Source organism: Streptacidiphilus rugosus AM-16 (genome assembly GCF_000744655.1).
GTDB classification, from domain to species: Bacteria; Actinomycetota; Actinomycetes; order Streptomycetales; family Streptomycetaceae; genus Streptacidiphilus; species Streptacidiphilus rugosus.
Window position 1 is genome coordinate 6,817,991 of record NZ_JQMJ01000004.1, and the last position, 57,216, is coordinate 6,875,206.

Sequence of the window (57,216 nt, forward strand, 5' to 3'; positions counted from 1 at the left end):
GGATCTCCTCCCGCTGCATCTGCCAGACCATCTCCATCATGGAGGTGCCGGCCTGCGGCAGTTCGGACTCCTCGATGCCCCAGAACAGCGAGATGAAGGCGCGCGCGGCGGGGTCCGCGATGGAGCGGCCGCCCGGCAGCAGGTCGGACTTCTGGCCGTGTTCGCGCCCGCCCTGCCCGTTGCCCTGCCCGGTGATGGTGCCGTAGCCGGCACCGGGGCGGCCGAGGTGGCCGGTGGCCGTGCACAGGTTGATGACGGAGAGGCAGTTCTCCACCCCTTGGGTGTGGTGCTCGATCCCGCGCGCGTGCCAGGCCATCGCCTTCTCCGCGCCGCCGAACATCCGGGCGACCTGGACGATCTGGGCCGCGGGAATGCCGCAGACCTCGGCCGCGCGCTCAGGGGTCCATGCGGCGACGTGTGCCTGCACCTCCGCCCAGCCGGTCGTGTGGGCGGCGACGAACTCCTCGTCGACCAGCCCCTCCTTGATCACCACATGCAGCACCGCGTTGAAGAACGCCGAGTCGGTGCCCGAGCGCAGGGCGACGTGCACGTCCGCGGTCCGCGCGATCGCGGTCTCGCGCGGGTCGACGACGATCAGCGTCGCCCCGCGGTCCCGCGCGCCCCACAGGTACTGGGTCATCACCGGGAAGCACTCGCCGACGTTGGAGCCGACGATCAGCAGGCAGTCCGTCTGCAGGATGTCGCTGAAGGGGTTGGCGGCGCGGTCGATGCCGAAGGCGAGCTTGTTGGCTCCGGCGGCGCTGACCATGCAGAGCCGGCCGTTGTAGTCGACATGACGGGTCTTCAGGGCGACCCTCGCGAACTTGCCGACCAGGTAGGTCTTCTCCGAGAAGAGGCTGGCCCCGCCGAGCATGCCGAAGGCGTCGCGTCCGTACTCGGCCTGGATCCGGCGGATCTCGGCGACGGTGAAGTCGAGCGCCTCCTCCCAGCTCGCCTCGCGGAACTCCTCGTCGCGATTGCGCCGCAGCAGCGGCGCGGTGAGCCGGTCCGGGTGGTTGACCTGCTGGTAGGCGTTCAGCCCCTTGGGGCAGAGCCGGCTGCGGTTGATGTCGTGGTTGCGCGGTTCGACGCCGAAGACCTTGCCGTGCTCGTTGACCCGCAGGTACATCCCGCACTGCACGCCGCAGAAGCAGCAGTGCGTGGGCACCAGCGTCTGCTTCGCCTGGTCGGCCCGCCACCGGTCGGCGGGCAGACCGCCCGCGTCCCGGAAGTTGCGGGTGCCCGGCGGCGCGACCGCGGGGTCCAGGGGGACGGTCCGGTCCCGCGTGGCATCCACTCCGGTCACTTGAACCCCCGTTTCACGTCACTGAGGTAGGCGCCGCCGCGCAGGACGCGCTTGCAACGCGGGCAGTACTCGGCCCAGCCGTCGAAGCCGAGGCCCATGTCGCGCATGGTGCCGCGGAGGTTCTCCACGGCCGGGACGGTGTCGATCTCCGTCCCGCAGCGGCGGCAGGCGAACAGCTCCTGGCCGGCGTCCCTCGCGGTGAACTTGAAGAGCTGCATGCCGACGGCCGCCGGACGCTGCACGATGTGGAAGAACTTGCCGAAGGGCAGGTAGACCAGGGTGAAGACCACCGAGACCATGTGCAGGACGGCCAGGAACTCGTAGCCGCCGCCGTGCAGGAAGATCTCGGAGAAGGTCAGCAGCAGGCCGGTCACCGACACGGTCAGCAGCGCCAGCAGCGGCAGGAAGTCGTAGGCGAAGCGCTGGCCCGTGGTGGCCGCTCGGTCGTGGTAGCGACGCCACAGGAAGTAGCCCACCCCACCGATCACCAGGACCGCGGCCAGGTCCAGGCCGTGGAACATCGCCCAGCCCAGCAGGCTGCTGGAGGAGAAGCCCAGCACCTTGAAGCCCCAGATCCGCATCTCGTAGCCGGGGCCGTCGGCGCTGGAGGCGGTGAAGGTGAACCAGCCCCAGGTGAGCGGGAAGGTGATGGCGGCCGCGAGCAGGCAGCCCCAGAAGATCAGCTGGTGGGCCGCCCAGCGCGCGTGGGAGCGGGCACCGAGGAACTTCTGGAAGCCGAGGTAGGTCGCGGCCATGCGGGGCAGGGCCGTCGGGGCACGGCGGAAGTTCTCCATGGAGAACGCGGCACGCAACCCCTTGCGGAACATCCGCCAGGCGGCCGGCTCGCTGACCCACACCGTGTAGCGGTAGGTGACGCCGAAGGCGAGGAAGACGGTGGCGACGGCGTAGGGCAGCAGCGCGGAGTCGAAGTCCCTCAGACCCCGGCTGCCGAGCACGATGGCGGCGACGAGCGCCAGCGAGACCAGAGCCGCCACCAGGGCGGCGCGCTGCCGCAGTTTTCTTCTGTCCACCCGCGTCCCCGCTGTCCGTTGACCCGATCTTGGGCCGAGCATAAGCAGACAAAAAGGATCATTGCAGGACGAGGGAAGCCAAAAGAGCCCCCGTCGCGACCTTTCGGCGCAACGGGGGCTCCTTCGAGGTGGCCCAACCTCTGGCGGTGACGCTTACGCGGCCTCGAAGCCGGCGTGGTCGGCGATCTTCTTGAGCTCGGCCAGCGCGTGCTTCTCGATCTGACGGATCCGCTCACGGGTCAGACCGTGCTGCTTGCCGACCTCGGTGAGGGTCCGCTCGCGGCCGTCCTCGATGCCGTAGCGCGAGCGGATGATCGACGCCGTCCGGTCGTCCAGCCGGTCGATCAGCTTGTCGAGCTCCTCGCGGCGGAGCATGACCAGGACCGCGTCCTCGGGCGAGGTGGCGCCGGTGTCCTCGACGAGGTCACCGAACTGGGTCTCGCCGTCGTCGTCGACGGTCATGTTGAGGCTGACCGGGTCCCGCGCCCAGTCGAGCACGTCCTTGATCCGCTCCTCGGTCGTGTCCAGCTCGGCCGCGACCTCGGCGGGCTCGACCTCACGGCCGAGCTCCTTGGACTTCTCGCGCTGCACGCGTCGGATCCGGCCGAGCTCCTCGACCAGGTGCACGGGCAGCCGGATGGTGCGCGACTGGTCGGCGATGGACCGGGTGATCGCCTGCCGGATCCACCAGGTCGCGTAGGTGGAGAACTTGAAGCCCTTGCCGAAGTCGAACTTCTCGACGGCACGGACCAGGCCCGCGTTGCCCTCCTGGATCAGATCCAGCAGCGGCAGGCCGCTGCGGGGGTAGCGGCGGGCCACGGCGACGACGAGGCGGAGGTTGGACCGAATGAAGACGTCCTTGGCACGCTGCCCGTCAGCGGCTATCGCCCGGAGCTCGTCCTCCGTCGCGTCGCCCACGGTCGCGCCCTCTTCGAGGAGATGCTCCGCGAAGACGCCCGCCTCGATCCGGGTGGACAGCTCGACCTCCTGCGCCGCGTCGAGCAGCGGGGTTCGCGCGATCTCGTCCAGGTACATACCGACGAGGTCTCGGTCGGCCTCACCAGCGGTCGGACGCGCGGTGCGCATCCGATCGGCCTTGTCGCGGACGACGGCACGGGTGGCCATACGTACTCCCTCGGTGACCTGACGGGCCTGGCTGGCCCGTTCGTGGGAACTGCTTACGTAACGACTCAACGACGAGTTGTCGGGAATCATTCCCGAGGCGGTGTTTTTCTTCGCCCGTAGCAGTATGCTGTCCGGTTTCACCCCGAACGTCGGCGGAGTGTCATCGCCCGGTTACGGTGGGGCGGGCGTCCGGATCTGTCACTCTCTGGGACGATTGTCCGCCCGGCCTTGGTTCCCCGCGCGGTGAACCCGAGGCCTTCGCGCCGGGAGGAGACGCACGTGCGGTGCTGGCGGCTGTGGACGGGAGCGGCCGTGTGCCTCCTGCTCTTCGGGGTCCTCCTGGCCCTGGTGGAAACCCCCTGGCACGCGCTGATCCGCTTCGACCTCTCCTTCGACCAGCACCTGCACGCCACCGCCCTGCACCACGCCGCGTGGACCGGATCGATGCGCACCATCACCTCGGTGCTGTCCCCGCTCGTGCTCCGGGTGGTGCTGGGAGCGGTCGTCGTCTGGCTCTGGTGGCGCGGCGCGCGGATCGCCGCCGTCTGGGCGGCGTGCTGCGGGCTCGTCCAGGCCGGGCTCGAGGTCGCCGTGAAGCAGGCGGTCGCCCGACCGCGGCCACTGCTGCCGCATCCCGTCTCCACCGCGACGGACTGGTCCTTCCCCTCCGGCCATGCGATGACCGCGGCCGTGATCATCCCGCTGCTCGTCGCCGTGGTCTGGCCGCGCCTGCGACGGCGCGCCATGCGCGCGCTGGCGGCGGGCACAGGGGCCGCGCTCGTCCTGCTGGTCAGCTGGACCAGGCTGGGCCTGGGCGTGCACTGGCCCAGCGACATCGTCGCCGGCTGGCTGCTGGCCGGGTTCACCCTCTGCGCGGTGACGGCCGCGGTGGACACCTGGCGGCCCGGGATGCGGACGGCCGAGCTCCGCCGCGTCCGCACCCGCGCCGCCCAGCGGGTACAGCGGCGGAGCGCGGACTCGCTGTGAACGAGTCCGCGCCCCACCGGTCCCTCAACCGGGACGGCTACGCCTTGCAGTCGTAGAGCACCTGCCCGGACGAGGCCGACGCGGCGGACGACGCCGAGGAGGACGAGGCCGACGACGAGCTCGACGAGGTGCCGGAGCCGCCGTACTCGGAGGCCTTCACGACCGTGCAACTGGACTTCACATACGCGGTCGCGGCGCTGTTGGCCGACCCGCCTCCGGGGCCGCCGCCCATGCCGCCGTCGCTGCCGATCAGCACGTAGCGCAGCTGTCCGGAGGCGATGTAGGTCTTGAGCTTGGCCAGCGGCATCGCCGGGTCGTCCCCGGTGAAGCCGCCCATGCCGATGACGGCCTCGCCGCCGGACTGCAGGATCATCTCGGCCGCGGACTGCGCGCTGGACACGGCGACCAGCCAGGTCGCACTGCCCTGGTTCTTCTCCAGGTAGGAGAGGAGCGCCGAGCTGACACCGCCGCCCATGCCGCCGCCACCGCCGAAGCCGCCCATACGCGGGGCCCCGCCTGCGACGCCGGTCCCCGCGTCACCCGCAGGCAGCCCGCCCGCGGCGCCGCCCGGCATACCGCCGTCGGAGAATCCTCCCTGCGTCGAGCCGCCCGGAGCGCCACCCGCCGAAGTGCTTCCCCCTGTGCCACTTCCGCCCGGGGCCGCGCCGCCCGCACCACCGCCCGCCGACGCACCGCCGGATGAGCCGCCACCGGGGAATCCGCCCGTCGGACGCTCGCCCGAGACCGAACCCGAGCCGCCGCCCGCACCGGAGCCGCCGGCCCTGCCCGACATGCCGGGGAAACCCTCGGGGAAACCGCCGCGCATGCCGCCGAAGCCACCGCCCGGCATACCGCCGAAACCGCCCGAGGACGCCGGGCCGCCGGTCGGGTTGGTGCCCTGGACGGAGCCGGAGGTCACGGTGTCGGCGGCATAGGCGGCCGGACCGGCCACCAGGGCCAGCGCCGCCGCGACCGCGCCGACGGCGAGCAGGCGTCCGCGCACCGCGGCAAGCGCCGCGCTCGCGCCGAAACGCGCGACCAGCAGGGCGACCACCCCGGCGACCGCCAGCACGGCGACGGTGGGCCAGAGCCAGGGAGCGAAGGTCGCGGTACGGCGCAGCAGGACGACCGCCCAGACCGCCGAGACGGCGACGCCCAGCGGCAGCACCGCCGCCCAGACGGCCCGGCGCGAGGGTGAGCGCAGGGCGCGCAGCAGCATCGTGCCGCCGGCGGCGGTCAGCGCGGCGATGGCCGGGGCCAGCATGGTCGTGTAGTAGGGGTGGAAGGTCCCGGAGGAGAAACTGAAGACCACATAGTGGGTCAGCAGCCAGCCGCCCCAGAGCAGCAGCGAGGCCCGCTGCATGTCGGTCCGGGGCCGGCGTCCGCGCAGCACCAGGGCGCCCACCAGGGCGATCACCGCGAAGGGGATCAGCCAGGAGATCTGGCCGCCGAGGATGTCGTTGAAGAGCCGACCCGCGCCGGAGGTCCCGCCGAAGTTGGCGCCACCGCCGCCACCACCACGCCCGGCCGAGCCCCCGGCCCACCGCCGCTGCCGCCGCCCGCGCCGAGGACGCGCTGCAGGCCGTTGTAGCCGATGACCAGGTTCCACACGGTGCCGTCCGTGCTGGACCCGATGAACGGATGGTTCTTGATCGAGTCGACGGTCAGCATCCACCAGGCGCTGGACACCACCAGGGCCACCGCGGCGACCAGCAGGTTCCGCAGCCGGCGCAGCCAACCGCCGCGCGCCGCCCAGATGTAGGCCAGGAAGAGGGCCGGGAGCACCATGTACGCCTGCAGCATCTTGGTGTTGAAGGCGAAGCCGACCAGCACGGCGCTGACCACCAGCTGCCACAGCGTGCCGCGCCGGATCGCCTCCAGGCAGAACCAGGCCGCCGAGACGGTCAGCAGCACCAGCACGGGGTCGGGGTTGTTGTCCCTGTTGATCGCCACCGTGATCGGCGTGAGCGCCAGCACCACGGCCGCGACCGTCGCCGCGACGGCGCCGAAGCTACGCCGAACCGCGCTGTAGAGCACGGCGACCGCCGCCACCCCGCACAGCGCGATCGGCAGCAGCATCTGCCAGCTGCCGAAACCGAAGATCCGGCAGCTGGCCTCCATCAGCCAGAGCGCGAACGGCGGCTTGTCCACGGTGATGTAGTTGCCGGTGTCCAGGGACCCGTAGAACATCGCGGACCAGCTCTTGGTGCCGCTCAGCACCGCCGCCGCGTAGTACGAGTTCGCGTTGCCGTTCTGGCCGAGGCCGTAGCAGTAGACGAGCGCCGCGAGCAGCAGGCTGCCCCAGTACGCGGGACGGATCCAGCGGGCGGCTCGGGGACGTGCCGGCCTGCTGCGGCCGGTCGGGGCGGCGGACGTGTCCACCGGGGCTTGGATATGGGCACTCACCGGTGCGTCTCCTGGTTCAGGTGCGAGAGTTCGGACTGCGGCGCCGCCTGCCACGCGCTCCTGGCGGCGCGCCTCGGGTTGAAGACCCAGGCCCGCATCAGCACGAAGCGCACGACCGTGGACAGCGCGTTCGCGCCGACCAGCCAGCCCAGTTCGACGGCGTGCGAGGCGCCGGGCGACACGACGCCCGCGAGCGCCAGCGCGAGCGTGCTGAGCACCAGCCCGATCAGGAAGGCGATCCCGCCCTCCACCTGGTGCTTCAGCGCGTCACGCGGCCCGGTGACGCCGAAGGTGAAGCGTCGGTTGGCGGCGGTGTTCGCGATCGCGGTCAGCAACAGCGCCACCGCGTTGGCGAGTTCGGCCGGCACGGTCTGCCGCAGGGCCAGGTAGAGGACCAGGTAGGCGAGCGTGCTCAGCACGCCGACCATCGCGAAGCTGGCCAGCTGCCAGCGCATGCCGTTCGGCAGTTGGGCCTGCCGCGGGCGCGGCGGGACGGGCAGTCTGGTCGCCCCGAAGACGGCCTGCCGCCCGACCCGCCACATGCCCTTCAGGTCGTCCTTGACCGTCCGGACGATGTCGACGCGACTGTCGGGGTCGTCGGTCCAGTCGACGGGGACCTCGTGGATCCGCAGGCCGCTGCGCTCGGCGAGCAGCAGCAGCTCGGTGTCGAAGAACCAGGTCTCGTCCTCGACCTCGGCCAGCAGCGCCTGGACCACCTCGGTCCTGGCGGCCTTGAAACCGCACTGCGCGTCGGAGAACTTGGCGGCGAGAGTCGCCCGGAGCAGGAAGTTGTAGGTGCGGGAGATGATCTCCCGCTTGGGGCCGCGGACGACGGCGGAGCCGCGGTGCAGCCGGCTGCCGATCGCGAGGTCGCTGTGGCCCGAGAGCAGCGGCGCGACCAGCGGGAGGAAGGCGTCCAGGTCGGTGGAGAGGTCCACGTCCATGTAGCTCACGACGTCGGCGTCGCTGCCGCCCCAGACGTGTCGCAGGGCGCGCCCGCGGCCCTTCTGCGCCAGGTGCACGGCTCTGACCTCGGCGAACTCCGCGGCGAGCGCGGTGGCCACCTGCCAGGTGCCATCGATGCTGGCGTTGTCGGCGACCGTGATCCGGAAGCGGTAGGGGAAGTTCTCCCGCAGGTACGCGTGCAGGGTGCGGATGCTGCGGGCGAGGACGTGCTCCTCGTTGTAGACGGGGACGACCACCTCGACCAGCTTGGTGCGGGTGCCGTCCCGGCCTGCGGCGGGAGGGGCGGGCTCTGCCGCCAACGCGGACGAATGGTTCATGTCCTGCACTCTTCGCGGCGGCGCTGTGCCGGGGCTGTGACGTGCTTAGGTGCGGACTAGGGCCTGCGGCCCGCCGCCAGGGGCGCGGGGCGCCGTTCGATGAGCCGCGCGCGCGAGACACCACCGGCTTGCGGACAGCCTTGCGCGTTCGGCCTGCCGGACGGGTGGCTGGGTGGCTTGTCGCGCACACAGTCGATCGAGCAGAGCGTCACGCCCTTGGCCGAGTTCAACTGCCCCCTTGTGCACCGGTGCCGCACTCGCGCGCCGAAGGCGCGCAGTTCCTCGCGCCCCCGGCGGAGTGCAACGACCTCTCTTGCGCGGAAGTGCCGGGCCCGCGCGCCGAAGGCGCGCAGTTCCTCGCGCCCCTGGCGAAGTGCAACAACCCCTCTTGCGCGGAAGTGCCGGGCCCGCGCGCCGAAGGCGCGCAGTTCCTCGCGCCCTGGCGGGGTGCGCCCGTGGGGAGGCGCAGCGGGCCCGCCGTCGCGCAGCCTTGCTAACGCGCCCTCAGGTCGCCCTTGAGGACCTTGCCGGAGGCGTTGCGCGGGAGCTCGGGGACGAAGACCACCTCGCGGGGCACCTTGTAGTTGGCCATCTCCCTGCGGCACCAGGCGATCAGCTCGTCCTCCGCCGCCGCCGAAGGCGTCCCGCGGGGAACGACGAAGGCGCGGCCGACCTCGCCGAGGCGGGGGTCGGGGACGCCGACCACCGCGGAGTCGACGACGAGCGGATGGCGGGCCAGGACCCGTTCGATCTCCGCCGGGTAGGCGTTGAAGCCGCCCACGGTGTACATGTCCTTGAGCCGGTCCGTGATCCGCAGGTTGCCGTCCGCGTCCAGGACGCCGACGTCGCCGGTGCGGAGCCAGCCGTCGTCGGTGAAGGTCTCCGCCGTCCCGGCCGGGTCCTCGAAGTACTCACGCATGACCGTGTAGCCGCGGACCTGGACCTCGCCGGGCATGCCGGGGGGCTGGTCCTTGCCGTCTGCGTCGCGCACGCGGACCTCGACGCCCGGGATCGCCCGGCCGGACGTCCGTGCCACGGTGTCCGGCTCGTCGTCGCGGCGGCACATGGTGACCATGCCGCAGGATTCCGTCAGGCCGTAGGCCGTCAGGACGGTGGCGAAGCCGAGCTCGTCGCGGACGCGGTGGACCAGCTCCAGCGGGACGACGGCCGCGCCGGTGACCGCGAGCCGGAGCGAGGAGAGGTCGTGCTGGGCGCGGGACGGGTGCTCCAGCAGCGACTGGTAGACGGTGGGGGCGCCGGGCAGCACGCTGACCCGCTCCGTGGAGATCTTGGCCAGTACCGATTCGGGGTCGAAGACCGGCTGGGGCAGGATCGTCGCGCCCCGCATCAGCGAGGCGAGGATGCCCGCCTTCCAGCCGAAGGTGTGGGTGAACGGGTTGATCACCAGATAGCGGTCGCCCTCCCTGAGACCGGCCAGGTCGGCCCAGGCGCCGAAGGCCCGCAGGGTCTGGGCGTGGGTGGTGACCGCGCCCTTGGGCAGGCCGGTGGTGCCGGAGGTGAACATGATGTCGACCGGGTCCTCCGGCCGGACGGCCGCGACGCGCTCCAGCACCGAACGCTCGGGCACGTCCGCGCCGGCCGCGAGGAAGCCGCGCCAGGACAGCAGTCCCTCCGGCACCGCCTCCGTCTCGCCGAGCAGCACCGTCGCCCGCAGGTCGGGCAGCGGGCCGGCTGCCCGAAGCGCGGAGATGTAGCTGACGCCGAGGAAGTTCGCGGTGACGAACAGCAGGGACGCGCGGGTCCGCCGGAGCAGTTCCGCCGCCTCGCCGCCCTTGAGCCTGGTGTTCAGCGGCACCAGCACCGCGCCCGCGCTGACCGCTCCGAGCGCCGCCACCACGTAGTCGGGCGCGTTCGGCGCCCAGATGCCGACGCGGTCGCCGGGCCGGACCCCCGCCGCCATGACGCCCGCCGCAGCCCGGCGGACCCGTTGCGCGAGCTGCTCGTAGCTGATCCGCGTGCGCGGGCCGACCACCGCCTCGCGGCCGCCGAAGCGGGCGCCCGCCCGCTGGACGAGCTCGGCGACGGTGCCCCACTCCAGGTCTGCCCGCATCTCCGACCGCCCCTTCCCTCGCATGTGACTGAGTGTCAGATTAGGCTCGCCCCGGACTTCCCGGAAGGGCCCCCGGAGCATATTCTGACGGCACGTCAGATAATCTTGGGGGAGCCGCCATGCTCAAGGACCGCACGGCCGTCGTCGGCATCGGCCAGACCCGCTTCGCCAAGCATCTGGAGGAGTCGGAGAAGGCTCTCGCCTGCCGGGCGGTCCTCGCCGCCCTGGACGACGCCGGCATCGAGCCGCGCGAGGTCGACGCGCTCGCCTCCTTCACCATGGAGGAGACCGACGAGGTGGAGCTGGCCAAGGCCATCGGCGCGGGCGACATCATCTTCTTCTCCCGGGCCGGCTTCGGCGGCGGCGGGTCCTGCGCGACGGTGGCGCACCTCGCGATGGCCGTGGCGAGCGGCCAGGCCAGCGTCGGCGTCGCCTGGCGCAGCCGGAAGCGCGGCAGCGGCAAGCGGCCGTGGACCAACACCACGCAGCAGCTTCCCACCCCGGCCCAGTGGACCCGCCCCTTCGGGCTGCTCCGCCCAGCGGACGAGATCGGCATGCTGGCCCGGCGCTACATGCACGAGCACGGGGCCACCCGCGACCACCTGTTCAACGTCGCCCTCGCCTGCCGCAACCGGGCCAACCAGAACCCGGACGCGATCATGTACGACCGGCCGCTCACCCGCGAGATGTACATGGACGCGCGCTGGATCAGCGAGCCGCTCTGCCTGTACGACAACTGCCTGGAGACCGACGGCGCGCTGGCCTGCGTCGTGGTCAGCGCCGAACGCGCCCGTGACTGCCGCCGCAAGCCCGTCTACCTGCACTCCGTGGCCCAGGGCCTGCCCGCGCAGCACCACGGGATGGTCAACTACTGGAACGACGACCCGCTGACCGGCCCCGCCTGGGCCGCCGCGCGGCAGCTGTGGAAGACGGCCGACTTCGGCCCGGAGGACGTCGACGTCGCGCAGATCTACGACGCCTTCACCCCGCTGATCCCGCTCTCGCTGGAGGGGTACGGCTTCTGCGGTCGCGGCGAGGGCGCGGCGTTCACCGAGGGCGGCGCACTGGAACTCGGCGGGCGGCTCCCCGTCAACACCGGCGGCGGCGGGCTCTCCGAGGGCTACATCCACGGCTTCAACCTGATCAACGAGGGCGTGAAGCAGCTGCGCGGCATCTCCACCGCCCAGGTGCCGGACGCCGCGACGTGCCTGGTCACCGCGGGCGAGGGCGTGCCGACCTCGGCCCTGCTGCTGCGCGCCTGACCCGGGTCCGCCTCCACCGAGGCCCCGAGCGCGCACCCCGCACCAGCTCCAGCCCAGCTCCCGAGGAGGGAACGCCCGATGGACACCATGACCGCCGACGGACTGCTGCTGCCCTGGCCGGACGACGACGGCGAGCCGTTCTGGGAGTACACCCGGCGCGGCGAACTGCGGGTCCAGGCCTGCGCGGACTGCGGCCGGCTCCGCTTCCCGCCGCGTCCCTGCTGCCCGCAGTGCGGCAGCTTCGCCGACGAGTGGCGGCTCATGTCCGGACGCGGGCGGCTCTGGTCCTTCGTGGTGGCCCACCCGCCGCTGCTGCCCGCCTACGCGGAGCGCGCGCCCTACCCGGTCGCCGTGGTGGAGCTGGACGAGGACCCGAAGATCCGTCTGGTGGGCACGCTCACGAGCTCCCCGCGCCGCCCGAACGCGCCGTGGAACGCCGTTCCCGCGCAGCGGCTCCGGATCGGCGCGCCGGTCCAGGCGGTCTTCCAGGCGGTGACCCCCGAGGTGACCGTCGTCCGCTGGGCCCTGTGCGGAAGCTGACGGTCCGTAGGTGCGCCGACGGGGCGTGGGACGCCCGGGTCAATCCCGGGACGGCGCCTCTCCTCCTCCATCCGGGTGACCCGGTTGCACAGCGTCCCTGTGCGGGAACAGTGCGTTTCCTCGGCGCCAACATGCATCCGGCTGTCCACCCACCTGCTGCAATCGAATACAGTGCAACGTCGTCCGCGTCCTGTCCCCGCGCGGTCGAAACGGCCGGATTCAGCATCAGCAGGAGCCACAGTGACCAAGCCCGCCGCCCTTCCCGAGGACTGGGCGCAGACCCCGGTCACCGTCGTCATGCCGACTTACAACGAGATCGGCAGTCTCGAAGCGACGGTCGACCAGGTGATGGCCCTGGACCTTCCCGGCCTGCACCTGAAGATCGTCGACGACAGCAGCCCCGACGGCACCGGCGAGCTCGCCGAGAAGCTGGCCCTGGCTCACATCCAGAACGGTCGGCCGCGGATCAGCGTGCTGCACCGCAAGGGCAAGGACGGGCTGGGCAAGGCCTACGCGGCCGGCATGGCGCTGGCGGTGTCGGAGGGCGCCCGCTACGTCGTCCAAATGGACGCGGACGGCAGCCACCCGGCGTCGGCGATCCCGCAGATGCTGGGCACGGCGCTGTCGACCGGGTCGGGCCTGGTCGTCGGCAGCCGCTACGTCCCCGGCGGCCAGCTCGCCGAGGAGTGGCGCTGGCACCGTCGCCTGCTCTCCCGCTGGGCCAACGCCTACGCGGGAACGATTCTCTCCACCCGGGTGCGCGACATCACCGCCGGCTTCAACCTGTGGAGTGCCGAGGCGCTGCGCGCGGTCGACCTGGACACCCTGGAGAGTGCCGGCTACAGCTTCCAGGTCGAGCTCAAGTTCCGGGCCGTCCACGCCGGTTTCGGCGCGATGGAGGTGCCGATCCGCTTCGAGGAGCGGCGGGCCGGCGAGTCCAAGATGAGCTTCGCCGTGCAGCTGGAGTCGGCGATCGTACCGTGGCGTCTCCGTCTGCGGGCGCGTTCCCGCAAGGGCTGACCGACATGGGTCGCAGCGGCGCGGGCCGCTCGCCCCGGCTCGCTACAGTGACGCCATGACCTGGCTTGTCACCGGCGGAGCCGGCTACATCGGAGCGCACGTCGTCCGCGCGATGCTCGCGGCCGACCACGATGTCGTCGTGCTCGACGACCTGAGCACGGGCGACCCGGCCCGGCTGCCCGCGGGCGTCCCCTTGGTCACCGGCTCCACGCTGGACCGGGCACTGCTGGACCGGACGCTGCGGGAGCACGCCGTCACGGGCGTGCTCCACATCGCGGCGAGGAAGCAGGTCGGCGAGTCGGTCGAGAAGCCGCTCTGGTACTACCGGGAGAACGTCGAGGGCCTGCGGGTGGTCCTGGAGGCGGCGGCGGACGCCGGCGTCCGGAGCTTCCTGCTGTCCTCCTCGGCGGCGGTCTACGGCATGCCCGACGTGGAGCTGGTCACCGAGGACACCCCCTGCGCGCCGATGAGCCCGTACGGGGAGACCAAGCTGGCCGGCGAGTGGCTGGTCCGCGCGGTGGGCCGGGCCCACGGCATGGGCACGGTGTCGCTCCGCTACTTCAACGTCGCGGGCGCGGCGACGCCGGAGCTGGGCGATCCGGGGGTGTTCAACCTGGTCCCGATGGTCTTCGAGCGCCTGGACGCGGGCGAGGCCCCGCGCATCTTCGGGGACGACTACCCGACGCCGGACGGCACCTGCGTGCGCGACTACATCCATGTCGCGGACGTGGCGGAGGCGCATGTCGCCGCGGTGCGGCGGTTGACGACCGCGGACGGCGGGACGGACCTGGTCCTGAACATCGGCCGGGGTGAGGGCGTCTCCGTCCGCGAGATCCTGGACGTCATCGGCGAGGTCACCGGCCTGGACACGACCGGCGAGGTCACCCCCCGCCGCGCGGGCGACCCGGCCCGCGTGGTCGCCTCCGCGGACCGGATCGCCCACGAGCTGGGCTGGAAGGCCCGCTTCGACGTCCACGACATGATCTCCTCCGCCTGGGCCGGCTGGCGCACCCGCCACTGACCCCTCCCGGGGTCACCGGAGCAGACGGGCAACCACGCAGTGCCCCCAGGGGCGCGAGGAACTGCGCGAACAACCACCCTGCGCGGATGGCCCTGCGCGATGGGGGACCATCCGCATGCCGGTGGCTTGTCGCGCAGTTCCCCGCGCCCCTGGGTAGTGCAACCGACCCTCCGCTCGAAGGCTCGCGTCCGCGCGCCGGAGGCGCGCAGTTCCTCGCGCCCTGGAGTAGTGCAACCGGCGCGCCGCTCGAAAGCTCGCGTCTGCGCGCCCCCTGGGTAGTGCAACCGGCGCGCCATCGGAGGCTAGTCGCGGTTGGTGGCGGTGCCGCGGGCGGCGTCGAGGGCGTAGACGCAGTGGTCCTTGCTGCAGGCGAAGACGCGGCCGTCGGCGGCGACCGGGGAGCCGGTGATCTCGCCGCCGGTGTCGAGCTTCCAGTGGAGTCGGCCGGTCGCCAGGTCCAGGGTGTGCAGGGAGTGGTCGCGGCTGCCGACGTGGACCAGGCCGTTCGCCGAGGCGGGGACGCCGGTCAGCTCGCCGCGGGCGGCATAGCGCCAGCGCTCCCCGCCCGTGCGCGCGTCGAAGGCGAACACCGTCTCGCCGCTGCTCACCAGCACCGCGTCCGCGGCCAGCACCACCGGGTCCGCGCCCTGACGGCCGCCCGTGCGGGCGTGCCAGCGGACCGCGCCGGTGAGCGGGTCGAGCGCGAAGACCGTGCCGAGGTAGTCGGCGACGAAGACCCCCTCGTCGCTCACCGCGGGCGGCGTGAACAGCACGACCGGCGCGTCGAAGCGCCACCGCTCCACACCCGTGTTCGCGTCCAGCGCCAGCACCCGGGTGCCGTTGCAGACGTACAGGAGGCCCCGGTGCGGGGACGGGCGCGAGGGCACGTCCTCGCCCAGCGGGACCGCCCACTGCAGCTGCCCGGTCGTCAGCTCGACCGAACGCAGCCGGCCGCCGCCGTAGTAGTAGACCGAGTCACCGATCACGCACGGACCCGAGGCGGCGTTCTCGTAGTCCTGCTGGGCGTCCTTGGCCTGCCACATCACGCTGCCGTCGATCGCGGAGCGCACCTGGACGCCGCCGCCGCGGGTGCCCGCGACGACCGCGCCGCCCGCCGCGTCGAGGGCGTAGATCCAGGCCTCGGCCGAGACGCGCCAGCGCTCGGCGCCGTCCGCGGCCTGGCGCGTGAAGAGGTTCGGGCCGTCGGCGGCGTGCACCCGGCCGTCGGCGACCGCCAGCGCCCAGGCCACGTCGCCGGTGCGGAAGCGGCGCCGGCCGCTGGCGATGTCGAGGGCGTGGACCTCGAAGCTGGTGACGTAGAGGACGCCGTCGGCGACCAGGGGCGATCCCCAGACGTCGTGGGACATTCGGAACCGCCACGGCCGCCAGGGCGCCTCGGGGCTCGTGGAGGGCTGCGGCAGCGCCGGCGGGGCGGCGGGCGTGGCGGCGGGCGGCGTGGTGGCCGGCGTGGCCGGGGCCGCGTGCGCGCCGCGGCGGACCCAGCCGGTCTCCGGCGGGGTCACCGGCTCCGGCGGCCTGCCGACGGGCACCCGGACCCCTGGGCCGATCGGCGTGTCGACGCCGGGCAGCCGCACCATCGCCGGCAGCGCCGTCCGCGCCTCCTCCGACGCGTGGGCCGGAGCCGAGACCGGTGGGGCGACCGGCGGGGCGACCGGGGGCGCCACGGGCGGGGCGACCGGCGGCGTGAAGGGCGGGGGCGGCGGCGTGCGGCGGCCACGCTTCGCGTCGATCAGGGCCAGCGCCACCGGGGGGAGCCACTCCCCCGAGTCGCTCTCGCCGCCGTCGCCTGAGGCGTACAGGTGGGGGCCGAGCTCCGCGGCGATCTGGGCGGGCGAGGGGCGGCGCTCGGGCGCCGGGCGCATGCAGGCCTTGACCAGCGGTGCGAGCTCCTCCGGCAGCCCCGACAGGTCGGGGTTCTCGCGCAGCAGCATGAAGACCGTCTCGACCGGGTTCGCCCCGTGGTAGGGCGCGTGCCCGGTCGCCGCGTAGACGAGCAGTGAGCCGAGCGAGAAGACGTCCGAGGCGCCCTTGACGCCGCGGCTGTCCCTGGCCTGCTCGGGCGACATGTACGCCGGGGTGCCGACCGCCACGTTCGTCATGGTCAGCCTGGTGTGCGAGACGCCCGCCGCGATGCCGAAGTCGATCACGCGCGGACCGTCCTCGGTGACCAGCACGTTGGACGGCTTGAGGTCGCGGTGGACCAGGCCCGCCGCGTGGATGGACTGCAGCGCCTCCGCGATGCCGGCGACCAGCCAGCGCACCGTGCCGACCGGCAGGGGTCCGCAGTCGGTGACCAGGTCCTCCAGCGAGGGGGCCGGGATGTAGGCGGTGGCGAGCCACGGCACGGCCGCGTCCGCGTCCGCGTCGACCACGGCGGCCGTGTAGAAGCCGCTCACGGTGCGCGCCGCCGCGATCTCGCGGGCGAAGCGCACGCGGAAGAGCTGGTCCTCGGCCAGCTCCGCCCGCACCGTCTTGATCGCGACCCGTCGCCCCGCCGCGGAACGCGCCAGGTAGACCAAGCCCATCCCGCCCGCGCCGAGCCGGCCCAGCACCTCGAAGGGCCCGATCCGCCTGGGATCGTGCGCCGTCAGCTGGTCCACGTCCTCAGCACCTCCCCGTTGGGTTGCAAACGCCTTCCGCAGGGAAGACGCAGCTCTGATTGTCCATGCCGGAGCACCCCACAGGCCAACCCATCGCCGGGGACGTCAGCCACAACCCGGCAACGAATCCGCGGCGAGGCCCTGTGGGGCGCCCGGGCGACGCGCAGCGAAATGCGCAGGAATACGCCCCGGGCGAGCTGACGCGTCCTAAGTTGTGAACAGAGCATCACTCACCGACACCGCATACCTGCACCGGCGACCTCTCTGGAGCCGTGATGAGCGACAGTGCACAGGACCTCCGCGCGATGCTGACGGAGCTGCTCGGGACGGAGCCGCCGTTCCGCATCCGCACCTGGGACGACGCGGAGGCGGGTCCGGCCGGGGCGCCCCTGCTGGCGCTGGCGAACCGCCGTGCCCTGCGGCACCTGCTCTGGGCCCCCAACGAGCTCGGCCTGGCCCGCGCCTACGTCTCCGGTGACGTCACGCTGCCCGGCGAGACCGCGCTGTTCGACAAGGACGGGGATCCGGAGGACGACGAGGACTTCTACGAGCTGCTGCGCCGACTGGGGCGGCTCTCGGAGAGCCGCCCCGAGCTCTCGCTGCGGCCGTCGACGCGTTCGCTGATCGGCCCGCAGGGCCGACGGCTGGTCGGCACCGCCGCCCGCCTCGGCGCCATCGGCCCGCGGCCGCCGATCCCGCCGGAGGAGGCCAGGCGCCCCCGCGGCTCGGTGCACACGCTGCGCCGCGACCGCGCGGCGATCAGTCACCACTACGACGTCGGCAACGACTTCTACCGCCAGGTCCTCGGCCCCTCGCTCGTCTACTCCTGCGGCTACTGGCCTCCGGGCACGGCGTCGCTGGAGGCCGCCCAGGAGGCCAAGCTCGACCTGGTCTGCCGCAAGCTGGGCCTGCAGCAGCCGGGCGGGGGCGCGCGGCTGCTCGACGTCGGCTGCGGCTGGGGCTCGCTGCTGCTGCACGCCGCTCAGCACTACGGCGCCACCGGGGTCGGGGTCACCATCTCCGAGGAGCAGGCGCGCGGCGCGCGGGAGCGGATCGCCGAGGCCGGGCTCACGGACCGGATCACGGTCCGGGTGCAGGACTACCGCGAGATCGATGACGGGCCGTTCGACGCGATCTCCAGCATCGGGATGGCCGAGCACGTGGGCGCGGCCATGTACCGGCGGTACGCGACGACGCTGCGCGGGCTGCTGCGGCCCGGCGGCCGACTGCTCAACCATCAGATCGCCCGCCGCCCCGACGCCCCGGGCGAGCGCTACCGGCTCAGCCCCTTCATCGCGGCCTACGTCTTCCCCGACGGCGAGCTGGCTCCGCTGGGCCGCACGGTCACCCTGTTGGAGGAGGCGGGCTTCGAGGTCCGCGACGTGGAGTCGCTGCGCGAGCACTACGCGCTGACGCTGCGCCGGTGGGTGGCCAATCTGCAGGCGGACTGGGCCCAGGCGGTGAAGCTGGTGGGCCTGGGCCGGGCCAGGGTGTGGCGGCTCTACATGGCCGCTTCGGCGCTGGCGTTCGAGGAGAACAGGATCGGCGTGAACCAGGTGCTGGCCGTCAGGACCGGCCCCGAGGGCGGCAGTGGACTGCCGCTCAGCCGCGCGGCGTGGCTGGACGGGGCGGGTAAAGGCCCAGGAAACCGTGCGGCGACCGACCCAGGAGCCCGTGCGGCAGAGGGCCTGTCAGCCTGACGGAGCATTCACATTTCCCGCCGAATAGCGCCTCGATCATGCCACGGTAAACTGACGGCATGACAGGACAAGTTCGCACCGTCGATGGGCGTGTCGCCGGGCGGCGCGGGCAGGCGACGCGGCAGAAGCTGCTCGACTGCCTCCGCGAAATGCTCGGCACGTCGCCCTACCGGGACGTCAAGGTCATCGACGTCGCCCGGATGGCGGGTACCTCCCCCGCAACCTTCTACCAGTACTTCCCCGACGTCGAGGGCGCTGTCCTCGAGATCGCGGATGACATGGCCAAGGACGGCGCCGGTCTCAAGGACCTCGTCGCCGACAAGTCGTGGGTCGGCAAGGCCGGCTACCAGACGGCAGAGGAGCTGGTCGACGGCTTCCTCTCGTTCTGGCGCGACAACGAGGCCATCCTCCGTGTCGTGACGCTGGGCGCGGCGGAAGGGGACAAGCGGTTCTTCAAGATCCGCATGAAGATCCTCAACGCCGTGACCAACTCACTCACGGACTCCCTCAAGGCCATGCAGGCCTCTGGCAAGGCGGACAAGTCGGTCAGCGCGCCGGCCGTCGCCGGCTCCCTGGTGGCCATGCTGGCCGCCGTCGCGGAGCACCAGAAGGGTTTCGACTCCTGGGGCGTCAAGGCCAAGGAGCTCGGCCCGAACCTGGCCCTGCTGGTCTACCTCGGCATGACCGGCAAGAAGCCGCCGAAGTAACCTCCGGCTTCCGCTTCACCCCCACTTACGGAGCCGCGGGCCCGGTCGCCTGTCCGCCGGCCTGAACGCGGGTTGTGCCTCGGGGGAGGTACGCCCAGCGCCTCCGCGCTCCGTCCCACCAAGGCGGCACCGTCCCTGACCCGACGGTGCCGCCGCTCCTTTTTGCCCACCGGGGGCCGCCCACAGCCCCGCGTCCCTGAGGTGGTGCACCCGCCCCTTCGCGGTGAGGTACCGCGCCCGCGCCAGAGGCGCGCAGCTCCCCGCGCCCCTGGAAGTGGCAACTGAGCCTTCGGCCTAGGGGACCGGCTCCAGCCGGAAGATGCGGATCTCGCGGTCCACCCGGGCCTGGTACGTGGCGTACGGCGGCCACATGCGGAGCAGCGCCGCCCAGGCGTCCGCGCGTTCCGTTCCGGTGAGGAGCCTGCCGCGGACGCGGACGACCTTGCCGCGGTGGTCCACCGTGGCGTCCGCGTCGGCGAGGAGGTTCCCCGTCCAGGCCGGATGGGACGTGCGGCCGAAGTTGCTGCCGATGACGAGGAAGGTCTCCCCCTGCGGGAGGCAGGCCAGCGGGGTGACCCGCGGTTCGCCGCTCCTGCGGCCCGTCGTCGTCAGGAACAGCGACGGCAGCATCCACTGACTCAGCATGAACCTGCCGCCGCTGAGGCGATGCACCGCCTTGTCCAGCCGCGGCACGACCTTCGGCGCGATCCGTGCGAAGGCCGGGGTCGAGGAGACCTTCTGCATCACGCTCTCCATGGCCTTCATCGCTTATCCTCCACGCCCGCCGGGGTCGGTCCGGTCAGCACGCCCGCCAGTTCCGCCGCCTTCGCGCGCAGCAGGTGCGGGGGGCCGAAGAGCAGTTCGTCCGCCGCGGCGCGCTTGAAGTAGAGGTGGGCCTCGTGCTCCCAGGTGATCGCGATGCCGCCGTGCAGCTGGATCGCCTCGGCCGCGGCCGCGCGCTGGGCGGTCAGCGCGTGGGCGAGCGCCAGCAGCGCGGGAACCGGGTGGTCCGGGTCCGCCGTGGCCGACCAGGCCGCGTAGAGGGCCGCCGAGCGGGCCGTCTCCACCGCGACGTAGACGTCGGCCAGCCGGTGCTTGACCGCCTGGAACGAGCCGATCGCCCTCCCGTACTGCTGTCTGACCTGCACGTACTCCACCGTCCTCGCCAGTGCCTGCGCCGCCGCGCCGACGGCCTCGGCCGCGAGGGCGACCGCCGCGGTCCGGCCGATCCCGGCCAGCGCGGGGCCGGCGTCCAGGGCGGGGTCGCCGAGGGGGCGGGCGAGCACGTCCCGCAGTTCGACGCGGCCGACGCTGCGGGTCTGGTCGATGCCGGCGCTGCGTTCGCGGCTGAGGCCTGGCGTCTGCCCGTCGAGGACGAAGAGAACCGTGCGGCTGCGCGGGAAGCCGCCCGCGTGCGCGGCCACGACCAGCAGGTCGGCACGGGCCCCGTCGAGCGCGTACTCGGCCTCGCCGTAGAGGGACCAGAGCCCGTCGGCCGCGGGCTTGGCCTGGACGCCGCCCGCTCGTCCGCCGCCTGCGGGGACGTCGCCCGGCGGCAGGCCGGGGTCGGTGGCGGGAACCAGGCCGAGGGCGACCGCCGGGGTGCCCGGCAGGACCAGCGCGGCCGTGCGCGCACCGGAGGCGAGCGGGGGCAGCAGTTCGTCCCGCTGGGCCGGGCTGCCGCAGGCGGTGATCGCGCCGGCGGCCAGCACCGAGCTGGCCAGCAGCGGCGAGGGCAGCAGGACCCGGCCGGCCTCCTGGCAGGCCAGTGCGAGCTCGACCGGACCCAGGCCCGCGCCGCCCTGGCTCTCGGGCAGGGCCAGCCCGGCCAGTCCGAGCTGGTCGGCGAGGCGCCGCCACAGTTCGGCGTCGTAGCCGGCGGTCGAGGCCGCCGCGGCGCGGACCTCCTCCGGCCCCGCCTGCTTGGCGAGCGCGTCGCGCAGTGCGCGGGCGATCTCGTCCTGTTCCTGGGTGAGCGCGGGATCCATGCCGCCTCCTGGCCTTCGCACGGTGCTGTGGCTTCGCGATAGCTGACGGTTCGTCATACTAGGAGCCCGCGGATGCGACGCACAGGGGCGCGTGAAGCAAATCTGATGTACCGTCAGATTTATGACTGCAGCTGGTTCACGCCTCCGCCACCCGGTCCCCGGAGACTCCGCGCGGAGGCGTCGGGTGGCGGTGGTCGGGGTCGCCCTGAGCGACTGCGGGCGGGTGGACGAGGCGACGCCGTTCCAGCTCCACGCGCAGGCGGCGCGACGCGCGCTCGCCGACTCGGGGCTGTCCAAGGACGTGATCGACGGGGTGGCCTCGGCCGGGCTCGGCATCCTCGCCCCGGTGGAGGTCTCCGAGTACCTTGGCCTGCGGCCCACCTGGACGGACTCGACCTCGGTCGGCGGCTCCACCTGGGAGGTCATGGCCGCGCACGCGGCCGACGCGATCGCCGCCGGCCACGCCAACGCGGTACTGCTGGTCTACGGCTCCACGGCACGCGCCGACCTGAAGGCGCGCCGCCGCACCGCGGGCATCGCGCTGGGCGCCCGCGGCCCGCTGCAGTTCGAGGCGCCCCACGGCCACACGCTGATCGCCAAGTACGCGATGGCGGCCCGCCGCCACATGCACGAGTACGGCACCACGCTGGAGCAGTTGGCGGGCGTGGCCGTCCAGGCCCGGGCGAACGCCGCGAGCAACCCCGAGGCGATGTACCGGACGCCGATCACGGTGGACGAGGTGCTCTCCGGCCCGATGATGGCCGACCCCTTCACCAAGCTGCACTGCTGCATCCGCTCGGACGGCGGCTGCGCGGTGCTGCTGGCCGCGGAGGACTACGTGCCGGACACGGCGAAGGACCCGGTCTGGGTGCTGGGAACGGGCGAGTACCTGAGCCACAGCCTGATGTCGGAATGGGAGGACTTCACCGTCTCCCCCGCCGCGACCTCGGGCCGGCTGGCCTACGAGCGGGCCGGCGTCGCACCGGCGGACATCGACGTCGCCCAGCTCTACGACGCCTTCACCTACATGCCGCTGGTGGCCCTGGAGGACCTGGGCTTCTGCGCCAAGGGCGAGGGCGGCGCGTTCGTGGACGCCAAGGCGGGCAGGCTGCTCCGCGACGGCGAGCTGCCGACCAACACCGACGGCGGTGGCCTCTCGGCCTGCCACCCGGGCATGCGCGGCCTCTTCCTGATCGTGGAGGCGGTCCGTCAGCTCCGCCGCGAACACCCGGCCGACCGCCAGGTCCCGAACGGCCCCGAGCTGGCCCTGGTCAGCGGCACCGGCGGCTGGTTCTGCTCCTCCGGCACCCTGATCCTCGCCCGCTGACCCCCCGCGGGCCGCACCGGACCGCGGAGCCCGCAGAGCCCGCGGAGCCCGCGGCGGAGCTCACGCACGCGGACGTCCGGGCCGCGCGTCGCCTTCGCCCCACGGATTGGGCCCGCGTCGGGCCCGGCGCTGCCGTCACGGGCAGCGGACGACCTGGCCGGCGTAGGCGAGGCCACCGCCGAAGCCGAAGAGGAGGACCGGGGCGCCGGAGGGGATCTCGCCGCGTTCGACGAGCTTGGAGAGGGCGAGTGGGACCGAGGCCGCCGAGGTGTTGCCGGACTCGACGACGTCGCGGGCGACGACCGCGGAGTCGGAGAGGCCCAGCTTGCCCGCGATGGCGTCGATGATGCGCAGGTTGGCCTGGTGCGGGACGAAGGCAGCGAGCTCGTCCGGGCGGATGCCCGCGCGTTCGCAGGCCTGGAGTGCGATCGGGGCGATCTGCGTGGTGGCCCACCGGAACACGGTCTGGCCCTGCTGGCTGATGGTGGGGTCCCAGCCGTCGATGCGGACCGCGTCGCCCTTTCTCGGATCGGAGCCCCAGACGACCGGGCCGACGCCGGCCGGCTCGTCGTCGGCGGTGGCCTCCAGCACGGCCGCGCCCGCGCCGTCCGCGAAGATGACGCAGGTGGTGCGGTCGGTCCAGTCGACCGTGTCGGACATCTTCTCGGCGCCGATGACCAGGGCGCGGCGCGCGGCGCCCGCACGGAGCGCGTGGTCGGCGGTGGCGAGCGCGTAGGAGAAGCCGGAGCAGACGGTGTTCACGTCGAAGGCCGCCGGTGCGGGCACCCCGAGGCGGGCGGCGACCTGGGCGGCGGTGTTGGGGCTGCGGTCGATCGCGGTGCAGGTGGCGACGACGACCAGGTCCACGGTCTCCGCGTCGAACCCGCTGGCGGCGAGCGCCTTCTCGGCGGCGCGGGCGGCCATGTCGGCCACGCTCTCGTCGGGCGCGGCCAGATGCCGACGCCGGATCCCGACCCGGGAGGTGATCCACTCGTCGCTGGTGTCGACCAGAGTCGCGAGCTCGTCGTTGGTGAGGACCTTCGACGGCTGGTAGTGGCCCAGTGCGACGATGCGGGAACCTGTCATGAGACCACTCAAGCCGGTTACCGGCCGGTCTCCCGAAGCGACTCGGCACAGGATAAGCAGGCAAGAGCTGTAGATCCTGGACAAACCATGAGGTTCGACGCGAGCTCGGAGCACCGATCGCGACCGAGGCGCACGGGGCCGCCGGGGCCGGAACACGGAACGGGGACGGCGCGGGGGACGGGCTCGGAGCCCTGCTCGGCGCCCTGCTCGGAAGACGGCCCGGAGGGCGAGCCCGGGGCGGCGGCGCGGACCGCCGCACCGTCACTGGGCGAGCGAGGCCGCGTCGCCCATCACGATGACCGGGTGCTTGGTCGGGTCCAGGGCGCGCAGCAGCGCCGCCATGTCGGCCTTGGAGAGCGCCACGCAGCCGTGCGTCGGGCCGCCGTGGTCCACGTGGACCCAGATGCCGCCGCCGCGGGACGTGCCCATCGGGCGCTGCCCGTCCAGCGGCGAGGTGCCGGGGACGTGGTTGTAGTTGATGGCGACCACGTAGTCGAAGGCGTCCTGCAGCGACTCGCCCTCGAAGCCCGTGCCCGGGGCCTGGAAGGCCGACGAGTGGGTGTAGGGGAGCTTGGTGCCCGGGTTGGCATAGAGGCCGCCGGCGTCGGTGAGGCCGAAGACGCCGATCGGGCTGTGCAGGTCGCCCGCGTGGTGGTCGGTCGTCCAGCCGTCCTTGCCGTTGCGGGAGGCCCAGACCGTGCCGGCGATCCAGCTGCCGTCGGCGGTACGGGTGTAGAGGACGGCGGTGCCGGTGTTCTGGTTCTTGCCCTTGCCGGTGACCAGCAGCACCTGCTGCGCGTTGGCCGGCACCCTCGCCGCGAAGGCGGCGCCGAGGCCGGGCAGGTGCTTCAGCGCCGCGGCGGGCGTGGCGCGGTCGATCGAACGGGAGGCGTCGCCGTCGCCGGTGCGGCCCGCGACGGGCGAGGCGGCGGGGTCGGTCGAGGCGGACGCGCTGCTGCCGTGGTGCGGGTTCAGGAAACCGGCCACCGCGATGACCGCGACCGCGGCCACCGAGCCCACCCCGAGGAAGCTCGTGCGCACCAGACGCTTGCGCCTGGCCCTGGCACGGGCCGCGGCGCGCGCCTGGGCGCGGGTGAGCCTGGGGGCTGAGCTGGTTCGGGCATGGCTGGCCATAGCTGGGATCCTCGCAGGTGATCGACGTGACGCGGACCGTGAAGCCGCTGCGCTGCCACCCTTCGGCTCGTACGCCCCCACCTTCTGTGCAGGCGTCACCCGCGTCACGGTACCCCCATCGAGTGATGCGGGACCGCAACGGCGTGCAGGGAACCGGCCCGAATTGAGCCCGTGTCAGCGCCCGACACACCGGGGCGGCCAGCGCTGATCCCCGGCGGAAGGGTGTGGCGGCGTTCCGCATACACATCACTCGATGTGTCTAAGGTCACAGGAGTGACACAGCAACATCCCGGAGGTGCCACGGAGTCATATCCGGCCCACCCGACCGGCTTCGGCGTCGGCGGCCCCCGGCGAGCACGGGCAAGGTGCGACAAGACCTGGCAAGGAACGACAAGGCATGCCGAATCCGGCAAACCATGGCGAACCATGTCCGACCGGGTGTCAGCCGAGTGGCCCGAGAATCGCCTGGGACTCGACGAGGCCCTGGTCGCTGGGCTGCCGGCCCTCGCCCAGGACCCGGGCGGCCTGGCGGGCCCTGAGGTCCTGGTGCGCCTCGGCGGGCCTGACGAAGCCGTGGCGGGCGCGCGCCTCGGCCGGCGGCAGCACCTCCGCGTTGCGCGGCGGGACGCCGAGTTTCATCGGCGCGATCACCGGAACCGTGGACGGCGAGAGCCGTCCCAGCAGCAGCAGTTCGACCCGAGGGCTGAGGTGCGCCAGCGCGAAGCTCAGCTTCATGACCGGCACGATCAGGACGTCGAGAAGGCGCGACTGCCGGATCCCGGCCAGCTCCCGCATCCAGCGCGGCAGGGTGGCGACGGTGGCGATCCGCTGCGCCCTCGCGACGACCGCGCTGAGCGGCTTCGCCCAGCCGGGCGTCGGCGGCAGCACCAGTTCGGTCCGCAGCAGATGGTTCATCGCCTGCCGGGCGATCGGGCTGGCGGAGAGCTGCGGCCGCATCCGTTCGAAGTACGCACGGACGCCCTCGCGGGTGCGCGGGATGTCGTCGGGCGAGCAGGTCTGCAGCTCGGCCGCGGTCGCGCACGCCTCCCAGTACTCCTTCTCCTCCTCGGCGCCGAGCTTCCCGGGGCCGTAGCGCTCGTAGGCATAGAGGATCGAGTGCCAGCCGGTGAGCTGGATCCACAGCTGCGAGGCGGGGTCGTTGGCGTCGTAGGTCCCGTCGCCGTACGGCAGACGCCCGACAGCCTTGGAGTGGACCTTGACGAGCACGTCCGCCGCGCGGCACACCTCGCGCGATCCGGCGAAGGCCACCATGGCGAAGTAGCGCAGGGTCCGGTCGTAGCGGGTGCGCGGACGCTGGTAGATCCCCTGGGTCGTGTGGACCGCCGCCACCAGGGGTGGGTCGAGCTCCTCCACGACGACGGCCCGCTGGAAGCCGACCGTCAGGGACGTCGGATAGCTCCACACCTTCCAGACCACCGAACCCGGGCCGAAGAAGCCGTAGTCCTCGTGCGGTTCGACCTCGCCGAAGCTGCCGAACCTGCCGCCGACTTCGCCGACCTTGCTGCGCCTCGGACCGGGCATGCCGCCACCCCTCGCACCTCGTATACGACACTGCTGTCGTAAATTAAGACACGCATGTCGTAAACTGCCAAGGTGCCAGCGCCCACCTCTTCGGAAGCCGCCCCGCCGCGCAAGCGGCGCCCCTACGCCGCGCGCGTCCCCCTCGCCGAACGCCGCGAGCAACTCATGGACGCGGCCTTGGCCGTGATCGTCGACGAGGGCTACGAGCGGATCTCCGTCGACGCCGTCGCCAAGCGGGCGGGCGTGGCCCGGTCGGTGGTCTACGGAGCCTTCGACAACCTCGAAGTCCTGCTCGGCGCGCTGCTCGACCGGCAGCAGGCGCAGGCCTTCGGCCGCCTGCTGGAGACCCTTCCGGTCGGGGCGGAGACCGGTGATCCGGCGGCGTTCGCGGACGAGCCGGTACGTCGGATGTCGGCGATGCTGCGGGAGGACCCGGACACCTGGCGGCTGATCCTGCTGCCGCCAGGCTCGATGCCGACGGTCGTCAGGGACCGCATCGAGGCGGACCGGGAGCGGTTCCGACGCCTCGTCCAGGCATGGCTCTCCGAGGCACAGGACCGTCGCGCGGAGCCCGCGCTCGACGCGGAGGTGCTGGCGCACGCGCTGGTCGCCTGCGCCGAGCATTTCGGCCGGCTGGCCTTGACGGAACCCGGCAGGTTCGACGCGGAGCGTCTGATCGCCCAGGTGCGGGGGATCCTCCGCGCGGTGCTCTCGTTGCACCCTCCAGGAGCGCGAGGCTCCGCTTGATCAACTGCCTGCGCGAGAAACCACCCGGTGCGGATGGCCCTGCGCGTTGAAGACCATCTGCTCATCGGAGGGGGTACCTCCCCGCCGAAGGCTGGGAATTGTCGCGCACGCAGTTGATCAAGCAGAGCCTCGCGCCCCTGACAGTGCAACCAGGCCTCTGTTGTCAGCAGTCACGTCCGCGCGCCGGAGGCGCGCAGTTCCTCGCGCCCCCGAGGTGGTGCAACGGGTCCTCTGCCGTCAGGCGCCGCGCCCCCGAGGGACGTGCAGCTAGCTCGAGGCGTCGACGCGGAAGACCGGGACCGGGGGGCCCGGTTCGGCGTCGGCGGTGAAGGCGACGAAGTCGGCGGAGACGGGCATGTCCGGCCGGAGCGCCGCGGGGTCGCAGTCGACCAGCGTCGTCATCAACCGGGGGCCCTCCTCCAGCCGCACCACCGCCGCGACGTACGGCACGCGCTCGCGGAACGGCGGAAGGTCGTTCGCGTGGACCACGGACCAGGTGTAGAGCGTGGCCCGGCCGCTCGCCTGCTCCCAGCGGACGTCCTCGCTCCAGCAGTGCGGGCAGAACTCGCGCGGGTAGTGGTGCGCGCGCCCGCACCCGTCGCAGCGGCGGAGCAGCAGGCGGCCCTCGGCGGCCGCGTCCCAGTAGGGCCGGGTGAAGGCGTCGGGTTCGGGCAGGTCGGTGCGGGGGACGGTACTCACGGGCGGGGCCTCCCACGATCGGACGGACGGGACCGGCTCAGGCGCCGAAGAGGTGGAAGGCACGGTCCAGGGACCAGCACTGCCAACTCGCGGCGAACAGGCAGACCAGGGAGATCAGCGCCATCATCAGGTTCTGACCCTGCTCGGCCCAGTCGTGGATCATCAGCACGAAGTACAGGAGGTTGAGCAGCAGGCCGGCCGCCAGCGCGATCGGGCTGAGCAGCCCGAAGGTCAGGCCGAGCCCCAGCGCCAGCTCCGCGAAGACCACCACGTAGGCCATCGGCTTGGGCCGGGGGGCGACGATACGGTCGAAGGAGGCGCGGACGAAGGACCAGCGGTGCCGGGCGGCGACGTCCTTGGCCCAGTCGATGCCCGTGGAGCGCTGCAGCCAGCCCTTCTTGTCCTTGTGACGCCAGCTCTCCAGCCACCACAGCCCCAGGCCTATGCGGAGCACCGCGAACCACTCCCCCGCCGACAACCCGTAGGTGTGCACTGTCTGCACCCGCGGTCACTCCTCTCCAGGCTCGTCCTCGCCCCACCGGCGGGATTCTCTGACGATGCGTCAGTTATATGTCTTCCTGCCGAGCTGCCCCGACAGTAATCTGATGGTACGTCAGATTTTCTCGTCAGCAAGGATCGGGAGGCGCAGCCATGCGGGACACGGACAGCGACACCGACACCGACGTGAGCGGTCGGCCCCTGCGCCCGCGCACCGTCGATCTGGACCGCTTCTTCCGCCCCGCCGCCGTCGCGGTGATCGGCGCCTCGGACACGGAAGGCCGGCCCAACACCGGGATCACCCGGCAGCTGCGGGCCTGGTCGGAGCGGGTCGGCGCGCGCATGCACGCGGTGAACCCGGGACGGCGGGAGGTCGACGGGCAGCCCTGCTACCCGGACCTCGCGTCGATCCCCTGCGCGCCCGGCGAGGGACCGATCGACCTGGCCGTGATCCTGCTCGCCGACCCTGCGGCGGTCGTGCCGCAACTGGTGGAGGCGAAGGTGAGGTTCGCCGTCGCCTTCGCCTCGGGCTTCGCCGAGACCGGCGAGAGCGGACGCGAGGCGCAGCGCAGGCTGGAGGAGCTGATCGCGGAGGCCCCGACCGGCCTGCGGCTGCTCGGCCCGAACACCAACCTGAACGCCTTCGAGCGGTTCCGCGACGACCTGTCAGGGCCGGCCATCGCGCTGATCACCCAGAGCGGCCACCAGGGCCGCCCCCTCTTCACGCTCCAGGAGCTGGGCATCAGGCTCAGCCACTGGGCGCCCACGGGGAACGAGGCCGACCTGGAGGTCGCCGACTTCGTCCAGTGGTTCGCGGACCAGCCGGAGATCGGGGCGATCGCCGCCTACATCGAGGGCATCAAGGACGGCCGCGGCTTCCTGCTCGCCGCCGACCACGCCGCGCGGCGCGGCGTGCCGGTCGTCGCGGTGAAGGTCGGCCGCACGGACGAGGGCGCGCGGATGGCGCAGTCCCACACCGGCAAGCTGACCGGCTCGGACGACGTGGTGGACGCCGCCTTCAAGCAGTACGGCGTGATCCGCGTCGACGGACTGGACGAACTGCAGGACACCGCGGCCCTGCTGGCGCGGGCGAAGCCGCCGAGGGCGCCCGGCGTGGTCGTCTACTCGATCTCCGGCGGCACCGGCGCGCACCTGGCCGACATGGCCTCCGCCGCCGGGCTGACCTTGCCGCGACTCAGCCAGGCCAAGCAGGACGAGCTGCACCAGTGGATCCCTGACTACCTGAGCGTGGCGAACCCGATCGACAACGGCGGGCACCCGGTCGGCGACTGGCGCGGTCGCAGGATCCTGGACGCGATCGTCGACGACCCCGACGTCGGGGTGCTGATCTGTCCGATCACCGGACCGTTCCCGCCGATGAGCGACAAGCTGGCGCAGGACCTCGTGGAGGTCGCCGAGACGACGGACAAGCTGGTCTGCGTCATCTGGGGTTCGCCGCTGGGCACCGAGGAGGCGTACCGCAGGACGCTGCTCGGCTCGTCGCGGGTCGCGGTCTTCCGCACCTTCGGCAACTGCGTCAAGGCGGTCGCCGCCTACCTGGAGCACCACGCCTTCGTGCGCGACTACCGCTCCCCCTTCGACGCGGCCCCGCGTGAGGCGTGCGCGGGCAAGGTGAAAGCCCAGCGGCTGCTGCACGGCGGCGAGCAGCTGAGCGAGTTCGCGGCCAAGCAACTGCTGCGCGCGTACGGGATCAGGGTGCCGCGGGAGCAGCTGGTCACGAGCGCGGCGGGCGCGGTGCGCGCGGCGGGCGTGGTCGGCTACCCGGTGGTGCTGAAGGGCTCGGCGCCCGGCGTCGCGCACAAGACGGAACTCGGCCTGGTCAAGGTCGGGCTGACCAGCGCGAGCCAGGTGCGGGACGCATTCAGGGAGCTGACCGACAACGCGCGGGCGGCGGGCATCCCGCGACTGGACGGCGTGCTGGTCTGCCAGATGGTGGAGGCCGGGGTCGAGATGGTGGTCGGCATCGGCCAGGACGTCACCTTCGGTCCGACCGTGACGGTCGGGATGGGCGGCGTCTTCGTGGAGGTGCTGCGGGACTCCGGCGTCAGGGTGCCGCCGTTCGGCCCGGCCGAGGTGCGCGACATGCTGCGCGGACTGCGCTGCTGGCCCCTGCTGGAGGGCGTGCGGGGGCTGCCGCCGATGGATGTGGAGGCGCTGGTCGACGTGGTGCTGCGGGTGCAGCGGATGGCGCTGGAGCTGGGCGACGAGCTGGCGGAGCTGGACATCAACCCGCTGGTGGTGCTGGAGCGCGGCAAGGGCGTGGTCGCCCTGGACGCGCTGGCGGTGTGCCGGTGAGCGGCACGACGGCCGGTGGGCCGCTGCTCGTCGCGCGCGACGGTGCGGGCGTGCTGCGGCTGACCCTGAACCGGCCCGAGGCGCTCAACGCGGTCACGGCGGACATGCGGGAACGGCTGGTCGCCGAGCTGGACTCCGCCTCGGCGGACCCCGGGATCCGGGTCGTGGTGCTGACCGGCGCGGGCCGCGCCTTCTGCTCAGGCGCGGACCTCAGCGGGGGAAGCGGCGGCGAGCGCCTTCCCGGCGACGTGGCCCGGATGCTGCGCCGCGGTGTGCAGCGGATGGTGGCGGCGGTGCTGGACTGCGAGAAGCCGGTGCTGTGCGCGCTGAACGGGGTCGCGGCAGGCGTGGGCGTGCAACTGGCCCTGGCCTGCGACCTCGTGGTGGCCGCGGAGGGCGCCTCGCTCGTCCAGGTCTTCGCGAAGCGCGGCCTGGTGCCGGACGGCGGCGCGGCCTGGCTGCTGCCCCGGCTGGTCGGCCCGCAGCGGGCCAAGGAACTGCTCTTCCTCGGCGAGAAGGTGCGCGCGGAGGAGGCGCAACGGCTGGGTCTGCTGAACCGGGTGGTACCGGCCGAGGAGTTGGAGAAGGCCGTCTCCGAGTGGGCGGAGCGGCTGGCGGCCGGCCCGACGCGCGCCTACGCGCTGACCAAGGCGCTGGTGAACGCCTCGTTGGACGTCGACCGGGCCACGGCCTTCGAGGCGGAGGCGACGGCTCAGGAGATCAACATGACCACGCGGGACGCCCAGGAGGGCGTACGCGCGTTCGTGGAGCGGCGCGAGGCACGGTTCGACGGACGGTGAAACGGGGCATGAGGCACCGGCGGAGGTACGGCGCGCACCGCTCCACCCGCCTTCCACTCCGACGGGCTCTCATCTTCAATGGAACAGACGACGACCGGAGGACTCCATGGGGCACGAGGGAATGGCCGTGGCGGCCGTCCGCTACCTGCGGGAGAGCGGCGCGACGCCGGCGGTGCTGCGTGCCGTGGAGGCGTCGGTCGAACGCGCCGACCTGACCGAGGGCGCGGACATCGGCAACGCCCCCGCACTGCGGGACGCGCTCGGCCACTTCGCGACCGGCGTGACCGTGATCACCGCGGCCGCCGAGGACGGGCGGCCGGTCGGCTTCGCCTGCCAGTCCTTCGCCTCGCTGTCACTCGACCCGCCGCTGGTCTGCTTCAACGTGGCCAGGACCTCTGCCAGTTGGCCCAGGATCGCGCGGGCGGGCGCGTTCTGCGTGAACGTGCTCGCGGACGACCAGGGCCCGCTGTGCCGCTCCTTCGCCGTCAGCAGCTCCACCGGCGCGGACAAGTTCGACGGCGTCGAGTGGCAGCCGGCCCCCGCCACCGGCTCACCCCGGCTCACGGGCGCACTCGCCTGGGTCGACTGCACCATCCACGCCGTGCACACCGGCGGGGACCACCTGATCGTCCTGGGCCGGGTCCGCGAACTCGCCGCCCCGCGCGGCGGCGAGGCGGGCCCGCTGGTCTTCTACCGCAGCGCGTTCAGGCAGCTGCTGGAAGGCTGACCGGCACGCCCGCCGGGTCCTGCGGCCTCGGGCGGCGCAGCAGGACCGAGCAGGTGGCGGCGACGGCGCAGAGGGCGCCGGCGCCGTACCAGGCGAGGTCGTAGCTGCCGAGCTGGTCGCGGATCACACCGGCCACGGCGGCGACGATCGCCGCGCCGGCCTGGTGGCCGCAGAGGACCCAGCCGAAGACGATCGGCGCGTCCTCGCCGAACCACTCACGGCACAGGGCGACGGTGGGCGGCACGGTGGCGACCCAGTCCAGGCCGTAGAAGACGACGAAGACCACCATGCTCGGGTGCACGGTGTGCGCGAAGAGCGCCGGCAGGAAGAGCAGTGAGACGCCGCGCAGCAGGTAGTAGACGCCGAGCAGCTTGCGCGAGTCCATCCGGTCGGTCAGCCAGCCCGAGAAGATCGTGCCCACCACGTCGAAGACGCCCACCAGCGCGAGCAGGCTCGCCGCCGCTGTCTCCGCCATGCCGTGGTCGCCCGCGGCGGGGATGAAGTGCGTGCCGACCAGGCCGTTGGTGCTCGCGCCGCAGATCGCGAACGAGGCGACCAGCAGCCAGAAGGCCTTGGTCCGCGCGGCCTCGCGCAGCACGCGCAGCGCCCGCAGGCCCTTGCCGGGGTCGGGGGTCGGCTCGACGTAGTCGGCGGGGGCGCCGTAGGGCAGCAGGCCCAGGTCGGCCGGGCGCTCGCGCATCAGCAGGGCGACGATCGGGACGACGGCGATCGCGCAGATCGCGACGGTCATCGAGGCGCTGCGCCAGCCGTACTGCTGCACCAGCCAGGCGAGCACCGGGAGGAAGACCAGGTTCCCGGCGGCACTGGCGGCGGTCAGCACCCCGGTGACCAGGCCGCGCCGGGCGACGAACCAGCGGCCGGTGACGGTGGCGCTGAACGCGAGGGCCATCGCCCCCGAGCCGAGGCCGACCAGGACGCCCCAGCTGAGCAGCAGCTGCCACGGCTGGGTCATCAGCAGCGTGGCCCCGGCCCCCGCCGCCATCACACCGAGCGCGACGGAGACCACGCGGCGCACGCCGAAGCGGTCCATCAGCGCGGCGGCGAAGGGGGCGGCCAGTCCGTTGAGCAGCATGTTGATCGAGACGGCGGTCCCGACCAGGCCGTGCGACCAGCCGAACTCGTGGTGCAGCGGCTCCATCAACAGGGCGGGCGTGGAACGGAATCCGGCCGCGCCGACCAGCACCAGCAGGGCCACGGCGGAGACGATCCACGCGTAGTTCAGGCGCGGGCCGCGGGGACCGCCCGGTACGGGGGCGGGCGCGGCGGCGGGTCGGGCGGCGGGGCTCAGCTGATCGGTCACCGGAGCAGCATGGCGGCCGGGGAACGGGATCATCGAGTGGCCCGAAGGCCACCTTGCGCAAGAATCCGGCCAAGGGCAGAGTGGCGGCATGAAGAACGTCGTCGCCCACGCAACCGGAGCCTCCGCCTCCTCCTCGGCGCCACCGCCGCCGCACGAGGTCGCGGTGCTCGCGCTGGAGGGCGTGGTCGCCTTCGAGCTGTCCACCCCGTCGCGGATCTTCGAGACCGCCAACGAGCGCGGCGCGCCCCCGTACTACCGGGTGCGCACCTGCACCCTCGACGGCGGGCCGATCCGGACCGGCAGCGACTTCCGGATCGGCGTGGACCACGGTGCCGAACTGCTCGCCGTGGCCGACACGGTGGTCGTTCCGGCCTCCTTCGAGCTGGGTCCGATCTTCACCGAGGGCCGGCTCCCGCCCGAGCTGGCGCGGGCACTGGAGCTGGTGCGACCGGGGACGCGGCTGGTCTCGATCTGCACCGGCACCTTCGTGCTCGCGGCGGCCGGACTGCTCGACGAGCGGAGGGCCACCACGCACTGGCGCTACACCGAGCAGTTCCGGGGGCTCTTCCCGAAGGTCCAGCTGGACCCCGACGTGCTCTTCGTCGACGACGGCGACCTGCTCAGCTCCGGCGGGGTCGCCGCCGGGCTCGACCTCTGCCTGCACATCGTCCGCCGCGACCACGGCTCCGCGGTGGCCAACCGCGTGGCCCGGCACTGCGTCGTCGCCCCCTGGCGCGAGGGCGGCCAGGCCCAGTACGTCGACGCCGCCGTGCCCGAACCCGGCGCCGACGGCACCGCCCCGGCCCGGAGCTGGGCGCTGGAACGGCTCGGCGAGCCGCTGACGCTCGGTCAGCTGGCGGACCGCTGCGCGATGAGCGTGCGCACCTTCACCCGTCGGTTCAGGGAGGAGACGGGACAGAGCCCGGTCCAGTGGCTGCTGGTCCAACGGGTGCAGCGGGCCCGCCAGCTGCTGGAGCACGGCGACCTGACGGTGGACCGGATCGCCCACGAGGTCGGCTTCGGCAGCGCGGCGTCGCTGCGCGGGCACATGCAGTCCGTGCTGGGCGTCTCCCCGACGGCCTACCGCCGCACCTTCCACGGCGCGCGGTAGCCGCGACGCGGCTGCGGGCCGCCACGGGAGGGGGTGGGGCGGTGCTCCTCATCCCCAGACCCCACTCCGGGCAACGCGGGTCACCCCTTGACGAGACAAGTAAAGGAATTTAACTTTACGAACCAAGCACCCACCCGCCCTCTGCTCCCGCCGCCCCGGAGGATGACCCACGATGTCCGACACCCCCACGACCGGACTGTCCAGAAAGATCGGCCTGTTCCAGGCGACCGCCATCAACATGAGCCAGATGTGCGGCATCGGCCCCTTCGTCACCATCCCGCTGATGGTGGCGGCCTTCGGCGGCCCGCAGGCCGTCATCGGCTGGATCGTCGGCGCGCTGCTGGCCCTGGTCGACGGCCTGGTCTGGGCGGAGCTCGGCTCCTCGCTCCCCGGCTCCGGCGGCACCTACGTCTACCTGCGCGAGGCGTTCCAGTACCGCACCGGCCGGCTGATGCCGTTCCTGTTCGTGTGGACCGCCATGCTGTTCATCCCGCTGATCATGTCCACCGGCGTCCAGGGCATGGTGCAGTACCTGGGCTACCTGTGGCCGAGCATGACCACCGGGCAGGGCGACGTCGTCGGCATCGCGGTCGTCGCGCTGGTGATCCTGCTGCTGTGGCGCAAGGTCGAGAACATCGGCCGACTCACCGTGGCCATGTGGGCCGTCATGATCCTGGCCGTCACGGTCGTGATCATCGCCGCCTTCACCCACTTCAGCCCGTCGATGGCGTTCACCTGGCCCGCCCACGCGATCCAGCTGACCCACGGCGCCTTCTGGATCGGCTTCGCCTCCGGCCTGACCATCGGCATCTACGACTACCTCGGTTACAACACCACCGCCTACATGGGCGGCGAGATCAAGGACCCGGGCCGGGTCATGCCGCGCTCGATCATCTGGGCCATCGTCGCCATCATGGGCATCTACCTGCTGCTCCAGGTCGGCGTGCTCGGCGTGGTGCACTGGCAGGACATGCTCGACCCGAACAACGTCGCCTCCCGGTCCGTCGCCTCGGCGGTGCTGGAGCGGACCTTCGGGAGGACGACGGCCGACGTGGTCACCGTGCTGATCCTGGTCACGGCCTTCGCCTCGGTCTTCACCGGCCTGCTCGGCGGCTCCCGGGTGCCCTTCGACGCCGCCAGGGACGGGGTCTTCTTCCGCTCCTTCGGAAAGCTGCACCCCAAGCACAACTTCCCGGTGCTCGGCCTGGTCTCCATGGGCGTCGTCACCGCCGCCGCGTTCGTGGTCGCCCGCCACGTCGGCGCCTCGGCCACGCACCCGCCGCTCGGCGTGCTGATCACGCTGCTGACCACGGTCATGGTGATCATCCAGGCGCTGGCACAGATCGCCGCGGTCACCGTGCTGCGCAGGCGCCAGCCGAACCTGGCCAGGCCCTACAAGATGATCCTCTACCCGCTGCCCAGCATCGTCGCCGCCGTCGGCTGGCTGGCGATCTACGGATACGCGGACAAGGCCAACCCCGGTGTCCACCCGATCGAGTGGTCGCTCGCCTGGGTCGCCCTCGGCGTCGCCGCGTACCTGATCTGGTCCAGGGTCGAGAAGGTCTGGCCCTTCGGCCCCAAGGAGATCACCGAGCAGTACCTGACCGCCCAGGAGCAGCAGACCGAGCCCACCCCGGCCGGCGCCCGCTGATCCCCGGCCGGACGCGGTTCGCCCCTCCCCCGAAGGGCGGCCGCGTCCGGTCGGCCCCCTGCCCGAGGACTGCACTGATGCTGCAAGAACGCACCACCGCGCCCCACCCCCGCCCGCTCACCCCCGCGCCCGCCCGCACCGTGATCGGCATCGACTTCGGCGGCACCAAGACCGAGATCGCCCTGGCCGGACCGGACGGCGCGGTGCTGCGCCGCCGCCGGCTGGACACGCTGGCCGAACGCGGCCCCGACCAGATCCTGGCCCGCGCCGCCGAGACCGTCCGCGCGCTCGCGGCCGAGGCCGAGGCCGATCTCGGCGCACCCGTCGCCGCGCACGCCGCGGTCGCCCCGGGCGTGATCCAGCCGGACCGGATCCTGCTCACCCCCAACCTGCCCGGCTGGGAACGGCTGGCGCTGGCCGACCGGCTCGCGGGGGAACTGGACGTCCCCGCGGTCGCCGTCGCCAACGACGTACGCGCCGGAGCCCTCGCCGAACTGCGCTTCGGCGCGCTGCGCGGCGTGGACCCCGGCATGTACGTCAGCCTCGGCACCGGGATCGCCGCCGCGCTCACCGTCGGCGGCCGGGTACTGGCCGGGGCGCGCCACGCCGCCGGGGAGATCGGCTACATGAACCCCGGCGACGCCCCGGCCGACGCGGTCGCCCTCGGCCGGGCCCCGCTGGAGGAACTCGTCGCCGGCAAGGGTCTGAGCGAGCGCGCCCTCGCCCGGCTGGGCGTCCCGCTGACCGCCACCGAACTGTTCGCCGGCGCCGAACCGGCCGCGAAGGAGCTGGCGGCGGAGACCCTGACGGTGCTTGCCCGGGCGCTGGCCAACCTGTCGGTCTTCGTCGACCCGGCCAGGATCGTGCTGGGCGGCGGCATGATGGCGTCCGCCGCGACGTTGCTGCCCGCGCTGACCCGACTGGTCGGGCAGGCCACGCCGTTCCCGCCGGAGCTGCGCACCGCGCGTTTCCTCAAGGACGCCTCCCTGCACGGCGCGCTGGCCCTGGCCCTCGACTCGCTCGACCCCCTCGGCACCGACGTCGCTGCCGCCCCCTTCACCGCCCTGCGACTGGAAGCGATCCGATGACCACAGACACGCAGCCCGCCCCGCCGCTCGGCGCGCGGATGGACGCCGAGATGCGGCAGCAGCCGGAGGTGCTGGCCGCGTTGGCGGCCCGCTTCCCCGCCCTCACCGACGAGGTCGCCCGCCTGGGCGGCCCGGAGGGACCGGTCGGCGTCGCCTTCCTGGCCCGCGGCTCCTCCGACCACGCGGCACTGCTCGGCCGCTACGCCGTGGAACTGGGCGCCGGACTGCCCACCTGCCTGGTGGCCCCGAGCGTGGCCACCGCGTACCGGCGTGCGCCGGAGGGCTTCCGCGGCTGGCTGCTGGTGGCGCTCTCGCAGTCCGGGCGCACCCCCGAGATCGTGGACCTGGCGCGCCGTTACACCGACGCCGGGGCGTCGGTGATCGCGGTCACGAACGACGGCGAGTCCGAACTGGCCCGCGCCGCCCGGCTGACCATCGCGCTGGAAGCCGGGCCGGAGCGGGCGGTTCCCGCCACCAAGACGGTCACCGCGCAGATGCTCGCGGTGCTGGCGGTGGCGGCGGGGCTCGGCGACGGCCTGACCCACGCCCAGGCCGAGGCGCTGCCGCACGCGGTGGCCGCTCTGCTCGCCGACGGGACCGGCCCGGCCCGGGTGGCGGAACTGCTGGCCGGACACGACCGCGTGGCCGTGGTGGGCCGCGGCGCCTGCTACCCGGCCGCGCTGGAGAGCGCGTTGAAGCTCCAGGAGACCACCGGGCTGATGGCCCACGGCTTCTCCACGGCGGACTTCCGTCACGGCCCGATCGCGGTCTGCGGTCCCGACGCGCCCGCCGTCCTGCTGGCGGGGTCCGGCCCCGCGGACGCCGACACCCTCGACCTCCGCGGTGCGCTGGGCGCGCGCGGCGCGAGGACCGTCCTGGCCGGCACGGCAACCGACGCCGACCTGCCCTGGCCGGCCCTGGGGCACCTCGGCGAGTGCCTGACCGCGACGGTCCGCGGCCAGCAGCTCGCCCTGGCCACCTCCCGCCGTCTCGGGGTGGACCCCGACCGACCGCAGGGCCTCAACAAGGTCACCATGACCAACTGAGGCGCCGCCCCCGGGGCGCGAGGAACTGCGCGAGCAACCACCCTGGGCGGATGGCCCTGCGCGTTCGGCCCGCCGGCTGCGTGGGTGGCTTGTCGCGCACGCAGTTGATCGAGCAGAGCCTCGCGCCCCTGGGTAGTGCAACCGGCCCACGGCGGTAAGGCCCGCGCCCGCGCGCCCGAGGCGCGCAGTTCCTCGCGCCCCTGAGGTGGTGAAAACTGGCCCACGGCAGTGAGGCTCGCGCCCGCGTGCCGGAGGCGTGGCACCGGGGGTTCAGAAGGTGAGGACCGCGCGGGCCACGCCGCCCGTCTCCGTCGCCTTCGCCGCCTCTTCGAACTGGTCGATCGGGAAGGTGCAGGTGACCAGTTCGTCCAGGAGGAGCCGGCCCTCGGCGTAGAGCTGGGCGTAGCGGCCGATGTCCAGCTGCGGGCGGCTGGAGCCGTAGCGGCAGCCCAGGATGGACTTGTCCAGGAACAGCTCCGCCGGGCGGAACGACGCCTCCGCGTCCGCCGCGGGCATGCCGAGCAGCACGGCCTGGCCGTGCCGGTCGATCATGTCGATTGCCTGCCGGGTGAGCCGGGTCGGGCCGACGCACTCGAAGGCGTGGTCGACTCCGTTCGGCTCCAGCGCGCGGACGGCCGCGACCGTGTCCTCGACCGCCCGGGCGTCGATGAAGTCGGTCGCGCCGAAGGTCCGGGCGATCGTCTCCTTCTCGGCCACCGCGTCGATCGCGATGATCCGGGACGCGCCCGAGATCCGCGCGCCCTGGATGACGTTGAGCCCGATGCCGCCGCAGCCGATCACGGCGACGGTGTCGCCGATGTCGACCCTGGCCCGGTTGATCGCGGCGCCGACGCCGGTCAGCACGCCGCAGCCGATCAGCGCCGCCGAGGTGAACGGGATGGCGGGATCGACCGGTACCACCTGGACCGCCTTGACCACCGTGCGCTCGGCGAAGACGGACGTGGAGGCGAAGTTGTAGAGCTGCTGGTCGCCGCGGGTGAACGGCTTGCCGGGGAAGCCGATCGCCTTGCGGCACATGGTGGGCCGCCCCCGGCCGCACTCGCGGCATGTGCCGCAGCTGGCCAGGGTGGAGAGCGCGACGTGGTCGCCCGGCTTGACGTGGGTGACCCCCGCGCCGACGGACTCCACCGTGCCCGCGCCCTCGTGACCGAGCACGACCGGGACCGGGAAGGGGATGGTCCCGTCGATGACGGACAGGTCGCTGTGGCAGAGCCCCGCCGCCGCGATCTTCACCATCACCTCGCCGGGCCCCGGCTCACGGACCGTCAGGTCGTCGACCACCTGCGGGGCCTTGCCGTCGAAGATGACGCCCTTCATGGTGCGTTCTCCCTTCTTCCTCGGGACTCGGTGCTGAAGACTCAGGACTGCCAGACGAGGGCCTGCTGCTCGCTGTACGCGTGCAGACCGAAGGAGCCGCCGTCGCGGCCGACGCCGCTCTGCTTGAAGCCGCCGAAGGGCGTCTCCGGGTGCCGCTGGGCGGTGTTGATGCCGACGTTGCCGGTGCGCAGGCGGGCCGCGAGCGTGTAGGCGCGGGCCGTGTCCGCGGTGAAGAGGTAGTCGTAGAGGCCGTAGTCGGTGGAGTTCGCGAGGGCGATCGCCTCCTCGTCGTCCTCGAACGGGATGACCGCCACGACCGGTCCGAAGACCTCCTCGCGGGCGATCGTCATCGCCGGGGTGACCTCGGCCAGCAGCGTCGGCGCGACGAAGAAGCCGGCGCCCGGCAGCTCCGGTGTGTCCGCGGTGTGCTCCTTGCGGGTCCCGCCCAGCACCAGCCTGGCGCCCTCGCCGACCGCGCCGGCGATGTAGCCCTCGACGCGGTCGCGGTGGGCCGCCGAGATGACCGGGCCCACGACGGTGGTCGGCAGCAGCGGATCGCCCACGGGAAGCCGGGCGGCGTAGCGGGCGAGCCCGGCGACGACCTCGTCGTAGCGGGAGCGGTGGACCAGCGCCCGGGTGGGCGCGGTGCAGATCTGCCCGGAGTGGAAGGCCCAGGTCGAGCCGATCGCGGAGACGGCCTTGGCCACGTCCGCGTCCTCGAACACGATCGCCGCGCCCTTGCCGCCGAGCTCCATCAGCAGGCGTTTCATGGTGGCGCCGCCGTCGGTGGCGATCCTCCGGCCGACGGTGGTCGAGCCGGTGAAGCTGATCATGTCGACGTCCGGCGAGGCCACGAGCGCGGCGCCGGCGGCCGCGCCGGAGTCGGTGACCACGTTGAAGATCCCGGCGGGCGCGCCCGCCTCGACGAAGATCTCGCCGAGCTTCAGGCAGGCCAGCGGGTCCTGGGGGGCCGGTTTGGCGACGACGGTGTTGCCCATCGCCAGCGCGGGCGCGAGCTTTCCGGCCAGGTTCACGATCGGGAAGTTGTAGGAGGTGATGCAGCCGACCACCCCGACCGGCCGCCGCGCGGCGACGGCGTTGGTCAGCCCTCCCGCGGCGAGCGCGGTCTGGGCCACCGGCACCGGCGGGAGCGCGTCGACGGTGGGCTCGAACGCGCCGCGGGCGTAGCGGCGGAAGCGGTCGGCGACGACGGGCAGCTGCATGGTGGAGGCGACCCGCATGGTCGCCCCGGTCTCGGCCTGCAGCAGGGGCACGAAGTCCTCGGCCCGCGCCATGACGAGCTCGGCGACCCGCTCCAGGAGTTCCGCTCGGGCGGAAGGCGACGTGGCCGCCCATTCCGCCTGCGCCCTGCGCGCGGCGGCGACGGCGTCGGCGACGTCGGAGGCGGACGCCTCCGGCGCGGCCCCGACGAGGCCTTCGGTGCCGGGGTTGATGACGTCATAGGTGCCGGCGGAGCCCTCGCGCCATTCGTTGTCGATGAACAGACGGTGTTCGTTCATAACGTGCACGTCCTTCTCGTCAAGTGGTTGCACCCCAGGGGCGCGAGGAACTGCGCGAGAAACCCTGCTGTGCGGATGGCCCTGCGCTGGGGGCTCTAGCTGCGCGGGTGGCTTGTCGCGCGGTTCCCCGCGCCCCTGGGGTAGTGCAACTGACCCTCCGCTGTGTTGTGTCGCGCCCGCGCGCCGGAGCCGCGCAGTTCCCCGTGCCCCCCACGTCGCTGCATGGTTCCTCGCCTGCGGAGGCTCATCCGCGGGGGAGGCCGAGGACCCGTTCGGCGATGATGTTGCGTTGGATCTGGTCGCTGCCGCCGTAGATCGTGTCCGCGCGGGAGAAGAGCAGGGTGTGCTGCGCCGGGGTCAGCGGATAGCCGTCCGGCTCGTGGGCCGCGCCTGCGGCGAACGCCCCGGCGAGGCCCTGCACCTGGATCGCCAGTTCGCCGAGGCGCTGGTGCCAGTTGCCCCAGACCAGCTTGGCCACCGCCGCCGTGCCCGGCTCCGCCGTGCCCAGCGTGCGCAGCGCGTTGGCCCGCATCACGCGCAGGTCCGCCCACTGGCGGGTCAACGCCTCCCGCAGGACGGGGTCCCGGTCGGCCCCGCTCGACGCGGCGGCGCGCAGCACCGCGTCCAGCTCGCGCTCGTAGCCGATCTGGCGGCCCAGCATGCCCGCGCCGCGTTCGAAGGAGAGCAGCGTCATCGCCACCCGCCAGCCGTCGCCGACCGCGCCCAGCACGTCCACCGACCGGGCCCCGTCGAAGAAGACCTCGCTGAACTCGCTCGCGCCGTCGAGCTGCCGGATCGGGCGGACGTCGATCCGGCCGGGCTCCTGGTCCATCGGCAGCAGCAGCAGACTGAGCCCCGCGTGCCGTTGCGAGCCGGGTTCGGTCCGGGCCAGGACGAAGCACCAGTCCGCCCACTGCGACAGCGAGGTCCAGGTCTTCTGGCCGCTGACCAGCCAGCCTTCGCCGTCCGGCGCGGGCGCCGCGACCGTGCGGACCGACGCCAGGTCGGAGCCCGCGCCCGGCTCGCTGTAGCCCTGGCACCAGATCACTTCACCGGAGGCGATGCCCGGAAGGTAGCGCTCGCGCTGCTCCGGCGTGCCGTGCCGCAGCAGGGTCGGGGCGAGCAGTTGCTCGCCGACGATGCCGAGCGGGTCCGGGGCCTTGGCGCGGGCGTACTCCTCGAACCAGACGACCTGGCGGGTCAGGCTGTCCTCGGGCCAGCCCAGACCGATCCAGCCGCCCGCGCCCAGCTCGCGCTCCCAGGCGCGGCGCCGGCCGGCGTCCTCGGGGGTCTTGAGCCCCCGCAGGTCGGCGAAGGCGCCGCCGGGGCCCAGCCGGTCGGCGAGCCATGCCCGTGCCCGCGCGCGGAACTCCTCGTCCGCCGCGTCGAACCCGAAGTCCATGGCTGCGCCTACGCGTTCGGTCGCTCGTTGGCGGCGGCGGCCTTGGCCATCGCCTCCAGCTGGACCAGCATCGGCATCGGGTCGACGCCGACGGCGCCGGGCAGGAAGTCGGCGATCTTCTCCGGCGTCCAGGACCCCGACTCCGCGTACATCGCCCGCAGCTCCCGTGGCTGCGCCCAGACCGCGATCTTCGGCCCGGCGACCGTGTACACCTGCCCGGTGATCTCCTTCGCCGCGTCCGAGAGCAGGTAGACCACGAGCGCCGCCACGTCCTCGGGCTCGCCGATCTCCTTGAGCTCCATGGGCACGTTCGCCGACATCCGGGTCCGCGCCACCGGCGCGACGGCGTTGGCGGTCACCCCGTACTTGTTGAGCCCGAGCGCCGCGCTGCGCACCAGCGAGATGACACCGCCCTTGGCCGCGCTGTAATTGGCCTGGCTGACGGAGCCCTGGTGGTTGCCGCTGGTGAACCCGATCAGGGTGCCGCCGCCCTGCTTGCGCATCAGCGCGGACGCGGCGCGGAAGACGGTGAAGGTGCCCTTGAGGTGGGTGGCGACGACCGGGTCCCACTCCTCCTCCGACATGTTGAACAGCATCCGCTCGCGCAGGATCCCGGCGACGCAGACCACGCCGTCCAGCCGGCCGAAGGCGGAGACCGCCGCGCCGACCACGCGCTCGCCGCCCGCCATGGTGGCGATGTCGTCGGCGACCGCGATGGCCTCGCCGCCCGCCGTCTCGATCTCCTTGACCACCTCGTCCGCGATGTCACTGGTGGGCGCGGAGCCGTCGATGCCCACGCCGTAGTCGTTGACCACGACCTTCGCGCCCTCGGCGGCGCAGGCGAGCGCGACCGCACGCCCGATGCCGCGCCCGGCGCCGGTGACCGCGACCACTTTGCCGCGCAGGAACTCAGCCACGCCGTACCCCTCCTCAAGAATCTGACGGACCGTTAGATTCTAGGCAGGCCACCGGACGGACGGGAAGAGGAGGCGACGCTCGTGCCCGCACCCAGCGAGTTCGACGAGTTCAGGGACATCGCCAAGCGCGTGAACAACTGGGGGCGCTGGGGCGCCGAGGACGAGATCGGGACACTGAACCTGATCACGCCGGAGGTGGTCCGCGCCGCCGCCGCGTGCGTCCGCAGCGGCAAGCGGTTCAACCTGGCACTGCCCCTGCAGCAGTACGGCGTGCAGACCGGCATGATCCCCGGCCGGGTCAATCCGCTGCACACGATGGTGGCGCTGAACTACGAGATGTTCGGCCCCGGCTCCATCGCCACCAGCGACGACGTGGCCACCCTCGGCCTGCAGGCGGCCACCCACTGGGACGGCCTCGGGCACGTCAGCCACGGCGGCCGGATCTACAACGGCCGGCCCGCCGACAGCATCAACGCCCAGGAGGGAGCGACCAGGTCAGGGGTCGAGAAGGCGACCCCGCTGGTGACCCGCGGCGTGCTGCTCGACGTCGCCCGGACCCACGGCGTCGGCAGGCTGCCCGGCGACCACGTGGTCACCCCCGAGGATCTGGAGGCGGCCGAGGAGCAGGCGGGCGTCACCGTGCGGGCCGGAGACGTGGTGCTGGTGCGCACCGGGCAGATGCAGTTCTACCTGGGCGGGGACCGGGACGCCTACGCCTTCCCCTCCCCCGGCTTCGGACTGCGCTGCCCGGAGTGGTTCCACGCCCGGGACGTGGTGGCCGTGGCCAACGACACGCTGACCTTCGAGACCTTCCCGCCCGAGACCGACGGCCTCTACCTGCCGGTGCACGCCCTCGACCTGGTCGAGATGGGCATGATGCAGGGCCAGAACTGGAACCTGGAGGCGCTGGCCGCCGACTGCGCCGAGGACAGCGTCCACGAATTCCTGCTCTCCGCCCCGCCCGAGCCCTTCGTCGGCGGTGTGGGCGCGCCGGTGGCGCCGATCGCCGTGAAATAGTCCGGCAACTGTTGCGACAGGGGCGGGGGCGACAGAGACAGAGAAGGTGGCGCGGCGCCGTGCGCGGTTCTTCTCCACGCGGCACGGCGCCCCGCCACCTTCTCTCGACGCCAGGGCCCTGACCCGCGCCGGAGCGATCCGCACTCGCCAAGGAAGCAGGCAGCACGACGACCGGGCGCCCTTGGCGTCCCCTCGCAACGAATCGCTGATCCCAAGCGTGATCAGGTGGACACGTCACGTCAATGGCTTGTCCGGAATTCGGATTGGTTGCGCACGGTTTGAGCCTTCATCTGTTCGTTGTCATATCGGTCGTCAGAACGTGTCGCCGGTCGACGCATAGCGCCGGCCCATCTCCTGCTGGTGCTCCGCGTCCGGATGCAGACCGTCCGGCAGCACGCCCCGGGCGGCGTCCGCGGCCGAGCAGAGCTCACGACCGTCCTTCCAGGTCAACGCGGTGTCACCGCGCCTGCGGTGGAGCTCGACCGCCTCGTGCAACTGGTCCCGCAGCCGTTCCAGCGTCAGATCGCCGAAGGCCTCGGACATTCCGTCCGTGAGTTCGGTCTCCCGCTCACCGCCGAACACCGGTCCGAGGACTTCGACCGGCACCTCGGGCTGGCGGGAGCGAATTTCGGCCACCAGGCCGTGAACGGCCGGAAGGAAGGTCCGCTCGCGCAATGCGGCGGTGTTGTAGACGTTGATACCGAGTTCCAGTGTTATGAAATCTGCCGGGCGGTTTGCCAGCATTCGTCCGACCAGCGGGTCCAGCAGGCACGCGCCGCCGTAACCGAGGTTGGTGAGATTGCGGCCCAGCAGCCGGGCCGCGGTGGCGGGCCAGGTCTGGGTGGGTGTGGCCGCGTAGCCGTGGCTGATGCTGCTGCCGTAGACGGTCCACCGGGGGCGTTCGTCGGGGAACGGGAGCAGCGCCTCTCCGTCGAGCGCGCGCAGTCCGCGCAGCCGCACGGCGGGCAGGATCGGCAGCGCGATCTCGATGTCCTTCGGCCCGGCCGGCAGTCCGCCGAAGACGACCCCGGCCACGCCCAGCGCGGTCGACCGGACGGGTTCACCGTCGACGGAGAGGTCGCACCAGGCCTCGAAGACCGGCCCGCCCTGCAGTTGCACGGAGACGGCGTCCAGCAGCAGCCGGGTGGAGGCGGTGCGGACCCGGATCCGCACCCCGCTCGGGCACATGGCCGGCAGCACGAGGTCGCGGTGGTGCAGGTCCAGCTCGGCGAAGGGCAGCCGCCAGGGCATCGCCCAGGAGCGGTCCGCGGCCCACTCGACGTCGATGAAGCCTTCCATGGCCCGGACGGTCTCGGTCGCGTCCCAGGCGACCGTGGCCCGCAGCTCGGACGCGGCCAGGGAAGAAACGTTCATGCAGAAGAGGTTTCCCCCTCCGGCCGGCGATCAACCGGCCGTGGCGCCGGTCCCGCTCAGCCCTCCATGACGTGCAGTGCGGCGGCCGGGGCCTCCGCGACGACGCCGGGCTCCTCCGGAGCCAGCTCGCACCAGACGCGCTTTCCGCTCCCGTCGGGGAACCAGCCCCAGCGGTCCGTCAGAAAACTCACCAGCTCGAGACCGCGCCCGTTGGTGTCCTCGTCCGGCGCCATCCGGGGCGCGGGCGGGCAGTCGCTGGCGTCCGCGACCTCGACCCTGACCGGGCGGCGTTCGGCGTCCAGACCGACCGGGAAGAGCAGGCTCAGCACGGCGGGGGAACCGGTGTGCACGACCGCGTTGGTGACCAGTTCGGAGACGACCAGCACCAGCGTCTCCCCGAGCGCCGCGTCGGGGTCGAAGCCGCAGCCGGTGAGTCTGCTCCGCGCCCAACGGCGGGCGCGGCCCACCTCCGCGGGGTCGGCCTGGACCGCCGTCTGGACCTGAAGCACCTGTGCCTGAAACTGCACCTGTCACACCACCCGTGCTTGCGGGATCAGCCGGGCCGCGCCACCGCGCGAGCCGCGTACCGGCCCGTATGCGTTCAAGGATGATCCGGAGCCGGGCCTGCGAGCATGGTCTTCGGGCATATTCCAGCCGAGGGGCCACCCACGGGTGCATACTGCCCCGGCCACACAGCCACCGGGTCCTTGCTGCTTGCTGCGCACCCCCGTGAGCGTAATCGAAGCACGGCGCGAGGCTGGGAATCCCGGCGGCGTCGCGGCAAAAACACCCTTGCTACAAGTGTCCAGCAAGCGCGTCCAGGCAGCTGTCGCGGTCCGCAACGGCCTGCTCCCAGGCCCACGCGCGCTTGAGCAGCAGGTGCACCGGGGCCTCCCAGGTGAAGCCCATTCCGCCGTGAACCTGCAGGCAGTCACGGGCGTTGTGGACGGCGGCCTCGTCCGCCAGCAGCTTCGCGCCCGCGATCTCCTCGGCGTCGGCGGAGACCGCCGCGGCGTAGACGGCGACCCGCGCGAGCTCGGCGCGGGCCAGCATGTCCGCGCACAGGTGTTGGACCGCCTGGAACGCGCCGATCGGCTGTCCGAACTGCTCGCGCCGCCCGGCGTGTCGGACCGCTTCCGCGAGCGCCCGCGCGGCCAGCCCGCACTGAAGCGCCGCCGTCAGCAGCGTCCCCTCGGCGGTGAGCCGTGCGGCCTCGGCGTCGGTGCAGCGCTCCCCCTCGGGCGGCGGGCCGGTCAGCTCCCACAGCGGCCGCTGCGGGTCCACGGCCCGCGCGGGCCGCGCGTGGATCGCCCCGGCGGGGACGACGGTGACCGAGCCGTCCCGCTCGCGCAGCAACAGGCAGCTCAGCTCCGGCAGGTGCGGCACCAGCAAGGGGCCGCGCGCCGGCACGGCGACGAACTCCGCGGTGCCGCGACCCAGCGTGGCGGCGAGCTCGGTGCCGACCAGCGGTCCGCGCACCAACGCCCGGCCGGCCTCCTCGAAGGCGAGCACCGCCTCCGGCAGGCCGAGCCCGATCCCGTCGCGTTCCTCGGGCACCCGCAGAGTGAAGAGGCCCACCTCGGCCAGCTCCGCCCAGTCGGGCTCGTGCCTGGTCAGCACCTCGCGCAGGCCCGCCTGCAAGGCCCGCTGGTCCTCCGTCAACTGGAAGTGCACGGCTCAGCGCCCCTTCGGCAGGCCCAGGATCCGCTGGGCGACGATGTTGCGCTGGATCTGCGAGGTCCCCGCGGCGATGGTGTAGGAGAGGCCCTGCAGCCGCTGCGCCGTCCACGCCCCCTCGACCAGCGCGTCCGCGCCGACGACGCGGGCGGCCAGATCGTAGAGGCGCTGCCGCGCCTCACTGAACCGCAGCTTGAAGACGCTCCCTCCGGCTCCCGGCACTCCGTCGGCCGAGGCCTCGGACACGTTCCACTGCACCAGCCGCCAGAGCGCGGCGAACTCGGCGGAGAGGGCCGCCAGCGCACGCCGCAGCTCCAGGTCGTCCCAGGCCCCTTCGGCCCGCGCGACGCGCGCGAGTTCACGCACCTCGCGACGGCAGGCGACGGCCTCGGAGGCGAAGGCGGTGCCGCGCTCGAAGGAGAGCGTCACCATGGTCACCCGCCAGCCGTCGTTCTCCTCGCCCACCCGGTTGGCGACCGGTATCCGCACCTCGTCCAGGAAGAGCTCCGCGAACTCGGTCGTCCCGGCGAGCGTCCGCAGCGGCCGGACGGTGACGCCGGGGGCGTCCATGTTCATGGCCAGCCAGGTGATGCCCTTGTGCTTGGGCGCGTCGGGGTCGGTCCGCACCAGCAGTTCGCACCAGTCGGCGACCTCGGCGTGGGAGGTCCAGATCTTGCTGCCGGAGACGACGTAGCTGTCCCCGTCCCTGACGGCCTTCGTCCGCAGCGCGGCGAGGTCGCTGCCGGCGCCGGGCTCGCTGAAGCCCTGGCACCAGATCTCGTCGCCCCGCAGGATCGGCGGCAGGAAGCGCGCACGCTGGTCCGGGCTCCCCTCGGCGGCGATGGTCGGCCCGGCGTGCAGCAGTCCGACGAAGCTCGCCCCGACGTAGGGAGCGCCGGCGTGTTCGGTCTCCTCGAGGAAGATCAGATGCTCGGACGGGCTCGCGCCACGTCCCCCCGCGTCGACCGGCCAGTGGATCCCGGCGTACCCGGCGTCGAAGAGCCGCCGCTGCCACTGCGTGTCGAACGCGCGGCGCCCGGGCCAGTCGGAGGGGTCGGGCGGAGGCGGCAGCTCCGGCAGGGTCTTGCCGAGCCATTCCCGCAGACGGCGGCGGAAGTCCGCTTCGGCGGGCGTGTCCTGAAGCTGCACTCTGGGCTCCTTCTGTGACCACCCTGGGGGCGCGAGGCTCTGCTTGTTCAACTGTGCGCGCGAGCAACCACCCTGCGCGAATGGCCCTGGCTTTTCTCGGTGGCCTGTCCTGGCGGGTGGCTGGTCGCGCAGTTCCTCGCGCCCCCGAGGTGGTGCCGACCGGCCCGCCGTTGCGCGGCGCGCCCACCTGCTCGCGCCGGAGGCGCACGGGCAGAGCCCGCACCCCTGGGGCCGGCGACTAACGCTTCAGATCGCGGTCCAGGTCCAGGTCGAGCATGCGAATCGCGTTGCCGCGGATGATCTTGTAGATCACGTCCTGGGGCAGCCCCTTCACGTGGTCCAGGGCCACCGCCTTCGTCTCCGGCCAGGTGGAGTCCACGTGCGGGTAGTCCGTCTCGAAGGTCACGTTGTCCACGCCCACCGCGTCCAGCGAGGCGACCCCGTGCTTGTCACGGAAGAAGCAGGCGAAGATCTGCCGGTAGTAGTACGTCGACGGCGGCTCGGGGATCAGGTCGCGCACGCCGCCCCACGCGCGGTGCTCGCGCCAGACGTCGTCGGCGCGTTCCAGCGCGTACGGGATCCAGCCCATCTGGCCCTCGCTGTAGGCGAGCTTCAGGCGCGGGAAACGCACCAGGACGCCGGAGAAGAGGAAGTCCGTCATCGACGCCATCGCGTTGTTGAAGCTCAGCGTCGCCTGCACCGCCGGAGGCGCGTCCGGGGAGGCGGCGGGCATCTGCGAGGAGGAGCCGATGTGCATGCAGACCACCGTCCCGGTGGCTTCGCACTCGGCGAAGAACGGGTCCCAGTAGCCGGTGTGGATGCTCGGCAGGCCGAGGTAGGTCGGGATCTCGCTGAAGCAGACCGCCCTGACCCCGCGCGCCGCGTTCCTCCTGATCTCCGCGACCGCCAACTGCACGTCCCACAGCGGGATCAGGCACAGCGGGATGAGCCGGCCGCCGCTGTCGCCGCACCACTCCTCGACCATCCAGTCGTTGTAGGCGCGCACGCAGGCCAGGGCGACCTCCTTGTCGTGCGCCTCCGCGAAGGTCTGCCCGCAGAACCGCGGGAAGGTCGGGAAGCAGAGCGAGGCCTCGACATGGTTGTTCTCCATGTCCTCGATCCTGGCCTTCGGGTCCCAGCAGCCGCGGCGCATCTCGTCGCGGGTGATGCCCTCCAGCGTCATCTCGTCGCGGTCGAAGCCGACCGCGGCGATGTTGCGCTTGTAGGGGAACTGCAGGTCCTCGTAGATCCACCAGTCGGTGGGCGGCCCGTCCGGGTCCATGGTGATGCGGTACTTGCCGCCGACGTACTCCAGCTGCCCGATGCCCGCGCGCAGCGCCTTGGGGCCGCGCTCGCGGTACTTGGCGGGGAGCCAGGTGTCGAAGAGATGCGCCGGCTCGATCACGTGATCGTCGACGCTCACCACCATCGGCAGTTCGGCGGAGCTTTCGCTGTCCATGCGCGGCACCCTCTCCACAACCCTTTACCTGACGGTCCGTCAGATTCAGACTAGTGACGGACAGCGTCAGCGGCAAGCGAGCGAGGACCGGATGGGTGTAGAGCTCAAAGATCTGCTCGACCCGGCGCACACGGCCGTGGTCACCTGCGAGTGCCAGCAGGGCGTGCTCGGGGAGGCCGCGGTCTTCCCCGCGCTCGCCGAGGCCGCCGCGAAGGCCGGGCTGGTCGAGAACGTGCGGCTGCTGTGCGAGGCGGCCCGCGGCGTCGGCGTCCCTGTCCTGCACTGCACCGCCGTCCGGCGGGCCGACGGGCTGGGGGCGAACCGCAACGCCAGACTCTTCGCCGCCGCCGCGCGGATGCCCAACGACGCGTTCGACCCGGCGCTGCACCCCGGCATCGGCGCGGACCCCGGGCGCGATCTGGTGCTGCCCAGGCTGCACGGGCTCGGGCCGTTCCAGGACACCGGACTCGCCTCGGTGCTGCGGAATCTCGGGGTGACCACGGTGGTCGTCACCGGCGTCTCGGTAAACGTCGCACTGCTGGAGCTGACCATGGGCGCGGTCGACGCCGGGCTGCAGGTCGTTGTCCCCGCCGACGCGGTGGCGGGAACTCCCCCGGAGTACGCCGCGGACGTGCTCCGCCACACGCTCGCACTCGTCGCCACCCTCACCGACACCGCGACCGCGGCGGCCGCGCTCACCACCCCGAGGAGAGAATCGTGACCATCGACGACGCCGGCTCGCTCTGGGACCTGCTGCAGCAGCGCGTGGCTGCGACGCCGGACGCGCCGATGCTGATCCAGGCGGGCGACGCCGAGGGCGAGCCCGACCGCAGGCTGAGCTACCGCGAGGTGCGCGACCGGGCCGAACGCGTCGCCGCCGGCCTGCGCGGCGAGTACGGCGTCGCCGAGGGCACGCCCGTCGCCTGGCAGTTGCCGACACGCATCGAGACCGTGATCGTCTCGCTGGCGCTCTCCCGCCTCGGCGCGGTGCAGACGCCGATCATCGCGCTCTACCGGGGTGCGGAGGTCGGCCACATCCTGGGCGAGTCCGGCGCGCGGCTCTACCTGGTGCCCGGGGTGTGGCGCGGCTTCGACTACGTCAAGCTCGGCGAGGAGCTCACCCGCGGCTGGGCCGAGCCGCCCGCCGTCAGGGTCCTCTACGCCGACGCCGACCTGCCGGACGGCGACCCGGCCGGCCTGCCGCCGGCCCCGCGTGCGGACCTGGACGACGCGCACGCGCCGATCCGCTGGGTCTACTACACCTCGGGCATGACCTCCGCCCCCAAGGGTGCCCTGCACACCGACCGGACCCTGATCGCCGGTGGCGGCGGCTTCGCCGACGCCCTGGACATGGGGCCGGACGACGTCGGCTCGATCGCCTTCCCCTACGCGCACATCGGCGGCCCCGACTACCTCGTGGCGATGCTGGTGCACGGGTTTCCGGCGCTGCTGCTGGAGGTCTTCGCGCTGCCGGACGCGCTGCCCGCGTACCGGCGCAACGGGGTGACCATGGCCGGGGGCAGCACCGCCTTCTACTCGGCGTTCCTGGCCGAGCAGCGGAAGCTGCCCGCGGGCGAGCGGCTGATCCCCAGCCTGCGGATCATCTCGGGCGGCGGCGCGCCGATGCCGCCCGAGCTGTACCGGGAGGTGACGGCCGAGATGGGCGTGGTCCTCGCGCACGGCTACGGCATGACCGAGGCCCCGGCCATCTGCATGGGCTCGCCCCGCGACACCCCCGAGCAGCTGGCGTACACCGAGGGACACCCGGTCCGCGGCTGCGAGGTGCGGGTGGAGAAGGGAGAGATGTGGCTGCGCGGGCCGATGGTGTGCCGGGGGTACACCGATCCGGCGCTGACCGCCGAGGCCTTCACCGTCGACGGCTGGTTCCGCACGGGCGATCTCGGTCACGTCCGTGAGGACGGTCACGTCCGGCTGACCGGACGGTTGAAGGACATCATCATCCGTAAGGGGGAGAACATCTCCGCGAAGGAGATCGAGGATCTGCTCTACCAGGACCCGCGCGTCGGGGACGTCGCCGTGATCGGCCTGCCCGACCAGGTGCGCGGCGAGCGCGTCTGCGCGGTGGTGGAGCGGAAGCCCGGCGTGGAGCCGCCCACCCTGGCCGACATATCCGTGCTGCTGAAGGCCGCGGGGCTGATGACGCAGAAGATCCCGGAGCAGTTGGAGGTGGTCGACGCGCTGCCGCGCAACGAGACGCTGCGGAAGGTGGTCAAGCACCAGCTGCGGGACATGTTCGCGGCGCTGCCCTGGCGGGAGCCCTCCTGAGCGCCCCCGCACGCCCCTGAGTGATCCCTTAGGGGGTACCCCGCCGTCCGACTGTCCGGGGCTCATCCGTTGGTATGAAGAGGTTCGTGTTCCCCTCGGTAGGCTCGAAGGAGGCCTGATTTTCACCCGGTTGTCGCACCAGGAGACGGCGGGAGTTTCCTGAGGGGGCGGCGATGAGTCTCACCGGTACACCGTTCTTCGTGCTGACCGTGGTCCTTGTGATCGGCGCGCTGACAGCCCTGTTCCTGCTCTGGAACCGAATACCCGGCCCCCAGCCGCTCAGGCTGGCGAGCAGATTCGGCCTCGCACTGTTCAGCCAGATCACGGCCGTGGTGATGGTGCTGGCCTATGTGAACAACAGCATGGGGCCGTTCTACGAGAGCTGGAGCGACCTCTTCGGCGGGAGCACCACCCCCGTCACGACCAACGCCGGCGGCGGTCACGGCGGCGTGAGCTCCGACGGAAAGCTGCGCTTCACGACGTACAGCAACGGCGTGGTGAAGTCGTACGCCTACGGCGCGGCCTCCGGCATCGAGGGCAGCCTCTACGTCTGGCTGCCGCCGCAGTACAACGACCCCGCCTACGCACAGACGGACTTCCCCGTGGTCGAGCTGCTCCCCGGCACGCCAGGGACGCCGCAGGCCTGGTTCGGGACGCTCAAGGTCCAGGACGAGATGCGCAAGCTGATGGCCTCCGGCCAGGTCAAGCCGATGATCATGGTCGCGGCCAAGCTCAACGTCCTCGGCGGCAACACCGACCCCGGCTGCGCCGACATCCCCGGCATCGCCAAGACCGCGACCTGGCTGGCCAAGGACGTCCCCGCGCTGGTCCGCAGCAACTTCCGCGCGGCGAAGGAGCCGACGCACTGGGGCGTCATGGGCTACTCCGCGGGCGCGTACTGCTCGGTCAACCTCGCCGTCCAGCACCCGGACGCCTTCCGCGCGGCGGTCAGCCTGTCCGGCTACAACGCGCCGGTGTCCCCGCTGGTCGTCCACAACGCGCCTCTCGACCGCGCCAACAACCCGCTGCTGCACCTGAAGTACGCGGCGAACCAGCCGCCGATCGCGCTGATGGCGGCGGGCAGCCTGCAGGACCCTGGCACCGTCCCCGACGCGAGGGCGCTGCTGGCCGTGCTGCGCCACCCCGGCGCGAGCAAGCTGGTCACCGTGGCGACCGGCGGCCACAACCCCAGCGTCTGGAAAGCGATGCTGCCCGAGGCGCTGGTCTGGCTGTCGAACCAGACGACCTAGGCCCTTCCTTGTGGATCACTGGGCGGACCGGACAACGGTGGCACTGGTGCCACCATGAATTCGGGTGCCAGGCTCACGGCGGACCCCGGTCGAGGTGTCCTAGGGTCGGATCATGACGGTTCCACCTGCGCTGAGGCGCTCGGCGCTTCGGGTGCGGCGGGACACAGGCTTTCTGGCCGCCGGTGTCCCGCTGCACCTGGCCCTGGTGCCCGTGTGGTCCTGGGGCGCGTCGGTCGCCGCCGGGACGGGGACCCGGGCTTTGGCGCTCATCGCGTCGGTCGCCCTGATCCTGCTTCTTGCACCCGTGCTGACGGCCGTTCAGCGGTTCCGTCAGCGGGCGCTCCTCGGAGTGGACATCCCTCGGCCGACGCCCACGCCGGAGCGGTGGTCGTGGGCGGCAGTCGCCCGACGGCTTTCCTTGACGCGTACCGGGCGCCGGCTCGGATACCACCTTGTCCTGGGCCCGCTGGTGGCAGCGCTGGAGCTGTCGGTGCTCGCGGTGGCGGCCGCGGGCCTTGCGGGCGCCCTTGCCTACGGCTGGGTGTGGGCGCTGCCGGTGGGAGTCCGCCAGGACTGGTTCGGTTACGCGACGCAGACGCCGTGCTACACGCTGGCCGGCGTCGCCCTCCTGTGTGTCGTGCCCTGGACGGCGGGGGCGGTGGCCCGGACGGAGTCGCGAATCGCGTGGGCGCTGCTCGGGCCCAGCCGGGCCCAGCGGCTCCAGGAGCGGGTCGAGTACCTGGCCGGGAGTCGCACCGACCTGATCGAGGCAGTCGATGCCGAGCGCCGCCGGATCGAGCGTGACCTGCACGACGGCACCCAGCAGCGGCTCGTCTCCCTCGCGGTCAACCTGGGCCTGGCCCTCGCCACGCGGCCCGATCTGCCGGGTGAGGCCCGCGAGGTGCTCGCGCAGGCGCACCTGGAGGCGAAAGAGGCGATCGCCGAACTCAACGATCTGGTACGCGGGTTGCACCCGGCCGTGCTCGACGACCGCGGGCTGGACGCGGCGTTGTCCGGGTTGGCCGCCCGGGTACCGTTGCCGGTGCGGCTACGGGTCGATCTCGAGGAGCGGGTGGTGCCCGCCGTGGAGTCGGTCGCGTACTTCGTGATCTCCGAGGCGCTGACCAACGTGACCAAGCATGCTCGCGCGACGCGTGCCGAGGTGACCGTCAGGCGGGTAGGGAAGGTGTTGCGGGTGAAGGTCGTCGACGACGGACTGGGTGGTGCCGACGCCTCCGCCGGTACGGGGCTGAGCGGGCTGGCCAAGCGGGTCGGCTCCGTCGACGGTACCTTCCGCGTCAGCAGCCCCGCCGGGGGACCGACGACCGTCGCGGCGGAGTTGCCGTGCGAGCGGTGATCGCCGAGGATTCGGTGCTGTTGCGGGTCGGTCTGGTCAAGGTGCTGGAGATGGGCGGTTTCCAGGTCGCCGCGGAGGTCGGCGACGGGGAAGCGCTGTTGGCGGCGGTGGAGGAGCACCGGCCCGAACTCGCCCTGGTCGACGTCCGGATGCCGCCCGGCTTCACCGACGAGGGGGTCCGCGCCGCGATGGTGATCCGTCGGCGGTGGCCGGGGACGGCGGTGGTGCTGCTCTCGCAGTACGTGGAGGAGCAGTACGCGGCCGACCTGCTGGCGACCAACACCAGCAGCGTGGGCTACCTCCTCAAGCAACGCGTGGCCGATGTGGGGGATTTCGTGGAGGCGGTGCGGCGGGTCGCGGACGGGGGCACGGCGCTGGATCCGCAGGTCGTCGCCCAGCTGCTGCTGCGACGGGACAGCGACCCGCTGGACCGGCTGACCCGTCGCGAACGGGAGGTCCTGGGCCTCATGGCCGAGGGGCGCTCCAACGCCGGCATCGCCGAGGCGCTGACGGTCAGCGAGAGCGCGGTGGCCAAGCACATCAACAACATCTTCGCCAAGCTCGACCTGCCGGTGATCGACACGGACCACCGCCGCGTGCTCGCCGTTCTGCGCTTCCTCGGAGCGTCCCAGGCCTGACCGGCCTCGGGCGTCGGCGCGGGGCGGCCGGCCCGGCGCCGAGTCCACGCTGCTGCGACCAGACGGCGGGGCCGTCCGGCGTCAGGCCCGGCGGCCCGGGCGAGGAGTCGGGGCGCGGCGGGCGGCTACGGGGTCTGTCCGAGGAAGACCCGGCGGACCACCCGCTCCGCCGCTGCGCCGTCGTCCCAGGGGCAGAACTTCGCCCGGAACGCGGTGCGCAGCTTCGCCGACTCCGCCGACTCCGGCTCGCGCAGCAGCGCGGCCAGCTCCTCGGGGGTGGTCGCGACCGCGCCCGGGGGCTCCTGCATCAGGTCGAAGTAGACACCGCGGATGCGCTGGTACTCCTCCCAGTCCGGGGCGAAGACCACGATCGGGCGGTCCAGCACCGCGTAGTCGAACATCGCGGACGAGTAGTCGGTGACCAGCACGTCCGCCGCGAGGTAGAGGTCCTCGACGGTCGGATGGCCGGAGACGTCGATGACGCCCGCGTCGGACGGAAGGCCCGCGTCCGCGTAGAAGTAGTGAGCGCGCATCAGCACCGTCGTCCCGGGGCCGAGACTGCGGGCCAGCGTCACCATGTCCAGCGGGGGGACGAAGGTGTCCTGCTGCTCGCGGTGGGTGGGGGTGTAGAGGACGACCCGCTGCCCGGCCGGGATGCCCAGCCGCTCACGGATCGCGGCGACCTCCGCGGGCGTCGCGTTGGCCAGCCGGTCGTTGCGCGGGTAGCCGCTCTCCAGCACCTCGTAGCGGCCCGGGTAGGCGCTGCCGAAGGCCTCGGTGGAGTGGGGGTTGGGCGAGACTAGGTAGTCCCAGCGGGCGACGTGCTCCAGCAGGCGGTCGAAGTCCATGCCGTCGGCGGCCAGCGGGCGGGTGCGCAGGTCCAGGCCCAGGTACTTGAGCGGGGTGCCGTGCTGCGTCTGGACGTGCACGGAGCCGGGCCGCTTGGTCATCGTGTGCGGGAAGTTGACGTTGTTGACCAGGTACTTGGCGGTCGCCATCAGCTTCAGGTAGGCCGGGGTGTTGACCAGCACGTAGGGCACGCCCGCCGGGAGCGCCGCGGCCTGGGCCCGGGTCTCCACCACCCAGACGCCCTTCACGCCGGGCGCCAGCTCGCGCATCCGCTCGTAGATCGCCGCCGGGTTGCAGGCGTAGCCGCGGTACCAGTACGCCGCGTAGACCGCGAGCCTGTCGTTGAGCGGCAGTCGGCGGTAGCTCTCGAAGAGCCCGCGTCGGCCCGCGCCGCGGATCGCCCGCTTGATCGTGACCGGCAGCGTCCTCGGGAGCGCCTGCAGCGGACGCAACCGCTGGTAGGTGCCCCACGCGCCGCGGTCGACCAGCCGGTACTGGACCCCGCGCAGGCCCTTGGGGAAGACGTAACCCTCGGGCCGGTACCGGTGGAAGTGCTCGGTGGCGCGCCGGAAGAAGGACTCGCGCAGCCGCTCCGGGACGAGGCCCGGGGTGTCCAGGACGGTGACCGCCTGCTTCACCGTGCGGTCGAAGACCAGGCGGCGCAGGTCCGCGGGGATCTCCGGGCGGCGGGCGAGGAAGTCGAAGATCGCGTCGTACTGCGCGAAGGCGTCCGCGTGCTTGGGCGAGGCGGTGTTGGTGATCGCCCCTGCGCGCTGGCGGCGGTAGAAGTAGACGTCGCGGTCCAGGTAGCTCAGCCGCTCG

General features: G+C 72.6%; 48 protein-coding genes (2 of these 48 only partly in view). 22 read left to right on the forward strand and 26 right to left on the reverse strand.

Features of this window, described 5'->3' with window-relative positions:
- The 3 genes from BS83_RS39735 to BS83_RS39745 all read right to left on the reverse strand — a co-directional run.
- Positions 1-1,306: the 5' portion of a molybdopterin oxidoreductase family protein gene (locus BS83_RS39735; RefSeq protein ID WP_037608225.1), read on the reverse strand. 1,013 nt of this gene lie to the left of the window's left edge; the window shows 1,306 of its 2,319 coding nt (coding positions 1-1,306); the start codon lies at positions 1,304-1,306; its stop codon lies off the left edge, out of view.
- Positions 1,303-2,379 carry a hypothetical protein gene (locus tag BS83_RS39740; RefSeq protein WP_051945138.1) on the reverse strand — a complete coding sequence of 359 codons (1,077 nt, stop codon included), beginning with the start codon at positions 2,377-2,379 and terminating at the stop codon, positions 1,303-1,305. Before BS83_RS39740 ends, BS83_RS39735 begins: the two co-directional genes overlap by 4 nt.
- 111 nt (positions 2,380-2,490) lie before the next feature.
- The gene (locus BS83_RS39745; RefSeq protein WP_037608227.1) at positions 2,491-3,462 is read right to left on the reverse strand and encodes a sigma-70 family RNA polymerase sigma factor; all 972 of its coding nucleotides are present in this window, start codon (positions 3,460-3,462) and stop codon (positions 2,491-2,493) included.
- Positions 3,463-3,774: 312 nt separating this feature from the next.
- On the opposite strand from BS83_RS39745, the gene BS83_RS39750 reads away from it, so the two are divergent.
- A complete protein-coding gene (locus tag BS83_RS39750; RefSeq protein WP_157597499.1) occupies positions 3,775-4,449 on the forward strand; it encodes a phosphatase PAP2 family protein in 675 nt (224 codons plus the stop codon).
- 37 nt (positions 4,450-4,486) lie between these two features.
- On the opposite strand, the gene BS83_RS48125 is transcribed toward BS83_RS39750, so the two are convergent.
- The 4 genes from BS83_RS48125 to BS83_RS39765 form a co-directional block, all read right to left on the reverse strand.
- Positions 4,487-5,866, reverse strand: coding sequence for a mannosyltransferase YkcB-related protein (locus BS83_RS48125; RefSeq protein ID WP_232248651.1), 1,380 nt, complete (start codon positions 5,864-5,866; stop codon positions 4,487-4,489).
- Between the two features lie 11 nt (positions 5,867-5,877).
- On the reverse strand, positions 5,878-6,855 hold the full coding sequence (locus BS83_RS48130; protein ID WP_232248652.1) for a glycosyltransferase family 39 protein: 978 nt from the start codon (positions 6,853-6,855) through the stop codon (positions 5,878-5,880).
- Positions 6,852-8,138 carry a bifunctional glycosyltransferase family 2/GtrA family protein gene (locus BS83_RS39760; protein WP_051945143.1) on the reverse strand — a complete coding sequence of 429 codons (1,287 nt, stop codon included), beginning with the start codon at positions 8,136-8,138 and terminating at the stop codon, positions 6,852-6,854. The genes BS83_RS48130 and BS83_RS39760 overlap by 4 nt, the downstream gene beginning before the upstream one ends.
- Positions 8,139-8,631: 493 nt before the next feature.
- Positions 8,632-10,209 (reverse strand): FadD3 family acyl-CoA ligase, encoded by a 1,578-nt coding sequence (locus BS83_RS39765; RefSeq protein ID WP_037608228.1) that lies wholly within the window; start codon positions 10,207-10,209, stop codon positions 8,632-8,634.
- A gap of 119 nt (positions 10,210-10,328) precedes the next feature.
- Here BS83_RS39765 and BS83_RS39770 point away from each other — a divergent pair, with 119 nt between their 5' ends.
- The 4 genes from BS83_RS39770 (at position 10,329) to galE (ending at position 14,052) form a co-directional block, all read left to right on the forward strand.
- Positions 10,329-11,471, forward strand: coding sequence for a lipid-transfer protein (locus tag BS83_RS39770; protein WP_037608230.1), 1,143 nt, complete (start codon positions 10,329-10,331; stop codon positions 11,469-11,471).
- 78 nt (positions 11,472-11,549) lie between these two features.
- Entirely contained in the window at positions 11,550-12,011 is a 462-nt protein-coding gene (locus BS83_RS39775) for a Zn-ribbon domain-containing OB-fold protein (RefSeq protein ID WP_037608231.1), read from the forward strand.
- 297 nt (positions 12,012-12,308) lie between these two features.
- Positions 12,309-13,031 (forward strand): polyprenol monophosphomannose synthase, encoded by a 723-nt coding sequence (locus BS83_RS39780; RefSeq protein WP_084715289.1) that lies wholly within the window; start codon positions 12,309-12,311, stop codon positions 13,029-13,031.
- A gap of 55 nt (positions 13,032-13,086) precedes the next feature.
- Positions 13,087-14,052, forward strand: a complete 966-nt coding sequence (gene galE, locus BS83_RS39785) for a UDP-glucose 4-epimerase GalE (RefSeq protein WP_037608234.1) — start codon at positions 13,087-13,089, stop codon at positions 14,050-14,052.
- A 302-nt stretch (positions 14,053-14,354) separates the two neighbouring features.
- On the opposite strand, the gene BS83_RS39790 is transcribed toward galE, so the two are convergent.
- Positions 14,355-16,673: an outer membrane protein assembly factor BamB family protein gene (locus BS83_RS39790; RefSeq protein WP_037608235.1), complete on the reverse strand. Its 2,319-nt coding sequence runs from the start codon at positions 16,671-16,673 to the stop codon at positions 14,355-14,357.
- Positions 16,674-16,948: 275 nt separating this feature from the next.
- Between BS83_RS39790 and BS83_RS39795 the strand changes: the two genes are divergently transcribed.
- Positions 16,949-18,373, forward strand: a complete 1,425-nt coding sequence (locus BS83_RS39795; RefSeq protein WP_063774326.1) for an SAM-dependent methyltransferase — start codon at positions 16,949-16,951, stop codon at positions 18,371-18,373.
- Between the two features lie 59 nt (positions 18,374-18,432).
- A complete protein-coding gene (locus BS83_RS39800; RefSeq protein WP_037608237.1) occupies positions 18,433-19,080 on the forward strand; it encodes a TetR family transcriptional regulator in 648 nt (215 codons plus the stop codon).
- A 294-nt stretch (positions 19,081-19,374) separates the two neighbouring features.
- Here BS83_RS39800 and BS83_RS39805 read toward each other — a convergent pair whose 3' ends face one another.
- A complete protein-coding gene (locus BS83_RS39805) occupies positions 19,375-19,845 on the reverse strand; it encodes a nitroreductase family deazaflavin-dependent oxidoreductase (protein ID WP_037608239.1) in 471 nt (156 codons plus the stop codon).
- Positions 19,842-21,068 (reverse strand): acyl-CoA dehydrogenase family protein, encoded by a 1,227-nt coding sequence (locus BS83_RS39810; RefSeq protein WP_037608241.1) that lies wholly within the window; start codon positions 21,066-21,068, stop codon positions 19,842-19,844. The genes BS83_RS39805 and BS83_RS39810 overlap by 4 nt, the downstream gene beginning before the upstream one ends.
- Positions 21,069-21,189: 121 nt before the next feature.
- On the opposite strand from BS83_RS39810, the gene BS83_RS39815 reads away from it, so the two are divergent.
- Positions 21,190-22,395 (forward strand): thiolase C-terminal domain-containing protein, encoded by a 1,206-nt coding sequence (locus BS83_RS39815; RefSeq protein ID WP_051945146.1) that lies wholly within the window; start codon positions 21,190-21,192, stop codon positions 22,393-22,395.
- A gap of 135 nt (positions 22,396-22,530) precedes the next feature.
- On the opposite strand, the gene BS83_RS39820 is transcribed toward BS83_RS39815, so the two are convergent.
- The 3 genes from BS83_RS39820 to BS83_RS39830 form a co-directional block, all read right to left on the reverse strand.
- Complete coding sequence (locus BS83_RS39820; protein ID WP_037608244.1) at positions 22,531-23,481, reverse strand: beta-ketoacyl-ACP synthase III; 951 nt, start codon at positions 23,479-23,481, stop codon at positions 22,531-22,533.
- A 261-nt stretch (positions 23,482-23,742) separates the two neighbouring features.
- Positions 23,743-24,615, reverse strand: coding sequence for a L,D-transpeptidase family protein (locus BS83_RS39825; RefSeq protein ID WP_084714820.1), 873 nt, complete (start codon positions 24,613-24,615; stop codon positions 23,743-23,745).
- Positions 24,616-25,056: 441 nt separating this feature from the next.
- Positions 25,057-26,157, reverse strand: a complete 1,101-nt coding sequence (locus tag BS83_RS39830; protein ID WP_051945148.1) for an oxygenase MpaB family protein — start codon at positions 26,155-26,157, stop codon at positions 25,057-25,059.
- A gap of 72 nt (positions 26,158-26,229) precedes the next feature.
- Here BS83_RS39830 and BS83_RS42655 point away from each other — a divergent pair, with 72 nt between their 5' ends.
- A complete protein-coding gene (locus BS83_RS42655; protein ID WP_063774327.1) occupies positions 26,230-26,904 on the forward strand; it encodes a TetR/AcrR family transcriptional regulator in 675 nt (224 codons plus the stop codon).
- 267 nt (positions 26,905-27,171) lie between these two features.
- Here BS83_RS42655 and BS83_RS39840 read toward each other — a convergent pair whose 3' ends face one another.
- Both BS83_RS39840 and BS83_RS39845 read right to left on the reverse strand, forming a co-directional pair.
- The gene (locus tag BS83_RS39840; RefSeq protein ID WP_037608246.1) at positions 27,172-27,603 is read right to left on the reverse strand and encodes a Zn-ribbon domain-containing OB-fold protein; all 432 of its coding nucleotides are present in this window, start codon (positions 27,601-27,603) and stop codon (positions 27,172-27,174) included.
- A gap of 37 nt (positions 27,604-27,640) precedes the next feature.
- The gene (locus BS83_RS39845; RefSeq protein WP_037608248.1) at positions 27,641-28,096 is read right to left on the reverse strand and encodes a hypothetical protein; all 456 of its coding nucleotides are present in this window, start codon (positions 28,094-28,096) and stop codon (positions 27,641-27,643) included.
- A gap of 158 nt (positions 28,097-28,254) precedes the next feature.
- On the opposite strand from BS83_RS39845, the gene BS83_RS39850 reads away from it, so the two are divergent.
- From BS83_RS39850 to BS83_RS39860, 3 genes are all read left to right on the forward strand, one after another.
- Positions 28,255-30,417: an acetate--CoA ligase family protein gene (locus BS83_RS39850; RefSeq protein WP_037608249.1), complete on the forward strand. Its 2,163-nt coding sequence runs from the start codon at positions 28,255-28,257 to the stop codon at positions 30,415-30,417.
- Positions 30,414-31,217, forward strand: coding sequence for an enoyl-CoA hydratase/isomerase family protein (locus BS83_RS39855; RefSeq protein WP_232248653.1), 804 nt, complete (start codon positions 30,414-30,416; stop codon positions 31,215-31,217). Before BS83_RS39850 ends, BS83_RS39855 begins: the two co-directional genes overlap by 4 nt.
- Before the next feature lie 106 nt (positions 31,218-31,323).
- Positions 31,324-31,944 carry a flavin reductase family protein gene (locus BS83_RS39860; protein ID WP_084714824.1) on the forward strand — a complete coding sequence of 207 codons (621 nt, stop codon included), beginning with the start codon at positions 31,324-31,326 and terminating at the stop codon, positions 31,942-31,944.
- On the opposite strand, the gene BS83_RS39865 is transcribed toward BS83_RS39860, so the two are convergent.
- Positions 31,922-33,298 carry an MFS transporter gene (locus tag BS83_RS39865; RefSeq protein WP_084714826.1) on the reverse strand — a complete coding sequence of 459 codons (1,377 nt, stop codon included), beginning with the start codon at positions 33,296-33,298 and terminating at the stop codon, positions 31,922-31,924. The genes BS83_RS39860 and BS83_RS39865 overlap by 23 nt on opposite strands.
- Positions 33,299-33,353: 55 nt before the next feature.
- Between BS83_RS39865 and BS83_RS39870 the strand changes: the two genes are divergently transcribed.
- The 4 genes from BS83_RS39870 (at position 33,354) to BS83_RS39885 (ending at position 38,161) form a co-directional block, all read left to right on the forward strand.
- Positions 33,354-34,376 carry a GlxA family transcriptional regulator gene (locus BS83_RS39870; protein ID WP_051945157.1) on the forward strand — a complete coding sequence of 341 codons (1,023 nt, stop codon included), beginning with the start codon at positions 33,354-33,356 and terminating at the stop codon, positions 34,374-34,376.
- 172 nt (positions 34,377-34,548) lie between these two features.
- Complete coding sequence (locus tag BS83_RS39875) at positions 34,549-36,027, forward strand: APC family permease (protein ID WP_037608253.1); 1,479 nt, start codon at positions 34,549-34,551, stop codon at positions 36,025-36,027.
- 77 nt (positions 36,028-36,104) lie between these two features.
- Positions 36,105-37,115 carry an ROK family protein gene (locus BS83_RS39880; RefSeq protein ID WP_084714828.1) on the forward strand — a complete coding sequence of 337 codons (1,011 nt, stop codon included), beginning with the start codon at positions 36,105-36,107 and terminating at the stop codon, positions 37,113-37,115.
- Complete coding sequence (locus tag BS83_RS39885) at positions 37,112-38,161, forward strand: SIS domain-containing protein (protein ID WP_051945160.1); 1,050 nt, start codon at positions 37,112-37,114, stop codon at positions 38,159-38,161. Before BS83_RS39880 ends, BS83_RS39885 begins: the two co-directional genes overlap by 4 nt.
- 270 nt (positions 38,162-38,431) lie before the next feature.
- Here BS83_RS39885 and BS83_RS39890 read toward each other — a convergent pair whose 3' ends face one another.
- The 4 genes from BS83_RS39890 to BS83_RS39905 form a co-directional block, all read right to left on the reverse strand.
- The gene (locus BS83_RS39890; RefSeq protein WP_037608254.1) at positions 38,432-39,499 is read right to left on the reverse strand and encodes a Zn-dependent alcohol dehydrogenase; all 1,068 of its coding nucleotides are present in this window, start codon (positions 39,497-39,499) and stop codon (positions 38,432-38,434) included.
- A gap of 41 nt (positions 39,500-39,540) precedes the next feature.
- Positions 39,541-41,019, reverse strand: a complete 1,479-nt coding sequence (locus BS83_RS39895; protein ID WP_037608255.1) for an aldehyde dehydrogenase family protein — start codon at positions 41,017-41,019, stop codon at positions 39,541-39,543.
- 244 nt (positions 41,020-41,263) lie between these two features.
- Positions 41,264-42,421: an acyl-CoA dehydrogenase family protein gene (locus BS83_RS39900; RefSeq protein ID WP_037608256.1), complete on the reverse strand. Its 1,158-nt coding sequence runs from the start codon at positions 42,419-42,421 to the stop codon at positions 41,264-41,266.
- 8 nt (positions 42,422-42,429) lie between these two features.
- A complete protein-coding gene (locus BS83_RS39905) occupies positions 42,430-43,338 on the reverse strand; it encodes an SDR family oxidoreductase (protein ID WP_037608257.1) in 909 nt (302 codons plus the stop codon).
- Positions 43,339-43,419: 81 nt separating this feature from the next.
- Here BS83_RS39905 and BS83_RS39910 point away from each other — a divergent pair, with 81 nt between their 5' ends.
- Entirely contained in the window at positions 43,420-44,355 is a 936-nt protein-coding gene (locus BS83_RS39910; protein WP_037608258.1) for a cyclase family protein, read from the forward strand.
- Between the two features lie 312 nt (positions 44,356-44,667).
- Here BS83_RS39910 and BS83_RS39915 read toward each other — a convergent pair whose 3' ends face one another.
- From BS83_RS39915 to BS83_RS39935, 5 genes are all read right to left on the reverse strand, one after another.
- Complete coding sequence (locus BS83_RS39915) at positions 44,668-45,729, reverse strand: GDSL-type esterase/lipase family protein (RefSeq protein ID WP_051945163.1); 1,062 nt, start codon at positions 45,727-45,729, stop codon at positions 44,668-44,670.
- A 56-nt stretch (positions 45,730-45,785) separates the two neighbouring features.
- Positions 45,786-46,256 (reverse strand): ATP-binding protein, encoded by a 471-nt coding sequence (locus BS83_RS39920; protein ID WP_037608259.1) that lies wholly within the window; start codon positions 46,254-46,256, stop codon positions 45,786-45,788.
- Between the two features lie 268 nt (positions 46,257-46,524).
- Positions 46,525-47,403: an acyl-CoA dehydrogenase gene (locus BS83_RS39925; RefSeq protein ID WP_037608261.1), complete on the reverse strand. Its 879-nt coding sequence runs from the start codon at positions 47,401-47,403 to the stop codon at positions 46,525-46,527.
- 3 nt (positions 47,404-47,406) lie between these two features.
- Entirely contained in the window at positions 47,407-48,555 is a 1,149-nt protein-coding gene (locus tag BS83_RS39930) for an acyl-CoA dehydrogenase family protein (RefSeq protein WP_037608263.1), read from the reverse strand.
- A 238-nt stretch (positions 48,556-48,793) separates the two neighbouring features.
- The gene (locus BS83_RS39935; RefSeq protein ID WP_037608264.1) at positions 48,794-50,014 is read right to left on the reverse strand and encodes an amidohydrolase family protein; all 1,221 of its coding nucleotides are present in this window, start codon (positions 50,012-50,014) and stop codon (positions 48,794-48,796) included.
- A gap of 91 nt (positions 50,015-50,105) precedes the next feature.
- On the opposite strand from BS83_RS39935, the gene BS83_RS39940 reads away from it, so the two are divergent.
- The 5 genes from BS83_RS39940 to BS83_RS39960 all read left to right on the forward strand — a co-directional run bounded on the left by BS83_RS39940 (position 50,106) and on the right by BS83_RS39960 (position 55,545).
- Positions 50,106-50,735 (forward strand): isochorismatase family protein, encoded by a 630-nt coding sequence (locus BS83_RS39940; protein ID WP_037611009.1) that lies wholly within the window; start codon positions 50,106-50,108, stop codon positions 50,733-50,735.
- Positions 50,732-52,300, forward strand: a complete 1,569-nt coding sequence (locus BS83_RS39945; protein WP_232248654.1) for a class I adenylate-forming enzyme family protein — start codon at positions 50,732-50,734, stop codon at positions 52,298-52,300. Before BS83_RS39940 ends, BS83_RS39945 begins: the two co-directional genes overlap by 4 nt.
- A 173-nt stretch (positions 52,301-52,473) precedes the next feature.
- Positions 52,474-53,550: an alpha/beta hydrolase gene (locus BS83_RS39950; RefSeq protein ID WP_037608266.1), complete on the forward strand. Its 1,077-nt coding sequence runs from the start codon at positions 52,474-52,476 to the stop codon at positions 53,548-53,550.
- 112 nt (positions 53,551-53,662) lie between these two features.
- Positions 53,663-54,907 carry a sensor histidine kinase gene (locus tag BS83_RS39955; protein ID WP_037608268.1) on the forward strand — a complete coding sequence of 415 codons (1,245 nt, stop codon included), beginning with the start codon at positions 53,663-53,665 and terminating at the stop codon, positions 54,905-54,907.
- Positions 54,895-55,545: a response regulator gene (locus BS83_RS39960; protein ID WP_037608269.1), complete on the forward strand. Its 651-nt coding sequence runs from the start codon at positions 54,895-54,897 to the stop codon at positions 55,543-55,545. The genes BS83_RS39955 and BS83_RS39960 overlap by 13 nt, the downstream gene beginning before the upstream one ends.
- Positions 55,546-55,670: 125 nt before the next feature.
- Here the strand turns inward: BS83_RS39960 and BS83_RS39965 are convergent, their stop codons facing one another.
- Positions 55,671-57,216, reverse strand: the 3' portion of a protein-coding gene (locus BS83_RS39965) for a bifunctional glycosyltransferase/CDP-glycerol:glycerophosphate glycerophosphotransferase (protein WP_037608271.1). 611 nt of this gene lie beyond the right edge of the window; 1,546 of the gene's 2,157 nt are visible here — the last part of the coding sequence; the start codon falls outside the window, past its right edge; it ends in the stop codon at positions 55,671-55,673.

What these genes read in the sequence shown, in the direction of transcription:
- BS83_RS39950 (WP_037608266.1), top strand. Translation starts at nt 52,474, where the DNA reads ATGAGTCTCACCGGTACACCGTTCTTCGTGCTGACCGTGGTCCTTGTG.
- BS83_RS39870 (WP_051945157.1), top strand. Translation starts at nt 33,354, where the DNA reads ATGAAGAACGTCGTCGCCCACGCAACCGGAGCCTCCGCCTCCTCCTCG.
- galE (WP_037608234.1), top strand. Translation starts at nt 13,087, where the DNA reads ATGACCTGGCTTGTCACCGGCGGAGCCGGCTACATCGGAGCGCACGTC.
- BS83_RS39825 (WP_084714820.1), bottom strand. Translation starts at nt 24,615, where the DNA reads ATGGCCAGCCATGCCCGAACCAGCTCAGCCCCCAGGCTCACCCGCGCC.
- BS83_RS39860 (WP_084714824.1), top strand. Translation starts at nt 31,324, where the DNA reads ATGGGGCACGAGGGAATGGCCGTGGCGGCCGTCCGCTACCTGCGGGAG.
- BS83_RS39830 (WP_051945148.1), bottom strand. Translation starts at nt 26,157, where the DNA reads ATGCCCGGTCCGAGGCGCAGCAAGGTCGGCGAAGTCGGCGGCAGGTTC.
- BS83_RS39775 (WP_037608231.1), top strand. Translation starts at nt 11,550, where the DNA reads ATGGACACCATGACCGCCGACGGACTGCTGCTGCCCTGGCCGGACGAC.
- BS83_RS39915 (WP_051945163.1), bottom strand. Translation starts at nt 45,729, where the DNA reads ATGAACGTTTCTTCCCTGGCCGCGTCCGAGCTGCGGGCCACGGTCGCC.
- BS83_RS39815 (WP_051945146.1), top strand. Translation starts at nt 21,190, where the DNA reads ATGACTGCAGCTGGTTCACGCCTCCGCCACCCGGTCCCCGGAGACTCC.
- BS83_RS39820 (WP_037608244.1), bottom strand. Translation starts at nt 23,481, where the DNA reads ATGACAGGTTCCCGCATCGTCGCACTGGGCCACTACCAGCCGTCGAAG.
- BS83_RS39770 (WP_037608230.1), top strand. Translation starts at nt 10,329, where the DNA reads ATGCTCAAGGACCGCACGGCCGTCGTCGGCATCGGCCAGACCCGCTTC.
- BS83_RS39875 (WP_037608253.1), top strand. Translation starts at nt 34,549, where the DNA reads ATGTCCGACACCCCCACGACCGGACTGTCCAGAAAGATCGGCCTGTTC.
- BS83_RS39885 (WP_051945160.1), top strand. Translation starts at nt 37,112, where the DNA reads ATGACCACAGACACGCAGCCCGCCCCGCCGCTCGGCGCGCGGATGGAC.
- BS83_RS39745 (WP_037608227.1), bottom strand. Translation starts at nt 3,462, where the DNA reads ATGGCCACCCGTGCCGTCGTCCGCGACAAGGCCGATCGGATGCGCACC.
- BS83_RS39795 (WP_063774326.1), top strand. Translation starts at nt 16,949, where the DNA reads ATGAGCGACAGTGCACAGGACCTCCGCGCGATGCTGACGGAGCTGCTC.
- BS83_RS39740 (WP_051945138.1), bottom strand. Translation starts at nt 2,379, where the DNA reads ATGCTCGGCCCAAGATCGGGTCAACGGACAGCGGGGACGCGGGTGGAC.
- BS83_RS39890 (WP_037608254.1), bottom strand. Translation starts at nt 39,499, where the DNA reads ATGAAGGGCGTCATCTTCGACGGCAAGGCCCCGCAGGTGGTCGACGAC.
- BS83_RS39780 (WP_084715289.1), top strand. Translation starts at nt 12,309, where the DNA reads ATGCCGACTTACAACGAGATCGGCAGTCTCGAAGCGACGGTCGACCAG.
- BS83_RS39940 (WP_037611009.1), top strand. Translation starts at nt 50,106, where the DNA reads ATGGGTGTAGAGCTCAAAGATCTGCTCGACCCGGCGCACACGGCCGTG.
- BS83_RS39760 (WP_051945143.1), bottom strand. Translation starts at nt 8,138, where the DNA reads ATGAACCATTCGTCCGCGTTGGCGGCAGAGCCCGCCCCTCCCGCCGCA.
- BS83_RS39900 (WP_037608256.1), bottom strand. Translation starts at nt 42,421, where the DNA reads ATGGACTTCGGGTTCGACGCGGCGGACGAGGAGTTCCGCGCGCGGGCA.
- BS83_RS39895 (WP_037608255.1), bottom strand. Translation starts at nt 41,019, where the DNA reads ATGAACGAACACCGTCTGTTCATCGACAACGAATGGCGCGAGGGCTCC.
- BS83_RS39810 (WP_037608241.1), bottom strand. Translation starts at nt 21,068, where the DNA reads ATGGATCCCGCGCTCACCCAGGAACAGGACGAGATCGCCCGCGCACTG.
- BS83_RS39880 (WP_084714828.1), top strand. Translation starts at nt 36,105, where the DNA reads ATGCTGCAAGAACGCACCACCGCGCCCCACCCCCGCCCGCTCACCCCC.
- BS83_RS39865 (WP_084714826.1), bottom strand. Translation starts at nt 33,298, where the DNA reads ATGATCCCGTTCCCCGGCCGCCATGCTGCTCCGGTGACCGATCAGCTG.
- BS83_RS39765 (WP_037608228.1), bottom strand. Translation starts at nt 10,209, where the DNA reads ATGCGGGCAGACCTGGAGTGGGGCACCGTCGCCGAGCTCGTCCAGCGG.
- BS83_RS39850 (WP_037608249.1), top strand. Translation starts at nt 28,255, where the DNA reads ATGCGGGACACGGACAGCGACACCGACACCGACGTGAGCGGTCGGCCC.
- BS83_RS39955 (WP_037608268.1), top strand. Translation starts at nt 53,663, where the DNA reads ATGACGGTTCCACCTGCGCTGAGGCGCTCGGCGCTTCGGGTGCGGCGG.
- BS83_RS39805 (WP_037608239.1), bottom strand. Translation starts at nt 19,845, where the DNA reads ATGAAGGCCATGGAGAGCGTGATGCAGAAGGTCTCCTCGACCCCGGCC.
- BS83_RS39935 (WP_037608264.1), bottom strand. Translation starts at nt 50,014, where the DNA reads ATGGACAGCGAAAGCTCCGCCGAACTGCCGATGGTGGTGAGCGTCGAC.
- BS83_RS39800 (WP_037608237.1), top strand. Translation starts at nt 18,433, where the DNA reads ATGACAGGACAAGTTCGCACCGTCGATGGGCGTGTCGCCGGGCGGCGC.